Source organism: Flavobacterium petrolei (assembly GCF_003314435.2).
Lineage (GTDB): Bacteria > Bacteroidota > Bacteroidia > Flavobacteriales > Flavobacteriaceae > Flavobacterium > Flavobacterium petrolei.
In genome coordinates this window covers 288,357-346,027 of sequence record NZ_QNVY02000002.1, presented here as the reverse complement: position 1 = coordinate 346,027, position 57,671 = coordinate 288,357, and the positions used below count along the sequence as shown (strand labels likewise).

Below are 57,671 nucleotides of genomic sequence, written 5' to 3'. Positions count from 1 at the left end.
AGTTGGAATCGATTTGTCTACCGTTTTTAATCAGTATTTAAGAGATACCCGAATTCCTACCTTAGAATATTTTTTCAATGACAATCAGTTTGGATATCGATGGACGAATTGTGTTGCTGGATTTAATATGCCTGTGAAAGTAACGCTGAATGGGAAAGAAGAATTGCTGCAACCAAAGACAGAATGGAAAAATGTTCCAGCAAATACTGAAAATTCAAAACTGGAAATAGATAAAAACTTTTATGTAGCCAGTTTTAATATTACGGAGTAAGTTTAAGAATAAATTATAAAAAAAGGGATACAATAAGTATCCCTTTTTTTATTCAATTTTTCTAAAAATATTTAGATTAAATTTTTCTTAATGTAATTAAAACTTGTTGTAGCAGATTCTATTGGATTTGGTTTATAGTTGGATTCGTGCTCCAAAAAGAAACGTTTCATTCCAGATAGTTTAGCTTCTGCAAAAATCGATTTGAAATCAATAGTTCCCGTTCCTATTTCAGCATTCCAATCTGGATTTACTTTATCCATATCTTTTACGTGCCACATTGTGAAACGTCCTGGATATTTTTTGAATAATTGTAATGGATCATTTCCAGAACGAACTACCCAATATAAATCCAATTCAAAATCAACTAAATTTTTATCCGTTTCATTTAATAAAATCTCATATCCATTGGTTGAACCAAATTTTGTAAATTCAAAATCATGATTGTGATATGCTAATTTTAAGCCACCAGCTTTACAAAGTTCACCCACTTTATTGATTTGTACTGCTAATTTTTTATAGGCATCTCCAGTAGTTCCTCTCAATTCGGAAACTATATAAGGTACTGTTACATACTCGCTACCTAATAAATTTGCCGTTTCTATGTAATTTTGAACTAAATCTGTCGAGCCGTCTTTAATCATCGAATTAAAATCATAATGATTACTTGTGGCTTTTAAATCATTATCATCCAACATCATTTTAAAATCACGAACTGAGGTTCCAAAAAAACCTTTGTCGGCTGAGTAACCAAAAGTTTCTACTTCACAAAATCCAGCTTTACCAACTTGGGACAAAACTCCTTTGACATCTTTTGGTAATGTATCGCGTAGCGTCCATAACTGAATTCCGATAGCTCTCTTTTTTGATTCAAAAGCAAATGTAGGAGCAAGGGCCAAAGCACCTAATGCTAAACCAGTATTAATTAAAAATTCTCTTCTTTTTATCATGAGTTATTTTTTAAATTAGTTAGATATCACAAATAGTAATAGCTTGTTTCAGTGAAGCTAGTTTGTCTGGATTTTTGGGAATGAATTCTTGCCCAACAAATCCTTTAAAACCAGTTTTTGCAATTGCTTTCATAATTGCAGCATAATTTAATTCTTGTGTGTCATCAATTTCATTTCGTCCTGGAACACCTGCAGTATGAAAATGTGCAATATATTGATGATTTCCTCTAATATTTCTAATTACATCACCTTCATCAATTTGCATGTGGTAGATATCATATAGCAGTTTGAAATTTTCAGAATTCAAACGTTTTGCTAATGCTACTCCCCATGATGTTCGGTCACATTGATAATCCTTATGATCAATTTTGCTGTTTAAGAGTTCCATTACTAAAACCACATTGTGCTTTTCAGCCAGTGGAAGCAGTTTCTGTAAACCAATAACGCAATTATTCCAACCTTCCTCATCCGTTTTTCCTCTTCTGCTTCCGCTAAAGCAAATCAGATTTTTATAACCGGCTTTTGCCACGAGCGGAATCATTTCGGTATAATTTTTTATAAGCGTTTCGTGAAATTTAAGATCATTAAAACCATCCACTAAATTAATTTCTGCACCGTTACACATTGTTGAAACTAAATCATATTTTTTTAATGTGGGCCATGATGCAGGACCTACTAAATCAATACCGGTTATTCCAATTTTCTTAGCTTCAATGCAAAGTGTATCCAAGTCAAGATTGTCAAAACACCAGCGAGAAACGGAGTGATTTATATTTCCTTTCAACATACCTAATTGTTCTTCTGTATTATTCATTGGCATAGCCAAAGCAGAAAATCCAGAAGGAATTCCCATAGCGGCTGTTCCGGCTAATATCCCTTTTATGGCGGATCTTCTATTTAAATTAGTGCTCATTTTTATTTATTTATATAGCAGAAGAAGTTTCTTCTACTTTGTTTTTTTCATTGAATAAAAGTGCAAAAAGTAGGAAGACAACTATAGCAATACCAGCAGGAATAATCCACACCATTTGCCAATTTACAGCACCATCAGCCATTTTGTAATTATCAGTTATCCAGCCTGCAACAGCAAAACCAATTAACATTCCAACTCCATAAGTAGCCAATGTGATTAAACCCTGAGCAGCACTTTTATATTTTTCTCCTGCTTTTGAATTGGTATAGATTTGACCAGAAACAAAAAAGAAATCATAACAAATACCGTGTAATGCAATACCTATAATAAGCATGAAGCTTAAATCATCTCCATTTCCATAAGCAAATAAAACATAACGAATTGCCCATGCTAACATTCCTACCAAGATGGTTTTCTTGAAACCAAAACGGGTAAAAAACACAGGAATCAATAATAAAAATAGTGCTTCAGATATTTGACCAATGGCCATTTTTCCTGTAGGATTTTCAACTCCTGCTTCCGTTAAAAAGAGATTCGCATTTTGATAATAAAAAGCAAGAGGAATACAAATTAGAATTGAAGAAACAAAAAAGATAGCGAAGTTTTTATCTTTCAATAATTTCAAAGCATCAAGACCTATAATATCTCCGATTTTTATTTTTTCATCACTTACTTTTGGTGGTGTTTTTGGTAATGAAAAGCTAAATAAACCTAATAATAATGCAGCAATACCAGCTAGTAAAAAGGTATTTTTAAGTAAACCTGAACTTATTCCTTCAGTAGAATCCCAATGAAAGAAATAACTGATAGATAAACCTGCAATAATCCAACCAATAGTTCCCCAAACTCTAATATTTGCGAACTCTTTCTCGGGATCTTTCATTTGATTAAAAGAAACTGAATTTACTAAAGCCAATGTTGGCATGTATAAAATCATATAGCTCAAAACGTAGGTATAGAACATTCCAACCTCTTCAGACTGATACATTTGATACATTAAAAATGCTCCGATAAGATGAAGTATTCCTAAAATTTTCTCAGCATTAAAATAACGGTCAGCGATTAATCCAATAATAAAAGGTGCGATAATGGCGCCCCATGATTGTGTAGAAAAAATTGCAGCAGTTTCTGATCCAGAAGCTTTTAGATTATTCCCCAGAAACGTACCAAGGGTTACAAACCATGCTCCCCAGATAAAAAATTCAAGGAACATCATTATGGATAATTTAACTCGGATTGTGCTATTCATTATTTTTTATTTTGGTTTTGGTTATTTTTTTAATTTTCAGATATTAATTACATTCCGGCTTCGCATCCGGTTGTAATTTTCATGGTATTCCATTCTTTTATCATGATATTTCTGAACCATACATTATCTCCATGATCTTGTAGTGCAATTTTTCCTTTTTTGAATGCTGCAAAACCAGGCCAAGAAGCGAATTTACTTCCTGCTACAATAGTTTTAAAATTATCATCCCAAAGTGTTGTTTCAACTACTTTTACACCATTCAATAACATCGTTAGTTTTCCGAATTTACAAACAATATCAACAGAATTCCATTCTCCAACAGGTTTTACGGGTTCTGATGTACTTTTGATTAAATCATATAAATCACCAGCTCTGTGTTTTTCAATTTTAGCATCTGGATGGCCATTGTTATCCAATACTTGCATTTCTAAACCAGTTTCATAGGTGTTTTTGAATTTTGTCAAATCCTCATTTACATAAAAAATGATACCACTATTGGCACTAGCTGCAACTTTCCATTCTAATTTCAAATGAAAATTCTCGTATTCTACATCAGTTACCAAATCGCCTCCTTGTCCATTTTGTGCAGCAGTAGGATCAAAATGCAAGGTGCCTTCCTCAACTTTCCAACCAGAACCAACTGTTTTTTTTCCGTAACTGTGCCATCCGGCTGTTGATTGTCCATCAAATATTGATTTAAATCCTTTTGGTACGGGCGCTTGTTGCGCATTTGCAGTTTGAATCAATATCATAACAATTAATGAAGTACAAATATTTTTAATCATTTTTAAATTTTTGAATTAATAATTAATCTTGCTTAAAGAGTTAAAGCTTTCCAACCTTGACGATAATCACGTTTTACAAATTGATTAACTTCATCAAAATTGGTAATTTTCATAGCATCATTATCCCATAGTAATTTTGCAGAACGTCCTGGATACACTTCTTCTCCAAGCTCTTCTCGCATGACATCGTAACCTCTTATTGCAAGATTTGCCATCAACAAAGCTTCAGTTAATGGTCCGGCAATTTCAAAAGGAGAACTTAATTCTTTTTTCCCGTAACCTGCAATTGCGGCTTCTACCCATTGTCTGTAATGACCTTCGGAACCATCAATTACTCTGCTATATTTTTGAGCAACTTTGAGATTTTCATTTTTGCTAAGAGGAAGTAAACGAGGATTTAAACCATACGTATCACACATCATTTTTCCTTTAGTTCCAGTGAATAATGTTCCATTTCCACCATCGCCAAAAATTTCATTAGGTCCTAATTCAGAAGGTCTTTCAGGTTGAATTCCTCCATCCATCCAGTGAACTGCTATGTCACCGTTTGTTTTCTCCGTTTTTGGAAAAGTTAAGGTTACGTGACTTGAAGGGGGACAACTCTCGTGGAAATATCCCCTTTTAAATTCATCTACATAAACAGAACCTACGCTACATTGAACATCTTTCGCATATTTTAAGTTCAATACACTAAAAGGCGCTTCTAACAAATGGCAACCCATGTCTCCTAATGCACCAGTACCATAATCCCACCAACCGCGCCAGTTGAATGGTACTAATTTATTTACGTATTCTTTGTAAGGAGCCGTTCCTAGCCATAAATCCCAATCTAATTCTTTTGGAATATCCGCTTTATTGGCTGACCAAGGAATACCTTGCGGCCAAACCGGACGGTCCGTCCAAGCATGAATAGTGTGAACATCTCCAATTAAACCCGCTTCATACCATTCTTTCATTATTCTGGTACCATCATTTGAGGCACCTTGATTTCCCATTTGGGTTACCACTTTATATTTTTTGGCAGCTTGAGTCAAAATACGCGCTTCGTACATATCATGTGCCATAGGTTTTTGAACATAAACATGTTTCCCTAATTGCATTGCGGCTAGCGCTTGTATAGCATGATTATGATCTGGAGTAGAAACAGAAACGGCATCGAAATTTTTATGTTCTTTATCTAACATTTCGCGCCAATCCTTATAAAATTTTGCTTTAGGGAAAGCATTTACACTTGCAGCGGCTCTTCTGGTATCAACATCGCATAAAAATGAAATGTCAGCTTTTCCACTGCTTGCAAACATAGCAATATCAGATTTTCCTTTTCCACCAACACCAATACTTGCTATTGATAAACGATCACTTGGTGCAACAAATCCTCGACCCAAAACATGGCGAGGGACAATCATAAAAGCTGCTGCTGCTATTGCAGTTGTTTTTATAAAATCACGACGGTTATTTATGATTTTATTTTCGTCTTCTTTTTGTTTCATTTATTTTTATTACGGTTAGTTAATAGAAATGAAAATTATTTGAGAATTGGTCTGTTTTAAATAATCTACAGTGAGTTTGAATTTGCAAATACCTGTACTATTATTTTTTCAGCGATAAAATATACTTTGCCATAGAAGTTGCATCATTCTTTTTCAAAGATGCATGCGCTGACATAGGAATTGTTCCCCAAACACCGGAGCCTCCTTTTATAATTTTACCTGATAAATAAGCAACATTTTTATCAGTAGCTGGATATTTTTTTGCAATATCTAAATAGGAGGGACCTATTAGTTTTTTGTCTAATTTATGACATCCAATACAATCCGATTTAGCAATTAGTTTTTCACCATCTGATACTTGAAAAACAGTATTTGTTCTTTTGCTCGCAGTAGTATATTTTGTATCTAAAGTATCATTAGAAAATGAGGTTAAGCCAATTAAAGCAACCCCAAAAAGCAAATATTTTAATTTCATTTTCATTTCAATTTAATTTTTATAATCCTAAGTTTTTTCTATTAAAAGCCTTATTTGTTTCCACAGCAGCAAAATCGTCAAATGCTTTGTCGGTTACTTTTATAATATGCTTTTTTATAAATTCGGCACCTTCTCGCGCACCATCTTCTTGGTTTTTAATGCAACATTCCCATTCCATAACTGCCCAACCTTTGAAATCATATTGTGCCAATTTGCTGAAAATAGTTTTAAAATCAATTTGGCCATCTCCAGGAGAACGATAACGCCCCGCACGGTTTACCCAACTTTGATATCCGCCAAAAGTTCCTTGCTTTCCGGTAGGGTTAAACTCGGCATCTTTTACATGAAAGGCTTTGATTCTTTCATGATAAAAATCAATGTATTGAATATAATCCAACTGCTGTAATACAAAATGTGAAGGATCATAAAGCAAACAGGCTCTAGAATGATTGTTTACTGCCTTCAAAAACATTTCATAGGTTTCGCCATCAAATAAATCTTCTCCGGGATGAATTTCATAACAAAGGTCAACACCATTTTGATCGAATTCATTTAAAATGGGCAACCATCTTTTAGCCAATTCAGCAAAACCGTCTTCCACTAAACCCGGAGGTCTTTGTGGCCAAGGGTGAAAATATTGCCAAAGTAATGAACCACTAAAAGTTGCGTGTGCATTTAATCCTAAATTTTGGGATGCTTTTGCGGCATATTTTAACTGTTGAACAGCCCATTCTTGTCTAGCTTTAGGATTTCCATGAACATTCACGGGAGCAAAAGCGTCAAAAAAATCATCGTAAGCAGGATGAACAGCTACTAACTGACCTTGTAAATGCGTTGATAATTCCGTGATTTCTAGTCCGTAAGAAGCAATTGTACCTTTAAGTTCCTCTGCGTAGGTTTTACTTTCTGCTGCTTTTTGCAAATCAATGAATCGAGTATCTAATGTTGGCATTTGAATACCTTTAAAACCCAAATCAGCTGCCCACTTACAAATTCCGTCTAAGGAATTAAAAGGAGCTTCATCACTAATAAACTGCGCTAAAAATACTGCAGGACCTTGTATTGTTGTCATATTATATTTTGTCTAAAACTTTTATGAATTCCTAATTTATTATAAAACGTAAGGAGTCCATTTTTTATCCGATTGTGATGATGCAACTACATTATCTATAAATGCCATTCCTCTTACTCCATCTTCTACAGAAGGGAAGTCTAACATTTCAGGAGTAGGTTCTGTCCCATCTAATTTACAGCCTAGTGTTAAAGCAAAGTTGCGATAAATATTAGCAAATGCTTCTAAATAACCTTCTGGATGTCCGCCGGGCGTGCGACAATTATGAGTTGCAAAAGATGATAAATAGCTATAATTAGATCCAGCTCTTAAAATTTGAGCTGGTTCATTTAACCATCTCACCATTAAAGTATTTGGATCATGTTGAAACCACTCGATTCCACCTTTTTCACCATAAACTCTAATTTTCAAAGCATTTTCTTCCCCAGCTGCAACTTGTGATGCGATTAAAACTCCTTTAGCACCATTGTCAAATTTTAATAACACAGCGCCATCATCATCCATCAAGCGACCTTCAACTAAGGTGTTTAATTCCGCACAAACATCGGTAATTTTAGCACCAGTAATATATTCAGCTAAATGTGAGGCATGAGTTCCAATATCGCCCATTACAGAACTTTTCCCAGATTTTTTAGGATCCGTTCTCCAAGCTGCTTGCGCGTTTCCTTCTCTTTCTGAAAGTGTGCTCAGCCAACCTTGAGGATATTCAACTAAAACTTTTCTAATCTTACCTAGTTTCCCTTCTCGAACCATTGCTTTCGCCTGTTTAACCATTGGATAACCGGAGTAGGTATGCGTTAGACACAGAATTAGTCCTGTTTCTTCCACTTTTTGTTTCAATAGTTTTGCTTCCTCCAATGAAAAAGTCATTGGTTTTTCTATAACTACATTAAAACCATGTTCTAAAGCCATCATTGCAGGTGCAAAATGTGCAAAATTTGGAGTAACAATTGTGACAAAATCGATTTTTTCATCAGCTGGCAATGCCGCTTCTGCTTTAATCATTTCTTCATAAGTCAAATATATTCTTGATTCCGGAAGAAATAAGGCCTTTCCAGATGCAAGAGCAGTTTCTGGTTTTATGCTTAATGCACCACAACTTAATTCTATAAGTCCATCCATATTGGCGGCTAAGCGGTGGATTGCACCTATAAAGGCATCTTGACCACCACCAACCATTCCCATTCTTAATTTTCTCATAATGATGAACCTAAATATTTCCTTTTTTTAATTCTTTTACTGCATAATCACAGGCACGAGCTGTTAAGGCCATGAACGTTAACGATGGATTTTGACAAGCGATAGAAGGCATACAAGAACCATCAGTAACAAAAACATTACTTACTTCATGCATTTGATTCCATTTATTTAAAACAGAATCTTTAGGATCATTACCCATTCTCGCGGTACCCATTTCGTGAATAGCCATTCCGGGATAGTAATCGTTATCATACGTTTTTACATTTTTAATTCCTGAAGCTTCCAGCATTTCGGCAGCATCATTCATCATATCTTCCCGCATTTTTGCTTCGTTACCCTTGGTTTCACAGTCAATGGCCAAAACCGGTTGTCCCCATTTGTCCTTTTTGGTATGATCGATGTACACTTTATTTTCATAATAAGGTAACATTTCCCCAAAACCACCCAAGCCCATACTCCAAGAATCAGCAGGCAATGACATGGTATCTTTAAAGTTTTCACCAAAAGCTAATTCGGCAACTTCCTTATGCCATAACCCTCTGCTGGCGCCACCTTGATATCCAAAACCTCTTAAATAGTCTCTTTTATCATTTCCAACATTTTGGTACCTTGGAATATAAATTCCATTGGCTCTTCTACCGTACGTATATTTATCCTCAAAACCTTCAGCACTTCCTTCAGCGCCACAACGGAAATGATGATCCATTAAATTATGTCCTAATTGTCCACTGGCGTTACCCATTCCATTTGGATGTGCTTCTGAAGTTGAATTTAATAATAGGAAAGTTGATCCTAATGTGGATGCGTTCACAAAAACAATTTTGGCATAAAACTCCATGGTTTCATTTGTTTCTGCATCAATAACCATTACCCCTTTTGCCTTTTTGGTGTCTTTATCATAAATGATATGATTCACTATAGAGTAGGGTCTTACGGTAAGCCTATTCGTTGCCATAGCAGCAGGCAATGTTGATGATTGTGTGCTAAAATATGCTCCAAACGGACAACCACGGCTGCATAAATTTCTATATTGACAACTACCACGTCCTTTATGAGGTACAGTTAAGTTTGCTGTACGGCCAATAGTCAGAATACGTGTTTTGTTATAATGTTTTTCAAGTCTTTCCTTAACTGATTTTTCAACGCAATTTAAATCCATTGGTGGCAAAAATTTACCATCGGGTAATAATGGCCAGTTTTCCGCTTGTCCACTGATTCCTACAAATTTCTCCACATAATCGTACCATTTAGTAAGGTCTTTATAACGAATAGGCCAGTCATTACCATGACCATCTTTAGCATTATCCTCAAAATTATGGTCACTAAAACGGTAACTTTGGCGACCCCACATTAAGGATTTTCCACCCACATGAAATCCTCTGTACCAGTCAAAACGTTTGTCTTCTGTGTATGGACATTCTAAATCATTAACCCACCATTTTTCGGTAGCTTCATTGTATGGATAATCTCTTGTTTGAACTGGATGTGTTCGTTTTTGTTCTTCTGTAAGTTTACCTGCATGTTCAAATTCCCAAGGAGCTTTCATTGCAGATTCATAATCTGTAATGTGTTCAATATTCATTCCGCGTTCTAACATCAAAACTTTTAAACCTTTTTCGGTAAGTTCTTTTGCAGCCCAACCACCACTAATTCCTGATCCTACTACAATAGCATCGTATGTATTTTCCGCTTTTAAATTGGTATTTATATTCACGTTTAGTTTTTTTATTTATTTAAATAGTTTAAGATAATAGCAAACAATTAATTGGTAGCCCAAGCTTTTTGTCCTGGTGTATAAGTTGCGCTTCCATCATAACGTCCAGGAACAGGTAAATATTCGCGCGCTTGTGTGCAACCTATTTCAGAAGAGTAATACCCAAGAAGAGTTAAATCTCTAGCTAATAAAAAGAATGAAGGAGCTCTATTGCTCGCAATTGCCTCATCACGCAATGAAGTCATTAGTTTTTGACGCTCTTCAACTGACATTGACAAGAAATCTTTACCAAAATCTTTAGAACATTGGTATTGCATTGCCTTTAATCCAGAAGCAAAAATTTCTTGCAGTTTTGCAGGATAACAATCTTTAATCATCATTGGAATAAAAGCACCCAGTCCTGCAGCCTTAGCTCCTGGCGAAGAGGCTGTGGTTGGTATAATGATGTCGGCGAATTCAGCCAAAATTTCCTCATCCGTAGCAGAAAAAGACACGTGATTTTTTTCTTGTTCGGGCAAAGTAAAACTTTCAAATAAAACGCCCATTGTAGTTGCTGAGATTGCGCTTCCCATCAAAAACGCAACGCTTTTAAGTGCTTCTCTTCTATTCATTTGCTAATTATTAAAATTGTTGATTATTCTTAAATTATTATAACTATACAATAATAAAGAAAAAAAAAACAGCTTAGTTTTTTTTATGTTAAAATATTGAATAATTCCATATTTTTCAAATTATTAAGGGAATCTCTTTATAAAATTCAGTAAACACTATCTGGAATCTATTATTACGATAAAAAATATATTTTTTGCAAGTCGGAAATGATTTAGAATTCTTTTTTTTGTCGTTTTTATTTCTAATAAATAAGTTTTAACTGATAAAATTTTACTTAATTTTTATTTTCAAGATTTTCAATGCGTTAAAATGACATTATCATCAATAATAGTACTTAAAAAAGAACTTTAAATTATGTAGCGAAATTCTGTGTTGATAAAATCAGAAATATTCTTGCTTTATAACCAAATAAAAGTTCAAATAAATAATAAGTAGAAGCTCTTTTTAAAGTGAAAATTCATTAAAAAGAGTTGCTAAAATGAAGATGTGATAAAGTTGTTAAGTTGGCAATTTTTTTTTATAAATACTAAAAATTTCAATTAATCTTAGAGAGTATAATTGATTTACATTTCAATTTGCCACAGGACAAGATGAAAAAGAGACAAAAGTAAGAAAGCCACGATTGTTTTAATCCAGGCTCTTATTCTCAGGTAAAATGAAAAATTGTCTCAATTTTTTTGAGTTTTTACTTAAGAAAGAGATGAATATTTGTTTAAAAACAACAAAATGAAGTCCCTCGAAAATAATCACAGAATATTTTACCTTTCAAATAATCCAAGTGTTCCGCCAACCCAATCTTTATCTTGGTTGAATTTTACACCTATCATTTCACCTCGGCTTAATCGTACTAAGTTGCAGACTAGAGTAGGAGCAGCATCCTCTTTTTTCCAGATGCAAAGTACACGAACTTCTGCTTTGACTTTTCCTTCAGGAGATTGTACAATAGGAAGGTAGTTCACCTTTTTTTGAAGAATATAATGCTCTTTTTCAACTACAGATTCGATATCTCCTTTTGTAACATGAAAAATAACGCCTGTCCCTGAAAATGAAAATAGTGGTTTTAGAACATAGTTTTCTAAATCTTTGGGGATTTCCTTGAGTTCGCTTAAAAGAGTAGTTTCAATAAAGTATTTCCCTTTTAAAAAAGGTAAAATAAATTTACTGATTCTGAAAAACCAATTAGGATGTCCTGCCCATTCCACATCAAGTTCATCAGAAAAATGGAAATTTAATTTTAAATCTGTTCGCAAATCCAATTCATCAAAAATAACCCGATTATAGATTCTTTTTACGAGAATTTCATCTCCGGTCGCATTTTTATAGAATAATTGTTTTCCTTTTTTGATTAAGTCAGTAACGCATACAATTGGAATTCCGATATCTCTTTTACAATAATAAAAATCAATCTTGGTATTTTGTTTTTCAGGTTCTATTTCAAGCAGAATAACATTTTCTTTTGGATGATGATTGCAAATTGCTTCTTCCAAAATATCCAAATATTCTTGTGGCTGAATATTATTTATAAAAGGAGTCAATTCACTAAGAAAAGGGAAATGGTTCTGGAACTTTTCATATAAATTAAACTGATAATTGTACAAAGAAGGAAATCCTTGTATTTCGATTAGTTTAGGAATAATTTGACCATCTTCTTCACAAATTCCAAAATCAATCGCTAAAAAAGTAGTGTGATTGTCCTCATTTGGAACGTTAGGGTTAAGTTCTAATGATTTGTTTGTGATTAACTTAAAGTCTTCTATCTGAATAAAAGCTATAACATCATTACAACCTTCAATTAGTTGTTCTTTTAACTCTTTCGAAATAAAAAAAGGGGTTTCAGCTAAGCGGAAAGTAGGCAAATAATTAAAATCGGAAGCAACATCATTTTTGAATTCCTGATATTTACTTTCTGTAAACTGAGCATTAAATAACTCCCGATATTTTGTAATCATTTGGAATATATTAAGTTAATTGGAAAATGTTTTTTTAGTTTTCATCAAGTCATTAATTGCTATTCGCAGAAAATTAGGAATCAAAGTTTCATTTGTTCTGTAAATCTTGTCATCATCTAATAAATCTTCCAGCATATTTCTGAATTTCTTTTTCCCTTTCATTTCCTTAATTTTTTCCTTCGCTTCTTTATTTCTTAGATGGGTTACAAAGCTTATCGGATCTGCTTCAGGATGAAATTGTGTACCTACAAAATAATCGGTAAAACGAACTGCCATGATCGCACGTTCGTATTGAACATGATCTCTGATTTTTTCTAATGAAATAATCTTGGCGCCTTTTTTCGCAAAAACACTTAACTTAGGTTGTACAACTTGGTAGTCTCTGGAATCAATCGCGTAAAAAGGATCTGCTAAACCCTCAAATAAAGGATCTGTTTTCCCTTCATTCGTTTTATGCATGGTCATCACTCCAAAAGAAGTATCATTTCTTTTGGTCACCGTTGCCAGTCCAAAATGCAGGCAGGCCATTTGAAAAGAATGACAAATAAATAAAACATGTTTTTTAACTGGGTTTTCAGCATTCCATTTGTTCAGCGAATCAATAAATTCATAGTATTTTACATCCCAATTTCCATCTCCAATTAATGGGTTTCCGGGACCACCGGTTGAAATATAAATATCAAAGGATTTTATATCAGGTAACTCGCTTTTTAGTCGAACATCAAATATTTTAAAATTCACCACCGGACTAAATCTGTTGATAATTTCAATAATACAACGCATTCCCTGATTAGGTTCTCCATTGTACATATCTAAAAGGGCGATTTTTATGATTTTATTGGACATAATCTATTTTTAAAAACAATGTGCAAAGGTAACTTATATTTTATGACGTCCGGCAAAACATACAAAGCGTTTTATTTTTATAATCCTTTAGTAAATTCACTAGTTATAAAGTCAACCACTCTGGACAAATCTCCCGTTTCTTGAAAAATTGCGAGTTGCTTATCAGCTCCGGTTCCGTTTTTCAGAATTTCATGAACGTAATTAATATCGGAACGACTTCCCAATTCGTCCACAACATCATCAATGAAATCAAGCAATTCCAGAATAAGCATTTTAGTTTCAACTTCTTTTTGTAAACCAAAATCAATCATGTTATTTTCAATCCCGTAACGTGCTGCACGAAATTTATTTTCTTTTATCAAAGCCAGTCTGTACACATTAAAACTGGTGTTATTCATATTCAATTTATATAGTTTGGCTACAATTGCTTGAATAATTGCGACAATACAAATGGTTTCATCTACAGTCAATGACATATCACAAATCCTGAATTCAATCGTATTGTAAAAAGGATGTAATCTTAAATCCCACCAAATCTTCTTAGGGTTATCAATACAATTCGTCTTTACCAAAGTTTCCAGATAATTATCATACGAACTAACTGAATCAAAATATTCCGGTAGACCCGTCCTTGGAAATTTATCAAAAACCTTTGTTCTAAAGGATTTATAGCCTGTTTGTCTTCCTTCCCAAAATGGGGAATTAGTCGAAAGCGCAAAGATATGCGGCAAGAAATAAGTAGCCTGATTCATCAATTGTAAGCCAATATCACGATTTTCAATACCTACATGACAATGCATTCCAAAAATCAAATTTGAACGCGCTGCATCCTGCAATTCATTTACAATATCGTGGTATCGGGGATCATCTGTAATGGGCTGATCTTGCCATTTTGAGAATGGATGCGTTCCCGCTCCGCCCACAATAAGATCTTGTTTGTCTGCTAATTCAACGATTTTCGAACGTAAAAACCGAATCTCATTTTTGGCATCATTTACATTATTGCAAATATTAGTGCCCACTTCAACCACAGATTGATGCATTTCAGCCTTAACCTGCTCATTCAAAATTATCTTTGCACCATCCACAATTTTGGATAAATGCGACCGTAAATCTCTAGTTTCAGGATCTATAATTTGATATTCTTCTTCTACACCAAGTGTAAAAACAGGTAATTTCTTTAACATAATTATTTTTTTAGTGTTCAGTCGCAGTCGCAGTTTTCAGTCTGTTTACTGAATACCGTGACTGAAAACTATTTTACTGCATCTTTGATAAAAGTACCCCATGTCAGGTTCATTTTTCCAGATTTTTGTTTTTTTGCAGCAGCGATTGCCATTTTCGCAGCTTCTTCCACAACCCATTCAAAATTTTCAGCACCTACAGAAGTCAACTCGGCATCAGGAGCTGGATTTCCAAAGTCTATCGCATAAGGGATTCCATCTCTAACGGCAAATTCTACTGTATTAAAATCGTATCCCAAACCTTTACACAGTCTTAAAGTATAATCTTTTATGGTGGCCAACAATTTTTTATCTACCGGAGGACCATCAATTACATAACGCAAATGATGCGGATTTCTTGGTTCATATTGCATAATCCTAACGGCCTTACAACCCAAACAATATACTCTGAAGTATTCCGTAAAAACGATTTCCTCTTGCAACATCATCACTAACTGTCCCGTTTCCTGATGTTTTTCCCAAAACTCTTCAATGTTTTCCAAGCGGTAAACGTTTTTCCAACCACCGCCAGAATAAGGTTTCATGTAGGCCGGAAAGCCAATATATTCAAATATTCCTTCCCAATCCATTGGGTACTTTAAGTTTCGGAATGATTTTCCGGTCGTATCCGTAGGATGTTCTGCAGAAGGAAGAATCACTGTGTTGGGAAGTGGAACTCCAAGTGTGTCAGCTAATGCATTATTGAAAAATTTATCATCAGCACTCCACCAGAAAGGGTTGTTAATTACATTTGTTCCTGTCAAAGCTGCGTTTTTTAAATAGGCGCGATAAAAAGGAACATCTTGTGAAATGCGGTCAATAATTACAGCATATTCTCCATCCTTATTCTGAACTACCTTATCTATAGCTACTGCTTCCGCAATGATTCCCTTTTCGTTTTTTGAATTGACACGATCAATAAATGCTTGTGGAAAAGTGTCTTCCATTCCAAATAAAATTCCAATTTTTTTCATCATGATACGTTTATAAATTACTTAATTTTATTTTTTTTCTTTTGGTACTGGAATCTAAAAAAATCTGATTCTTGATAAGTAGTGCGGAAACATTTCTTTCCAAACCGGCCAGTCGTGTTTGTGTTCCTGACGAATATCTAGCCAGTGATGCATATTTCTATCGCTTAAAACTTTACTTAATTTTAGATTGGCATCAAAACAAATATCCCAGTTTGAAGTTCCAAGGACAATATCCATATTCCATAATTCTGGATCATTAAGACCATAGAGATAATCTTCCGGACTGTTATAAAAAACGTCGTCATTATGAAAACCATCCAAAAAACTCTTGATATTGAAAGCGCCGCTCATAGAAAATAAGTGACTCACATAACCGGGATGTCTAAATGCAAAATTTGCGGCATGATAACCACCAAAACTGCAACCTGCCATAGCTACTTTGCCTGAGGGAGTATTGTTTTTTACCCTCTCAACTAGTTCATGGCAAATCATCTTGTCATATCTGACATGATTTTCTATACGGTGAACGGGATGGATATTTTTATTGTAAAAACTGTCTTTGTCAATACTATCCGGACAAAATATTTGGATTAAACCTTGCTCAAGGTACCATTTTGCGGATTCTATCAATCCCATATCTTTATTTTCATGGTAACTTCCCATAGAAGTTGGAAATAAGATTACAGGATATCCCGCATGTCCAAAAACCAACATTTCAATATCTCTATTTAAATTTGGGGAATGCCATTTGAAATATTCTTCCTTCATAAAATTACTTTTAACAATTATAATGAAAAAAATTATACAAATTTCAGATAAAAACTAACTTAACTGATAATTATTATAAAAAAGATTAGGATTATGAAATTAGAAAGAAATAGTAATATTTACATTAAGAAGCAGCAAATTTTTAAATTATAAACAATAAATGAAGTTGTTTTAACATTGTGGAGTTTTAAATCCAAAGCGAATTTCATTTTCAAATCACGGATAAATATCTCCTAAAATTACTATTTGAAATAGATTCATCAATTATACACGTAACGAAATATTGCCTTTAACAGCTTTTTTAAATCTCAAACAGCTGCACTTGGCTTTTTAATCGTTCTACCAGCATACTCATCATTCTTTTGTTGATATTTGAAGAGTTTTTTACATAAACAGCATATTCATCGGCGGTGAATAAACCGATAATCATTCCCTTCAAAGCGTTTCTGAACTTGATGTCTTTTTGGATTGCTTTTTCTATAATAGTTGACTTTTTATCAGCAGAATTACTGTAAAAATCAACTTTATTTTTGCTTATATAATTAGTAAATGACGCTATAAACAAATCATTTTGTAGCTTTAAAATGGGACGAAGCACTTCATTTTGAAATGATTCTTCCGTAGTAGATTGTGTGGTTACGGAACCGATTGTCTGTCCTCGAAATTCTTTTAAAAAAGTATCGCGTGTGTTCATTTTTTTTTCTTTAAAATTAAAACAAAATGAAATAGGAATAGCTTATTTTTACATTTATATATAAAAAATTTATGAGATTTCATACTAGAAAATGGGTTAAACCAGAAGACTTAAATCCAAATGGAACTTTATTTGGAGGTAAATTATTAGCTTGGATTGATGAAGAATTGGCTTTATACACAATTATTCAATTAGAAAACACCAGAATTGTCACCAAGTACATGTCTGAGATCAATTTTAGAAGTTCGGCAAGACAAGGTGATATTATCGAAATTGGAATTGATGTTATAAAATTTGGGAATACTTCACTCACGCTCAAGTGCGAGGCGAGAAATATGATGACCCGCGAAACAATAATTACAATAGATCATACTACAATGGTCAATTTGGATGCCGATGGAAAACCAAAAGCGCATGGCAAAACAGCAATTGAATATGTAAAAGATCGTTTGTAGTTTTTGAAAATTTGATTAGAAACGTCTTTGTAATTTTAATTGAAAAAACACTATCAACTAGGAAATTCGTTTTCTGTGGCTGTCTCGAAAATTTCTAAGTCAAAATATCCTACTGAAGCAATGATGTGGTCAAATATATCCGACATAATGTACTCGTAATTTTCAAATCGTTTGTCATGTGAAAATGCGTAAACCTCAAGCGGAACCCCATGTGACGTAGATTGCAACTGGCGACAAAGCATCATCATGTCCTTGTTTAATTCCGGATAATTAAACAGGTATTCCGTAATATACTTTCGAAATAATCCTAAATTAGTCAAATTTCTTCCATTGATAGCAATTGATTTATCAATTTTATTAGCAGTATTATATTCGTCTATTTCTAATTTTCGGGTGTCAATATAATCCGAAATAAGATGAATTTTTTTCAAGTCATTCAATTCGGCTTCCTCCAAAAACCGAATACTGCTTGTTTTGATCAGAATGTGTCTTTTGATGCGTCGCCCGTCAGAATTTAGCATTCCTCGCCAGTTTTGAAACGAATCAGAACTTAAACTATAGGTGGGAATTGTAGTTGTAGTATTGTCAAAATTTCGAACTTTTACCGTAGCCAAATTGATTTCAATCACATCTCCATCAGCTCCAAATTTATCCATTGTAATCCAGTCACCAATTCGAACCATATCATTAATAGAAACCTGAACACTAGAAACAAAACCTAAAATAGTGTCCCTAAAAATCAAGATTATCACCGCGGAAACCGCTCCTAAAATGGTTAAAAGCTCCTTTTGATCAATATCAAATAACTTAGAAATAATTAAGGTTATTCCAATTACCCATAGCATTATCATGATTACCTGAATAAAACTGTCGATTGGTTTGTCGCTAAATCTCGGTTTTAATTTTAAATAATCGCGTAAAGCATTGAATATCGTACGTATAATCCATAAAACCAGAATGATGATGTAGATTCCAACCAATTTTCCAAAAAAACCTTCCCAATATTCAAATCGATCTAAAATAATTGGAACTGATTTGTAAATAAACAACAGCGGAATTAAGTGTGCGATGTATTTCGCCGTTTTGTTGGTTACCAGTAAATCATCAAATTTAGTTTTGGTTTTTTGGGCAATAACGGCCATAATGGTAACCAAAATAAGCCTGAAAATCACGTATATCACATACGCCATTACACACAAAAAAATAATGTTTAGCACTAAGCTAATATAGGAAGCTGAACTGCTTCCAAATCCCCATTTTCTAAATATAGGGTATAGAAAAGTGAATGTTTTTTCTATGTATTTATACATTTTTCAGGTATTTTCTTTCTATGTAAAAAGTACCAAATGGAGGAATTGACGCAATACAAATTATAAAATATTTTTTAAAATCCCACTTTTCTTTAAATTTTAAAATTGTTGCAAGAACTATGTATAAAGTAAATAATATCCCATGCACCATACCAATATGTTTAACATAAAAAGGATCATTATAAATATATTTCATTGGCATTGCAAAGAAAAACAATAGTAAAGCAGATATTCCCTCTATTATTGCAGTAATTTTAAAAATCTTAAGCATTTGAATTTATTTAAATTTAATGTGCAAAAATAAGTATTAAGTTTGATTTTTAGCGCATTGATTCCTAAAGTAAATTACTTTTGTATCCTTAAACTTTGATAATGAGTAAACGCGATTTAAAAAAATACTTAGCCGAACTAAATAAGGAGCAACTCGAAGAACAAATTATCGAATTGTACGAGAAATTCAGTCCCGTAAAAGTCTATTATAATTTTGTTTTTAATCCAAAGGAAGAAACGCTTTTACAGGAATGCAAACTCAAAATTTCCAATGAATATTATCCGTTCAAAAAGGCGGGAAGACGCAGCAAACCAAAAATGCGTCGCTCTGTTGCTCAAAAATATATCAAGCATTTCCTTCTTTTGGGAGTAGATCCCTTTGTAATTGCTGATGTCATGCTGTACAATATTGAAATTGCGCAAACATTCTCATCCGAACATGATATAAAACAAGATTTGTTTTTCAAAAGTATGTTCAATTCTTTTGAACAAGCAGTAATTTTCTTGATTTCAAACGGAATTCTGAATGACTTTAAACCAAGAATAACTGCGATTCATGACGAAACTATCAAACAAAAATGGTACAACGAACCTGAATTTAATGCTATTATAGAGCGATTTGAATATTAATATCCTGCATAATTCAATTTTATTTAATCAATCGCATTTTTTTTATTTAAAATTGACAATTAAACTGTTTTTTAGGCGTATTTTTGCAAAAATCCAACAATAAGCAATGTCCCAAAACACTTTAGAAATAGAAATCGAAGACAAAAAAGAACTTTATGCGTACCAAAAAGGCGATATCGATGCCATATTTGAACGCATTGATAATGCACCACCACAGCATCATTTGTTATACCAATTGCCGACAGGCGGTGGAAAAACAGTAGTTTTTTCTGAAATCGTACGACGTTATTTGTCTCAACACGATAAAAAAGTAGTTGTTTTAACACACCGAATTGAGTTGTGTAAGCAAACTTCAAAAATGTTGAAAGGTTTTGATGTGAAAAACAAAATCATCAACAGTAAAGTAAAAGAACTTCCGGACCAAAACGATTATTCTTGTTTTGTGGCCATGGTCGAGACTTTGAAAAACCGTATCAATGATGAAAAATTACATTTGGATAATGTAGGATTGGTAATCATCGATGAGGCACATTACAATTCTTTCCGAAAATTATTAAGCTCTTTCAAAAATGCCTTTATATTAGGAGTAACAGCTACGCCTTTAAGTTCGAATATAAAATTGCCAATGCATGAAAGCTACGATGAGTTAATCGTAGGAGACACCATTAGTTCGTTGATTGCAAATGGATTTTTAGCAAAAGCGGTAACCTATAGCTATGATGTGGGTTTAACCTCGCTAAAAGTAGGTATCAACGGGGATTACACTGTTAAATCATCAGATGATTTATATACGAATATGGCCATGCAGGAAAAATTATTGCATGCTTATACGGAGAAATCTTTAGGCAAGAAAACCTTAATTTTCAATAATGGTATCAATACGTCTTTATATGTGTATGAAACATTTAGAGAAGCCGGTTATGCCATTCGCCACTTAGATAATACCAGCAATAACGAAGAAAGAAAAGATATTTTGCATTGGTTCAAGCACACGCCGGATGCTATTTTGACTTCAGTTGGAATTCTTACCACCGGATTTGATGAGCCAACCGTAGAAACAATTATTCTGAACAGAGCAACAAAATCACTGACATTATATTATCAAATGATTGGTCGTGGTTCTCGAAAATTACCTAATAAAGATACTTTCAACGTTATCGATTTAGGAAATAATGCTGCCCGATTTGGATTGTGGAGCGAGCCTGTAAACTGGCAGCACATTTTTAAATCACCAGAATTTTACCTTGAAAATTTACGTGATGATACAGAAATTGAATTGTATTTTAAATACAGTATGCCTCCTGAAATCCGTGCAAAATTCAGTAAAACCGAAGTAGTAAATTTTGATGTCGATGAAGAGCACAAACTCATTATCAAACAAAATCTGCGCTCTAAAGAAGTTTTGGAAAAATCATTGGAGCAACACGCTGCCATGTGTGTAGACAATTCGGATACATTACAAGAAGCAAAAGCATTAGGAAAACTGCTGGATGACGATATCGATTGCCGCATCAAGCGCTATTCAAAATGTTTGAGTCAGTGCAGCAAAAATTACCGCGAATGGCTTGTTGACGATTACAAACTGAAACTTGTATTGTTAACAGGGAAAAAATATCGTGAAAAAATAATGAACGAACCGGACGAAGATTAATATTTCTTTTTCAAGGAGCTAATCCTGCTATTCGTTGCAAATAAAATTCACTGAACTCTGATTAAAATAAAAGTAGTGTGAAGTAATCTTTTCCTTTTTGAAGAAAAAAAGGAAAAGCATTTCCACTGCTATCAGGGCTAAAAATTACGTTTACAAAACAACTATTTTATAAAATATAAAATCCAAAAATATGCCAAAACAATTCTCTGATTTAGGAATTTCAGCACCAATAATAAAAGCGATTACCGAATTGAAAATTGTTGTCCCAACAGAAATTCAACAAAAAGCAATTCCATTACTTTTATCAAATACTACGGATTTGGTTGGTCTTGCTAAAACTGGTACAGGAAAAACAGCAGCTTTTGGATTGCCTATTTTACAATTAATTGATACTAATTTACCAGTGATACAAGCTGTTATTTTAGTTCCAACTCGGGAATTAGGACATCAGATTTTTTCTAATTTAGAAAGTTTTGCAAAATATTTACCTGAAGTTTCTATTGCGGCAACTTGTGGAGGAATTCCAATTAAACCACAAATAGAGCGACTTTCATTGTCAACACATATTGTTGTGGCAACTCCTGGCAGATTGATTGATTTGATTCAGCGTAAAGCCATCAACTTAAAAGAAACCAAATTCCTTGTGCTCGACGAAGCTGATGAAATGGTTACGATTTTGAAAGAAAGTTTAGATGAAATTGTAGCAGAGTTACCTCCAGCACATAAGACTTTTTTATTCTCGGCAACCATGCCCGGGACTATCAAACAATTGATTCAGAACTATTTGAACAAAAATGTGGTACAAGTTAGTGCCAACATGGAAACGATGGGAAATCAAGGAATTGACCATGAATATATAGTAGTTGATCCTATCGAAAAACTGGATGTTTTAATGCATTTCTTGAATTCTAAAGAAGGAGAACGCGGAATTATCTTTTGTAAAACGAAAGCAGCTGTCAATAAATTAGCAAAAAATCTGGCAATCAATAGGTTCTCATCAGGTGCATTACACGGCAGTTTATCCCAAGGAATTAGAGATAGAATCATGGAGCAATTCCGTGAAGGACATATCAATATATTAGTAGCGACAGATTTAGCAGCGAGAGGAATTGACGTAAAGGAAATTTCTTATGTGGTGAATTATCATTTGCCAGATGTTTATGAAGCATACGTACATCGTAGTGGTAGAACGGCAAGAGCAGGAGCAAAGGGACTTTCTTTAACTGTTTTGCAACCCGAAGAAGTAGTTGAAATCGCTGATTTCGAAAAAGAATTAGGAATAAAATTTACTCAGTTCAAAAAACCAACCGTTGCCAGTATCGAAGAAAACAATACTTTGTTATGGGCAAAGCAAATTTTCAAGACAAAACCCAATCATGATGTTGCTCCAGAATTAAAAGAAAAAATAAAAACCGTTTTTCATCATTTGACTAAAGATGAGTTAATTGAAAAATTATTGGCTAATTATATATTGCAAAATAAAAATGAACCAACAGAAAAACCGGTTAAAAGACAAAAAATGAAGTAAAATTTATAAGTTTTTTAATACTTGTATATTTAATCACATCCATAAATAGCTTATATTTATGGATGTTTTTTTTTTGATTGAATATTAAATAATACTTTATGGAAATTGTAATAATAGGTGGAGGATTTGCGGGAATTAATCTTGCTAAAGAACTAGTAAACGAAAAAGGTATCAACGTAACGCTCGTAGATAAAAACAATTATAATTTCTTTGCTCCGCTTATATATCAGGTTGCAACGGCTTTTTTAGAACCGTCCAGTATCAGTTATCCATTTCGAAAATTTTTCTCAGGGAAAAAAAATCTACAATTCCGTCTTGGAAATTTATTAAAAGTAAATCCTTCCGAAAATAAAATCATCCTCAACAATGGAGAATTAACATACGATTACCTAGTTTTTGCCACTGGTGCCGAAACAAGTTATTTTGGAATGGAAAACGTAAAGAAAAATGCTATTCCAATGAAAACGTTGAATGATGCCATTGTGATGCGTAATACATTATTGAAAAATTTGGAAAAAGCAGCCATTTGCAAAGACATTCGCGAACGCCGAAAATTATTAACTATTGTTGTGGCTGGCGGCGGTCCAACAGGAGTGGAAGTTTCTGGAATGTTTGCTGAAATGCGTAAAAGTATTTTGTTGAAAGAATATCCGGAATTAAGTACTACCGCAAGCAATATTTATCTGGTTGACGGCGCAAATGCCGTATTATCACCTATGAGTAAAGCATCGCAGGAAGACACACTGGATGCATTGACAAAATTGGGTGTTGTAGTAAAATTAAATACTACTGTGGTGGATTATATTGATGACACCGTGTATTTTGGAAATGGCGAAACCATTCAAACCAAGAACTTGATTTGGGCCGCAGGAGTTTCTGCAAAAATATTTGAAGGAATTCCGGCTGAGAGTTATGGTCGTGGAAAGAGAATGGCTACTGATGCCTTCAATAAAGTAAATGGTACCGAAAATATCTATGCAATAGGCGATACTTGTATTCAACTTACAGATACCGATTTTCCTAATGGTCATCCACAAGTGGCTCAGGTTGCGATTCAACAAGGGATAAATTTGGCAAATAATTTTAAGAGAATGAGTCGAAAAAAGCCATTAAAACACTTTAAATATAATGATAAAGGATCTATGGCTATTATTGGAAAAAATAAGGCTGTAGTGGATCTGCCAAAACCAAAAATGCATTTCAAAGGCTTTTTTGCCTGGATTATATGGCTGTTTATTCATCTCATCTCATTGATTACTTATCGCAACAGAGTGAAAACATTCTTTAACTGGATGATTGCTTACTTCGCTAAAGATCAATCACTGCGAATGATTATCAGACCCGATAAAAAGATAAAGGCAGAAGTAAAATAATACTGAATCGAATCTATATTTAATGAACTATTACAATTTCTTCATCACCTGAATTTGTAATAGTTTTTTTTATGTTTCGTTTTCCAAAAATTAAAATAATCAGTGCCAGAATTGTAGAAACTGTCATAATCCAAACCATTGGCAACATAGAATTTTTTACAAAAACGCCCACTGCAAAAGATGCTAAAGCACCTAAACCTAACTGAATCGCACCCATCAATGCGGAGGCACTACCGGCATTTCTTGAAAATGGAGCAAGGGTAAGTCCCGCAGTATTGGGATTTGAGATGCCTAAACACGCCAGAAATAAAAACAACATTGCAATGGTTTCATATAAACCTAAAAGATCATTCATTGCCAAAATCAGAAATAAAACACTAATTCCTGCCTGTGAAACTAATGCACCTAGAATCATTTGTTCACTATTGAATTTTCTTAATAACAATGAATTTAATTGGCTGGCACTTATAAAACTTAAAGACATAAAGGCAAATATCCAGCCATACGTTTTTGCATCAACTTCAAAAATATCCATAAATAAAATAGGAGAAGCCGCAACATAAGTAAACAATCCGGAGAAAGCGATGGCTCCAGCAAAAGCGTACGTATAAAATTGAGGTTCTTTTAGAATACTAATAAAATTGGTGATAATAGGTTTTGGTTTTAAAGAAATAGAAGTATCAGGCAAATAGCTGTTTGGTAAAACAATTTGGGCAGCTATAAGAATTACAATTCCCATGCACATCAATATAAAAAATACGGTATGCCAGCCATAATCTGCGGTAACGTAACCACCAATAGTCGGCGCCAGCATTGGCGAAAGCCCAACAACTAACATTAATAAAGAAAATACTTTTGGAATATCTTTTACTGGAAACAAATCCCGAACCATAGAAACAGAAGCTACTGTAGCAGCACAACTACCAACAGCTTGAATAAATCGTAATCCAATAAAAGTATCAATATCAGTTACAAAAACGCAACCTAATGATGCTAATATGTAAACTAACAATCCTATAAATAAAGGTTTTTTTCGACCAAAACGGTCTAATAAAGGTCCGTAAAGCAATTGTCCTGCGGAAATTCCGATAAAATAACTGGATAAGGTCATCGAGACATTGGCAACAGAAGTATTCAAATCTTTAGCAATTCCTGCAAAACCAGGCAAATACATGTCTATTGAAAAAGGACCTAAAGCTGTTAATGAGCCTAAAATCAGGATCAATTTGATATATCTTGTTTTTGTCATTTCGGAATCGCTCATGAAAATTGGGATTTTTTAATTTTTTGCAAAGGTAAATAATTAACATCCGAATCGAGACACTTTCCTGCTTTATATAACAAATTGAAATCAATCAATCTTTTAAAAAAAAAAGCAATTTAAATATTGATTAAATAAGATTCCTTATAAATTTTTTGATACACATCCTTGCTGAACATAAAGAGTTGGGATGGTCTTTTTGAAACACCTACTTGTTTTTCATCCAAGGCAATAATATACTTTTTCGTCAGCAGTTTTCTTCTGAAATTTCGATTATCCATTTCATTTCCCAGTATTGATTCATATGTATCCTGCAATTCATTGAAAGTGAATTTATCCGGTAAAAGTTCAAAAATAATAGGTTTATATAGTGCTTTTTCTTTTAAATCAGCGTAGGCTTCATTTATAATATCTTTGTGATCAAATCCTAATTCCGGTAAATTACTGACAGGAAACCACTGTGCTTCATGTTTGTTATTTTCTAAATTTACTTCTTGAGTTTTCAATAAAAAATAATACGCAATTGTTATGGTACGTTGGTTGAAATTTTCATTTTGGGCCCAAATAATATCTTTTTCATTCATCAAACGATTTGGATCTCCAAAAACTTTAAACTGTTTTTTATAAACATTATCAAGCCCTGTTAACTCCTTCAAAACTCTGGTTGCAGTTTCATCTATGGTTTCCTGCTCAAATGTATGGTAGCCCGTAAGAACATAATCGTTAACCAACGGTTTGTGATTTTCCTTAGATTCTAAATAGCGTTTTATCAATAATACGTTAAGTGATTTGGTAGTGCCGTCAAAACCAAAAACGACGCAGTCTACAGATATATTTGGAATTATTTTAGACATAATAAAGAGTGAGAATATAAATAATTTTTCAAAGAGGCAATGTTACGCAACATCTTTTCCTACTACAAAACTAATGATTTATTTATAATTAAATATTTTCTAAAATATGAATTACTTTTGTAATTAAACGTCACTATTACGTTATATGTATTTTATAACAAATTAATTCATATTTATTAAAAAAGTACATTATTATGCTAATATTTGTCATATATAGATAATTTTTAAGTTTTTTTTATTGCTAATTAAAAAAAAATAATACATTTGAAAAATAATAATCAAAATGACGCTTAATATTAAAAAGCTTTTATAATATTGTAAAACCAAATTTTTGACCTGAAATAGATTCAAGTATTTGATATATTAAGAGCATAAAAAAATAAAATTTAAGTATATAATAGTTACCGTTCATAAAATTTAAAACCACCAAAAACTTATTTGAGCCATTTTTTAAAATAAAACTTCTATGCAAAAAGCACTTTTTATATTCTTATTTTCAATACTGTTCATGCCAATTTATTCACAGGTGGTTATAACTAATTCGAATTTTTCATTAGGAACAACGGGTCGAATCGGGGTTGGGCTTTCGCCAAATGGTGAAGGAAACATGTGGAAACCTTTGAATCTTTCCGGCCAAGGATCATTAGGCGGACGTTTAGAACAAACGGATTACATCGATATCTTACCTGCCATACACTTTTCTCCAAAAATTGACGGTAAAGACAGCACAAACGTAACGTTCCAAATGCGTTTGGGAATGTATTCTGCCAATGGTCAGTTTGTAGGAAATGTAAGTTCCCGTTCTAATAATGGGTTGACTTTTATTCTTCCCGAAGCTTATATTGAAGCCAGAAATATCATGGGAAGTAAATGGTCTGCGTGGGCAGGGTCTCGTTTTCGTCGCTATGATGACATTCATATCAGTGATTATTTTTATTTTGATGATCATTCCGCGCAAGGTTTTGGCGTAAGCCATAAAAACACAGAACTAACCATGTTAATGCCAGCTTCTGCTGATTCAACAAATGTGTATCCTTATAATTATGAAGTTACCGTTGCCGGCGCAACAAATCCTGCTATTCGCCAACGCATGGTTTGGATTGGGGAACATAGTTTTCATTTGAAAAATGATAATGTCATCAAACTTTTGGGGGAGTTTCATTATGTTGCTGACAACTCAAAAAATGCTTCTAAAAACTATCCATCGGATAACGGCTGGGTCGCTGGAATTAAATACAATAATCCATTTAAAACTGCTTTACCGGGTTCGTTCAATCAGCTTTCGGTACGATATGGTTCCGGTATTGCAAATGGGGGCGATAACGGAAACACTTTTACTTGGGCAACTTACGGAGCGCCAGATTCTGAAGGAAAATACACAAATGCGTATTCCTTTACCATGGTGGAGCATTTTCTGCTAAACCTCTCGCAGAAATTCAGTATCAACGGATATGGCGTTTTCACAAAAAGCAAAGGTGGTTCTGCCAATACGAATACGGACGAGTATTTCAATGGTAATCAATTGTATAATCAAAAAACGGATTTCGTAGTTGGTTTCAGAAGCTTCTTTTATGTAACGAAGTGGTTGCACTTGATTGAAGAAGTGCATTATGCCGTACGAAAAGATGGTGATAATCCAGAAGCCAATATGTGGAAATTTTCTTTTGTTCCCACCATTGTGCCCTTAGGAAAAAAAGACCCTTGGAGCCGTCCACACATCAGACTTATAGCCACGTTAGCACACTACAACGATTACGCCAGCAATCATAACTATTCTCCTTTTTTACAAGTGAACCAAAAACGTTGGGGCTCTTTTATTGGAGTAAAAACGGAATGGTGGTTGTTTTAAGAAATAAATTTAAAATTATATAGATATGCCAATTTTTGGAACAACAATTTTATCATTTATCCCCGGATGGACTGCTGAAGGAGGCCGTTTTGCAATAGAAAAGACCGCTGAATATGGTTTTGATATGCTTGAAATTATCCTACCAAGTTCATTAGATTTCGATGCTGAAACAACAAAAAAACTACTTGACGACAACCGTATTTCCGGTCGTTGTACATTGAATTTACCCGCAAACTGTCACATTCCTTTATATCCTGAACAAGCAACATCGCTTATAAAATCAGCTCTTGACAAAGTAGCCGAAATGGAAGGTGATTTTTTAGGAGGGGTTTTGCATTCCGCAATTGGAACGTTTACCGGAAATCCTTGTACTAAAGAAGAAAGAATAATTATTCAGCAAGTATTTACGGAAGTTGCTGATTATGCCAACAAAAGAAATATCACTATTGCTCCCGAACCTATTAATCGGTATGAAAGTTACGTTTTTACTGCTGCAGATGAAGTGCTTGATATGATTGAATCTATCGGAAAACCTAACATAGGATTGCACCTGGATACTTTTCACATGAATATTGAAGAGCGAAATTTCTATGATCCCATTATTCGTGTAGGAAACAGATTAAAACATATACATATAACGGAAAGTGATCGCGGTATGACCGGTGAAGGCAACGTGCATTGGGATGATTTTTTCAAAGCTTTGGCAGCCATTGACTATCAAGGTCCGCTAGTTTTGGAGAATTTTTCTTCAGAAATTACAGCATTAGTTGGACCAACTTCCTTGTGGAGACCTTCTAAATACAACTCAGAAGATCTCGCCAAAGGTAGTCTTGCTTTTATGAAGAAAATGGTAGACAAATGGTATCCCAATCAACTATAAATAAACCTAAAAAAAAGTAATTGTTCAATGCTTTTTTACAATAAAAATCAAAAAAATGAAAAAGAAATTAAACGGTGTTTGTTTTGGAGAAATCCTTTTTGATGTATTTCTCGAGCACAAAAAAATTGGTGGAGCCCCATTGAACGTAGCTTCAAGATTAAATTCGCTAGGAGGGAAGGTTTCCGTTATCAGTGGAGTAGGGAACGATTTAAACGGAAAAGAATTAATAGAGTATTTGAATGTTTCAGGAATTAACACTGATGCTGTTCAAGTGAAGGATAATTATCCAACGGGTTTAGTCAATGTTATTTTGAATGAAAAAGGAAATGCTTCGTATGATATCAATTATCCTTCAGCGTGGGACAAAATTGAAATTTCAAATGAGAATATTTCTATTGTTGAAAAAGCAGACTTTTTTGTTTACGGAAGTTTATCTTCTAGAGATTTAGTTTCCAGAAAAACATTGGAACAACTTTTAGCGGTAGCAAAATATAAAATATTTGATGTGAATTTAAGAGTGCCACATTACACCAAGAAAAATGTTTTGGATTTATTGCATGCAGCTGATTTTATTAAGTTTAACGATGATGAGTTAAATGAAATTTGCGAAGATTTAAATTCAAATAAAAGGTCATTGGAGCAAAATATCAAATTCATTGCAAAGGAAACCAACACTGATACTGTTTGTGTTACTCTTGGATCTCATGGCGCAGTTTTATATTGTAATGATACTTTTTATCATAATTGTGGTTTCAAAGTAAATGTAGTTGATACTGTGGGTTCAGGAGATTCATTTTTAGCTTCCTTAATTATAATGTTGTTGAATGGAGAAGACCCACAATACGCCATTAATTTTGCCAGTGCCGTAGGTGCAATTGTTGCCCAAAATGAAGGCGCAAACCCAGTAATTTCATCCTCGGAAATCGATGATTTCTTATCTGGATTTGATAAAATAGAAACGAAAATCAAGGAATCAGCAACAATTCATAACTAACCAATTAAACCAACCCAACAATGAATCAATTCAAAAAAATCCCTGTAGTCAGTAAGGAATTCGCTTTTCAATTTATCATCATAACCATATTATTTGCGCTGTGGGGAATTGCCAATGATTTAACAACTCCGATGGTTTCAACTTTCAAAAAAGTGATGCCGGAACTATCAAATACACAAGCGTCATTAGTACAATTTGCTTTTTATTTTGGCTATTTCTTCATGGCATTGCCAGCGGCATTATTCATTAGAAAATACAGCTATAAATCGGGAATAATAGTAGGGCTTATTTTATATGCAACGGGTGCTTTTTTATTCTATCCGGCAGCACATTACCAAAGTTATACATTTTTTCTTATTTCATTATGGGTGATTACTTGTGGATTAGCATTTCTGGAAACTACTTCAAACCCTTTGATTTTATTCCTTGGAAATAAAGAAACCGCAACCCAGCGTTTGAATTTAGCGCAAGCATTTAACCCAATTGGAGCGATAACTGGATTAGTGATGGCGCAGTTTTTAGTTATTAAAGAAATAAAATCAGATGACTATACTCAAGAAGCGTATAAAGCTTTAACCTCAAGTGAGTTGGCCAGTATTCGTGAAAATGATTTAGATATTATAAGTATCCCGTATATTGGATTAGGAATTTTTGTCTTAGTAATTTTAATCATTATTATTTTAACAAAAATGCCTAAAACGGCACAAGAAGATAAAATGTCGGTATCGGAATCATTTAAAAAGTTATTTGCAAATAAAAATTACAAACATGGCGTAATTGCGCAAGCTTTTTATGTTGGTGCGCAAATTATGTGTTGGACCTTTATTTTTCAATATGTAGACAACATCAATAAAACATTCGGATTAGATTTAACGGCCACATATTACAACATAGCGGCCATGATTTTATTTTTAATGGGCCGATGGATTGGAACTGGTTTAATGAAAACCATAAATCCTTCAAAAATATTAATGTTATTTGGTATTGGAGGAGTTATTTGCGCAGCTGGAGCGATTGTATTACAAGGAATGCCTGGATTAATTTCGCTGGTTTGTATTTCAATTTTCATGTCCGTTATGTTTCCAACAATTTATGGAATAGCACTAAAAGATATGGGAGACGAAGCAAAAATTGGGTCTGCAGGTTTAGTTATGGCTATCGTTGGTGGCGCACTGATGCCGGTTTTACAAGGAAGTATTTTAGATTTAGGCGGATCGGGTTTTGCAGATATTAAATTATTTGGTTTTATTCCAGAAGTTAATTTTTCTTTTATTTTGCCATTGATATGTTTGGCTGTAGTTGCGTATTATGGGTATAGTACGTTTATAACATCCAAGAAAATTGTAGTTACAGTTTAAATTTAAAAAAGAAAAGACACGAATAATGTATGTTCATTGTTCGTGTCTTTATGTTTTATATAGATACATCATAAATAAGAGTTTATTAAAAGTACATTATAAAGTTATAATATTACAAGACATCTAAATGAACTATAATTTATATTATGTAAAATAGAATTTGTAAGAAACCAGTATATATACCATAAAAAAAGAGCATCTACTATTGCAGATGCTGTTTATGAAATTATAAAAATCTATCAACTTACTTTACTGAAAATGGTATCATCCAATTATCCCAATTCAACGAAACCCTATCTTTTTCGATAACGTAAACTAATTTTTCAGTTTTCGATTTAGCAACTTCTTGCTTAACCGTAACTCTTAATTGATCTTCATTTTCTTTATATTTATAAGCTCCCCATTGTTTGGCTTCTTTATTGAAAATTATTGTACATTCTTTGTCATTTGGTATTATGAAGAAAGAATATTTACCAGCTGGCAATTTAGCACCTTCTATCAAAACCTCTTTATCAGTTTCAAAAGTTGTAGCATCATTGGCTCCAGCACGCCAAACTTGATTAAATGGAACCAATTTTCCCCAAATCTCTCTACCTTTTACCGAAGGACTTCCATAATTAATGGTGATTGTGGCTCCATTAATTTTACCGGTAACAACTTCCTTTGTTGTTATGGGTTTATCCTGCGCATTAATAAAATTCACAATCAATAATGCAATAAGAGAAAAATGTATTTTTCTAAGTACTTTCATAATTTAAATGTATTGGTTAAGGTATAAAAGTAAAAAAAGTTGACATAATTCATCATATTGCTCTTTTAATTTATGAAAAAATTAAGTAATGTATAATTTAACTATTTTGCCTTATTATTGGTAGTGTTATAATTTTTAAATTTGTTATTTTTACAGAAATATAGATTATTTATTTGTTACACTATGAATACAATTGCTGAACACATTGCTGATTTTTTAAAGGAATATCCACCATTTAATCACTTGACATTTGAAGAGTTATCTGAAATTGCAATCAGCATTCGTGTTGTAAATTTGGAAAAACATAAAATACTATTTCAAATCAATGATTTATTGCATGATAGCTTTTATGTAGTAGCTTCGGGAGTAATTAATTTATCTGTTATAGCTGATGCTGAGGAAACATTATTAAACAAATGTAACGAAGGAGATATTTTTGGTTTACGCCCGTTTTTTGCCAAAAACAATTATATGATGACCGCTAAAGCGAGAGAAGAAACTATTGTTTACGCTATTCCCATAGCTACTTTTCGCCCTTTTGTAGCCAATAATTCTGAAGTTTTAAATTTCTTATTGGAAAGTTTTGCCGTAAACACCCGTAATCCAAAAGACAAAGAAAATCTAATAGGAAAATTGATTTCTGATAATGTGTTCTATTCGGATCAGCAATCGGAAATGCAATATTTTCAATCATTATCCTATAATACTTCCCCTTTAAAAACAGTGGGAACAGCACTTGTAAAAGACGTTGCGCAATTAATGACCGAATCATTAAAAAATAATATCGTAGTATGCGATAATAATATCCCTTTGGGGATCATTACCGATACGGATATGCGTTCTAAAATAGCCACTGGTAGATATCCACTAACTGTTTCAGTGGATAAAATCATGTCATCACCAGTGATCACAGTAGTTGAAAATGTTTCTCTTGCGGAAGCTCAATTATTGATGTTAAAGCACAATGTGACGCATTTGTGTGTAACTCATGATGGAACTGACAAATCAGAAGTGAAAGGAATTATATCAGAGCACGATTTAATAGTGGCTCAAGCCAATAATCCAGGGGTTTTGATCAAAGAAATAAAACGTTGCCAATCACCAAAAGAACTAAAACAAATTCGGGAACGCCTCACTGATTTAATTCAGACTTCAATTTCTAAAAATATTCCGCTTTCACACATTTTCAATATTGCCAGCGAGATTAATTTAGCTATCATTAAACGCTCCGTTGAATTATCTATTTTGGATTTAGGCTCTCCTCCTGCACGTTTTGCGTGGTTAAGTATAGGAAGTCAAGGAAGAAAAGAACAATTACTGTTAACGGATCAGGACAGTATCTTAATTTTTGAAGATGTTGCTGCTGAAAAATATCGTGAAGTAAAAGATTATTTCCTTAGACTTGGAAAAAAGACAACTGCAACACTAGAAAAAATAGGTTATGAATTATGTCCAAACGGACACATGGGAAGCAATATGCTTTGGTGTAAATCCCTGACCGATTGGACAAAACAATATGACAGTTGGATGAATACTCCCGGTGAAAACAGTACTGATTTAAGTAGTATTTTCTTTGATTACGAAATTACTTTTGGCGAACAAAAAATTGAAGATGCCATAGGAAATGTTGTTTTTAAAAATGCCAAAAACAATACGCTCTTCTTTGATTTCTTTGGTAATGATGCTTTGAGAAAAAATTCACCATTGACTTTTTTCAAGAATTTCATTGTGGAAGAAGAAGGTCCTAACAAAGATAAATTTGATATCAAAACTCGTGCTTTGATGCCTCTGATTGATGGTGCACGTTTATTTATTTTAAATTTTGATATCAGAGGAATCAATAACACTTTTCAAAGGTTCAAGCAATTATCCATTACGGATCCAAAACATGCTGAAATTTATCTAAATTGTGCGGAAGCATTTTTAATTTTATCCAAATTTAGAACTCTCGAAGGTTTAAAGAATGATAACTCCGGTCAATTTATAAATTTGAATGAACTTTCAAAAATTGATAGAGAAAAATTGAAAAATGCCTTGGCTCCAATGAAGGAATTAGAAGAATTAATTAAAAGTAAATTTCAACTAACTCAATTTTCATAATTATGTTAGACTGGCTAAAAAATATTAACAAAGAATATCCTGAATTTTGGAAAACCTATGTTTCTAAATTTGATAAAAAATCCACTCGATTTGTTGTTTTCTCCACTGAAACTTCGGGATTAAATCCTGATAAAGATGTCATTATGTCTATTGGATCATTTGCTGTTACTAATGATAGTATTGCTATTGGTGATAGTTTTGAAGCAGTTTTATTACAATATAAATTCTTTCATGATAACGGTCTTTCTAATGAATTTTTAGTAGAAAGTAAAATGAAAAAATTGGGGGAGCCTGATGCTATAAAATCCTTTGTTGAATTTATCGGAAACTCTATTTTAGTAGGACACCATATAGATTTTGATGTTGAAATGATCAATGCAGCCCTGGAACGATTAGATTGCGGTCGTTTGAAAAACGAAGCTCTGGATGTTGATGTTATGCATCGGAAACTTAATGATATTAATGACAAACAATTTTCACTAGATGAACTTTGTGCAGTTTATAATATTCCTAAAAGTGACCGAAATTCTTCAGCTGAAGATGCTTATAAAACGGCTTTATTGTTTTTGAAATTGAAATCCAGATTGGGTATAAAGTAATATTTTCTTTAATACATCAGCGTTATTCCTTTCCAAAATCTTCCGTGATGAGTTATGGAAACTGGTTTTTTTATTTTTGAAGTAGAATCAATTATAAAAGGTATTCCGTTATTTTTATAGATTTCATCGGAAGAACTAATATTTTCAATCTTGTCGAAATGTTTTTTTTCTGCAACGGCAATTGTATAGATTGAATCGTTTTCAATTTTACTTTGAGTGAAATATATTTTCTTTTTTATGGAAACGGTTCCCAAAGTTGCGTTTTCGAAAGAACAGTCCAGTTGTAAAGGAAAAAAACCTCGAATACCAGTTTCACGATTGTAGATTTTATAAGCTGCTTCCTTTCGGGACCATAAATTCCAAACCATGATTTCTGGGTTCGCATCATTCAAAATCATTTGTTGCTCGTTTTTAGTAAATATTTTATCTAAAAATCGGTTGCGTTGCCAGTTACTTTCTTTTTTAGCTAAAGCCAAATCTACTATGTCGTTTCCAATCATTTTTTACTGACTTTTTACTGCTAATTCACGAATTTTTCTCCGATAATTTATTCTCGATAATTTCCATTGCTGCTTTTACATTAATCATGCGTTCCATAGCCTCATTATCAATTACAATGTCATATTTCTCTTCGATATCTAAAATCACATCTACTAAATTAGCAGAATTGATTTTCAAATCATTTATAAAATCAGTATCTTCTGTAAGGCCATCAAAAGCTTCTTGGTTTTGAATATACGGCTTTACTATGTTCTTTAATTCTTCAATTGTTTGTTCTTTATTCATAATTTTTTACTTTTTGTTAATGTTTTTCAATTCGAGATTAGTTATAAATTTTTGATTAAATGTATTTCTTAAAAATCACACATCCATTCACATCTCCAAAACCAAAACTGGCCTTTGCAATTATATTCAATTCCTTTTCAATCAGTTGTTGTGGTATTCTCGATTCATCAATTATTGCTGTAATTTCAGGATGTAAATCGGCACAATTGATATTCGGAAAAACAAATCCGTGATGCAATTGCAGCACCGAAGCCACACTTTCTATGCTTCCCGCTCCGGACAAACAATGACCTACCATTGATTTCAAAGAGTTTATGTATGGGGAATCTTTTCCTTTTCTGTCCAAAGCTTCGCTCCAATTCTGAATTTCCAAACTGTCCTTGGAAGTGGCTGTCAAATGTCCGTTGATTGCGTCAATTTCATTGGCTGAAATTCCAGCATTTGCCAAAGCATTTTGAATACATTTCTGTACAGCAATTGGATTTGGCGCCGTCATCGTTCCTAAACCGCGTTGTCCGCCGGAATTTACATTTCCACCTAAAACTTCAGCATAAATTGTAGCACCTCTATTCAATGCGCTTTCTAAATCTTCCAAAATTAAAGCTCCTGCTCCACTTCCAGGAACAAATCCTGAAGCACTTGCTGACATTGGTCTTGAGCCTTGTTCCGGATTTTCATTATGTTTAAAAGTACAGACTTTCATCGCATCAAAGCCACCCCAAATATAAGGACCTGAATCGCTTGTACTTCCTGCCAAAATGCGTTTGGCCAGACCGGATTTTATCCTTTCATACGCCATCAAAATACTCTCCGTTCCTGTTGTACAAGCCGAAGAATTAGTAGATACTTGATTTCCTAGTCCTAATTTCCCTCCCAGATAAGCACTCACGCCACTATTCATGGTTTGAGCCACGGCAGTACTGCCCAATCTTCTCGTTTGAAAATCATCTATTTTATAAATGCTTTCCCGAAATTTATCAATTCCTGATGTTCCTGTACCAAAAATAGTTCCGCTATCCCAATCCGGTTCTTCATTTATTTCCAAAGATAATCCTGCATCTTTCCAAGCGTCAATTCCAGCAATTACACCGTATAAAATCCCCGTAGAATTAAAGTTTCTTAACTCTAACTCAGAAAAATACTTTAAAGCTAATTCAGTAGAAATGGCTGGTTTTCCAGCTATTTGACATGAAAACTGCAATCGTTCCAACTCAGCGTCGTGCTTAATCCCCGAAATTCCATTTTTGATGGCATGTGTAAACGCATCAAGTCCTACTCCATTCGGAGCAACAACACCAAGACCCGTTATAACTACTCTTTTATTCATATAAAATTTAATTTCAATGACATTTTCGACAGATTATTTTAATCCAATTTCGGCTCCCTCTCCTTTGGAGAGGGCTGGGGAGAGGATCATTCCGGCAATTGTTCCTGTACAAACCTCTTCTCCTTTTTCGTTTTTCATAATGACTTTACATTTTAATTTTCCGAATCTAAAGTATACTTTTTTTGAAATTACGGTCACTTTTTCTTTAGGAAAAACAGGTTTTAGAAAATCTATTTCTGTTGATGTTAAGGCGATTGAAGTGTTTTTATTAAATGAATCATCCAATAAAAAAATACCTAAACAAACCAAACCAATTTGCGCCATAACTTCCGTTAAAATAACTCCTGGAGTTACGGGATATTCTTTAAAATGTCCTTTGTAAAAATCAAGATTTTCATCAAAAGTATAGGTTCCTTCTACCCCATTTTCATTGCTTTGAAGAATTTCGTCTACAAACAAAAACGGATTAGAATACGGTAATTTTGATATAATTTCTTGGCTAGTCATATTTTTTCAATTCCCATTTGGAGTTAGGTGGCTAAAAATGTAATAAAACTCTTTGCGCCGAGAAACCCGGACCAAAACTCAGCATTAATCCTTTTTCTCCTTTTTTAGGCTGATTGTCCATTATTCGCTCTAAAACATATAAAACTGTTGCGCTTGACATATTTCCATACAAACGCAAAACTTCTTTAGTATCGTCTATATTTTTACCTAAACTAGAAAACAAACTTTCAACAGTTTGGACAATTTTCTTTCCTCCTGGATGAAAAATCAAATGATCAATATCTTCTATTTTTAAATTGTTTTTTTCTAAAAATGGATGAATAATATCGGGAAAATGAGAAGCAATCGTTTCTGGAACTTCAATGTCCAATACCATTTGCAAACCCGAATTGGTGAGTTTAAACCCCATCATGTGGATGTTATCATAGAAATGATACATCTCCTCTGATACAATTTCCGGTCCCTCATCATCTTCATGTGATGAAAGTAAAACGCAGGCAGCACCATCGCCAAAAATTGCAGCACTTACTATATTTGCCATCGAGAAATCATCTAATTGAAAGGTTGCCGTGGGGCTTTCTACTGCAATCACAGCAGCACGTTTTCCAGGATTGGCCTGCAAAAAGTTTTTAGCATAAATGATCCCCGAAATTCCGGCAGCACAACCCATTTCAGTAACGGGAAGCCGTACAATATCCTGACGCAATTTTAACTTGTTAATAAGATAAGCATCCAATGATGGAATCATAATTCCAGTGCAACTTACTGTGATGATATAATCTAAATCTTCAGGGTTCCAACTGGCTTTTTCTAACGCTTTTTCCAATACTTTTTCGCCTAAATCAATCACTTCACGAACATAAATATCGTTTCTTTCCTCAAATGAAGTTTTGGTAAACACTTCAATTGGATCCATAATGGAATACCGTTTATCAACTGCTGCACCTTCAAAAATTTTCTTTACTTTTCTAATGAAACGCTCGTCTTGCCCAACGAGCCAAGCATCCAAAAAAGGAATAATTTCATCTGTATTTCTGGAATATTTAGGTAACTGTTTGGTTACGGTTTTGATTTTTACACTCATATTTTTGAAATTATCCATTGGTATCTAAAAGCCCATTTCCAATGAATTTTATAGTTTTTAAAATTTAATTTTTTAGAAAATTCGATTAACTCTTCTTTTTTAAAACCTCTTAAAATTGAAGTTAATCCGTCTTCTCGAGACATATCATTCAATTGAAAAACGAAACATAAAGCTTGAAATAAACGATAAGCAACCGCACTTCGGTGTAAATCATTGATTACAATTCCTATTGCTGCATTAGTATAAAAAACTTTCAATAATTGTACAATCTCATCGTTTTTAAAATGATGTAATGTCAAAGTACATAAAACAATATCATACTTTAAATCATTAAATGATTCATTAAAAATATCTTCGCAACGATAACTAATATTAGCGTATTTATCGGATAATTTTTGTGCATGCGAAATTGTAAAATTGTTTGCATCAATGCCTATTAACTGGAATTTAAGATCGTTTTTAAGTCCGAAATCAGCTAAAGTCCTCAACATATCGCCATTGCCACAACCTACGTCCACAATAACAATTTCCCTTTTTTTAGAATCCTGAATCAGTTCTTGTACTCCTTTTAAAGTTAACTGATTTCCTCCTAAAAGCTGATTGATTTTGGCTATTTTATCCAAAGCATCACGTAAAATTTCGCCTTCCATGGCAAAATCATCCATGATTTCCGGTTTATCAGTTCTATATTTAGTGTTTAGTGTCATTTAGGAGTTTAGAATGATTGGTTTTCCGTGCGTTTTCTTAATGATAATTGGTAATAAAAATGGTAATATAATTAATATACGCATCAATATGGCTGAAAGTTTCGGTTTTTGCAAAATACTGGATAAAAAGCGGCCAGTTTTAAGTCTTTTTTTGAAATTTAAATTCCATTCGTAAATGTATTTTTCTTCCAGTTCATTTCTGGATTTGATTTCATTGGTATAATATTTCTGCACTAATTCTGAAACAATTTTGGCACTATGAATTGCCATTGCCATTCCATTACCGCACAAAGGATGAATTAATCCTGCGGTATCGCCAATCATTAAAATATGATTTTCAACTACTTGTTTTTTTTCGAAAGATATTTGGCTGATGGTTAAAGGTTTTTCAAAAAGCAAACTACTTTCTTCGAAAATTACTCTTAAATGAGGGTTTTCAGAAACGATACTGTTCTGATATTCTTCTATATTTTTGAACTGTTTAAAAGTTTTATAATCGGCTAAATAACAGATGTTAATCCTATTATTTTCTACTTTAGAAACACCACAATATCCTCCTTTGAAATTATGTAGTCCAACTACATCATTTGGAAAATCTCCAGAATAATGTGCTTTGACCGCTAACCAATATGATTTTTTATGAATAAAATCCCGATTCATTTTTTGGTCTATATTGGAACGTTTGCCAAAAGAGCCAATAACTATTTCTGATTTTAAAATGCTATTATTAGTAGTAACTATAAATTGATTGTCTTTAAATAGTATATTTTCAACATTGTCTTGAATAATTTTACATCCGTTTTCAAGAGCTTTTTTATACAAATATTCATCTAAAGTAAAACGACTGATTCCAAAACCACCAAGTGGTAGATTACTTTTAATTGTTTTTCCGCTTGCTGTTGAAAACTCAAGTTTTGTAATATTTGTAGGTTTTAAATCGCTTATTTTTAAATCCAACCAATTAAGATACGGTAAAACCTCATTAGAAATATATTCGCCACAAACTTTATGTTTTGGATAACTATTTTTTTCGATAACCGTTACTTGAAGTCCAATTTTGGACAAATGAATAGCCGCAGTCAATCCTGCTAAACCTCCACCAATAATTAAAACTTCTTTATTTTTCATATAGAAGTAAATTTATGGATTTGTTCGAGAAAGCAACTATATTATTTCATATAAAACTTACATAATTATTTGATATTGAATAAGTCCTAAATTATCTGTTAATATTTCTAAAGTCTTTTCCTGTGGGTTCTTCAAAAACCTCCAGTTCAAACTCCGAAGTAATGGTAAATAGATGATCAAAGATATCGGATATAATATTTTCATACTTTAGCCATTCTTTTTCTGCGCTAAAGCAATAAATTTCTAATGGTAGTCCCTTTGAAGTAGATTCTAGCTGGCGCACCATTATAGTCATGTCCTTATTAATATCAGGATGGGCAGTAATATATTTTTCAGCATAGATTCTAAAAACACCTATATTGGTAAATCTTCGAAGGTTTACAGAATCTATTTCATTATCAATTATTTTAGAATTAAATTTTTGAACATCATCTCCTTTTTTAGTGATATAATCTTGAATTAGTTTATATTTTTTGAACTGGGATAGCATTTTTTCGTCACAAAACTGAAAACTGCTAACCTTTAAATAAATCGCTCGTTTTATTCGTCTTCCGCCAGAGTCATTCATACCACGCCAGTTCTTGAAAGAATCCGTTATAAATGCGTATGTGGGTATTGTGGTAATTGTTTTATCCCAATTCTGAATTTTTACAGTATTTAAATTGATTGACAATACATCACCGTCCGCGTCATATTTTGGCATCGAAATCCAGTCTCCGACTCGGACCATATCATAGACGGACATTTGAATACTGGCTACAAACCCCAAAATGGTGTCTTTGAAAATTAAAAGCAAAATAGCGGTCATGGCTCCCATTGCACCTAGAAAATAGAAAGGACTTTTTCCTAAAACTAAAGATAAAACCAGAATTCCTCCAATAAAATAGACTACAATTTTAAGTACTTGAATGTAGCTGGTAATAGGTTTGTCTTTTAAAATTATGATCTTGGATAGAATTTCATCAAAGACTGATAGTACGGTGATAGCTAAATTAATTAGTACTAAAATTATAAAGATATTGGATAGAAGTACTACAAAATCAGTTAACGTTGGGAAATCTGCAAAAATAGAAGGAGAAATTAAAACAACGATGAAAGCAGGTATCAAGTAAGCTATTTTTTCAAAAACTCTTTTTTCTATGAAAACATCATCCCAAATTACTTCTGTTTTTAATAAAAATTTATGTAAAAAACGAACAATAACTATTTTCGTAAAATACCAAGATAAAAAGCATATTATAGCTAGCACCAAGATTAGTGTCAAAAGTTTTAAATATAAGGCTGGGACTGGTTCTAAACCAAAATCGTCAATAAATAATTTGTCTAACCAGAGTGCGATGTTGTATTTTTTTTCGATTTGAATCATTGGTAATTTAACTTTAAATGTAAATATAGCTTTCCTATTTTAAGCAGTCAAAAACAACAGCTGCATTGGGTTTACATTAACATTTTATATTTTTATCTGTATTAGTTTTCATATCTTCAAATTGTATTAGAATCTTGATGTATGGGTTTTTAGAACTAAAAACCCTTTCAAAATTTGATTATTTGAAAGGGTTTTATATTAAAAATGGGATCTTTATAAAAAGGTTGTTCTAAACTGTTTTTTTATTTAAAATGCTATGTTACAACTTTCCTTCTTTTATTTCCTCTACAATCTCAGGATTTAATAACGTTGATATATCTCCAAAGTTCGAATAGTCTCCTTCTGCAATCTTTCGCAGAATTCGTCTCATGATTTTTCCAGAGCGGGTTTTAGGTAAACCAGAAACAAACTGAATTTTATCTAATTTCGCTATTGGCCCAATATGATCCGAAATGTGCTGATTGATTTCTTTGGTAAGATTTTCTTTATTTCTGGTTTCTCCAGTTTCTTTAAGAATTACAAAACCATACAAAGCATTTCCTTTGATATCGTGCGGGAAGCCTACAATTGCTGATTCAGCCACAGCTGGATGCTCATTAATCGCGTCTTCTATTGGTGCTGTTCCCAGATTATGACCTGAAACAATTACCACATCATCTACACGTCCTGTAATTCTATAATATCCTACTTCATCACGCAAGGCTCCGTCTCCAGTGAAATATTTACCAGGAAAAGCAGTGAAATACGTGTCTTTATAACGTTGATGATCGCCCCAAATAGTTCTGGCAATTCCAGGCCAAGGAAATTTAATACACAAACTTCCTGTGACTTGATTCCCTTCAATTTCGTTGCGCTTTTCATCCATCAAAACAGGCTGAACTCCCGGTAATGGTAAAGATGCGTATGTTGGTTTTGTTGGGGTTACAAAAGCAATTGGCGAAATCATAATTCCTCCTGTTTCTGTTTGCCACCAAGTATCTACAACAGGACATCTTTTATCACCTACGTGGTCATTATACCAGTGCCAAGCTTCTTCATTGATTGGTTCACCTACTGATCCAATTACTTTAAGCGACTTCAATGGATATTTTTGTACAAATTTTATATTTTCTTTTGCTAAAGCACGAATAGCAGTTGGCGCAGTATAAAACTGAGTAACTTTATGTTTTTCAATAACTTCCCAAAAACGGCTAAAGTCAGGATAAGAAGGAACTCCTTCAAAAATTACTGTCGTTGCACCGTTCAATAATGGTCCATAAAGAATATACGAATGTCCGGTAATCCAACCGATATCGGCAGTACACCAAAAAACATCATTTTCTTCATAATTGAAAACATTTTTAAAAGTATAAGCCGTGTACACCATATAACCTGCTGTAGTATGCACCATTCCCTTTGGTTTTCCAGTAGAACCGGAAGTGTACAGTATAAATAAAGGATCCTCAGCATCCATGATTTCAGCAACATTATTATCTGAAGCTTGATCTAATAGCGGTTGCAACCATTGGTCACGACCTTCTTTCATATTAATATCTGTATGAATTCTTTTGGCCACTAAAACTTTTTCGACACAAGGACATTTTTCTAATGCTTCATCAATTATTCCTTTTAAGTCAATCGTTTTATTTCCACGAAAACCGCCATCTGAGGTGATAACCATTTTACATTCACTGTCATTGATGCGACTTGCTACTGCTGTGGATGAAAATCCTGCAAAAACTACAGAATGTATAGCACCAATTCTAGCACAAGCTAATACAGAAACGGCTAATTCTGGAATCATTGGTAAATAAATACAAACTCTATCTCCTTTTTTTATGCCTTGTTCACGCAATACGTTTGCCATTTTGCAAACGCGTTGGTGCAATTCATTATAAGTAATATGCAGTGCAGTTTCTGTCGGATTATTTGGTTCGAAAATAATTGCTGTTTTTTCTCCTCTTTTGGCAAGATGCCTGTCGATACAATTTTTGACAATATTAACTTTTGCTTCGGTAAACCATTTGATATCGGCTTCAGCCATATTAAACTCAACAACTTTATCCCATTGTTGGTACCAAGTGAAATTTTCTTCTGCAATTTTACCCCAAAATTTTCTAGGTTCACGAACTGATTTATTGTAATGTTTAAAATATTGTTCTAGATTTTCAATTTTGTAGTAGCTCATGTTATAATTTTTTATAAAAGTATTAAATCTCTCGCTATTCTTATAACTATTTAAATTATTAATACTTACAAAAAAAAATAGATTTGCAAATAAAAAAGCACTTTTAATACTAATTTGTTTAAATTTTGCTGTTTTTAGAAAAATAAGTAAAACACAAAAAGGCGAGATAGAATTAAATCCACCTCACCTTCTGTATCAACAAAATTTAACAACAATTATTTTAGTACTATAAACGATGATTTTTGAACAATAATCAACCAAAACTATTTCGTTCCAATCAAGGAATGCTACTACTAATTTTTTAGCATGAAATATTAGAAAACAAACATAATATTTCTACTACTTCCCATTTTTTTTAATAGGGACTACTTCACTTAACTTCAAGCTCGTTTAAAGTTAAGTGAATGTACAAGCATCCATATCCATTTATCTTTTTTAATATTTTTTAACTAATTCAAGATATTATGAAATCAAATGATATAGTGCTAATCCCTGCACACCCTCATGTGTGGTAATTCCTGTTTTATTATCCTATTTTTTTCATAGCTGTCATCGATTCTCTCAACCATTCCCCTACTTCCTCAATTGGATGTTGACGAATACTTTTGTTTACCGCAATAAGAACCGCATTATCTACTCCATTTGAAGTTGAAAAAGGTTTACCTATAACATTAGTATCTACCGTTTTCATGAAATCAGTTAATAACGGTTTACAAGCATGGTCAAATAAATAACAACCATATTCTGCAGTATCCGAAATGATTCTATTCATTTCATATAATTTTTTTCTGGCTACTGTATTGGCAATCAAAGGCAATTCGTGTAAAGATTCATAATATGCTGATTCTTCAATAATTCCTGTTTGAGTCATGGTTTCAAAAGCCAATTCTACACCAGCTTTTACCATTGCAATCATCAAAACTCCATTATCAAAATACTCTTGCTCCGAAATATCGGCTGTTGTAGGAGCAGTTTTTTCGAAGTTAGTTTCTGCAGTTGCAGCTCTCCAAGTCAACAAGTTGATGTCATCATTAGCCCAGTCAATCATCATATTTCTTGAAAATTCACCAGAAATAATATCATCCATATGTTTTTGAAACAACGGACGCATGATGTCTTTTAATTCATCTGCTAATTCATACGCTTCAATTTTTGCAGGATTTGACAAACGATCCATCATATTAGTAATTCCACCATGTTTCAAGGCTTCAGTTACTGTTTCCCAACCATACTGAATTAATTTTGAAGCATAAGCAGGCTCGATTCCTTTTTCAACCATTTTATCAAAACATAAAATAGAACCTGTTTGTAACATTCCACAAAGAATGGTTTGCTCTCCCATTAAATCCGATTTTACTTCGGCTACAAATGAAGAGTTCAATACTCCAGCTTTGTGACCACCAGTAGCAACTGCATAGGCTTTAGCTTGTTCAAAACCTTCTCCGTTTGGATTATTTTCTGGGTGAACCGCGATTAAAGTTGGTACACCAAAACCTCTTTTATATTCTTCACGTACTTCAGATCCTGGACATTTAGGCGCACACATAATTACAGTGATGTCTTTACGAATTTGCATTCCTTCCTCGACAATATTAAAACCGTGAGAATAAGCCAAAGTTGATCCGTTTTTCATCAAAGGCATGATTGCGGTAACTACAGCAGTATGTTGCTTGTCTGGCGTAAGGTTACAAACCAAATCAGCTGTTGGGATTAATTCTTCATACGTTCCCACTTTGAATCCATTATCAGAAGCATTTTTGAAAGAAGCTCTTTGCTCTGAAATTGCATCTGCGCGCAATGCATAAGAAATATCCAATCCAGAATCTCTCATGTTCAAACCTTGGTTCAAACCTTGTGCTCCACATCCTACAATAACTACTTTTTTTCCTTCTAAAGCTTTTATTCCATTTACAAATTCAGATTGATCCATGAATTCGCAAACGCCTAATTGTTCTAATTGTAATCTAAGTGGTAATGAATTGAAATAATTTGCCATTTTTTATTATTTAATGATTGTAAATTTTATAGTTGATAAGTTTAATTATTGAAAACTAAACCGGTTCTTGTTTAAGTTCTTCTAATAATGTTGAAATTTCCATTTTTGCTTTGGAAACCGATATTCTTCCGGAGCGCACAAATTGCATGATTCCAAAAGGTTTCAATTTTTCATATAACGATTCTATTTCAGCACGTTGTCCTGATTTTGAAATCACAAAAAAGTCTCTTGAAACTGTAACTATTTCAGAGTGGCTTTCTTTGATTATATTCTGAATTTGTTTTTCATCAAAAAGCAAGCTCGACTCAATTTTGAATAATGCATTTTCTAAGAAAATAGTTTCTTCATCAATATGATAAAATGCTTTAATTACTTCGATTTGTTTTTCGATTTGTCCTACTATATTTTGTACCCATTTTTCAGTTGTATTTACTACAATGATGAATCTGGAAACATTTTCAATTTCAGATTCGGATACATTTAAACTCAAAATATTGATATGGCGTTTTAAGAATATTCCAGATATTCTGTTTAGTAAGCCAACGTTGTTTTCTGAATAAACAGAAATGGTGAATGTTTTATTTTCCATTTTTTTATGTTTAAAGTTTTATCGTTTAAAGTTTAAAGTTGCGCAACATTATTTTCGGGTTCCAACAACTTTAAACCTTAAACTTTAAACTATTTTAGGACAAACGAATGTCCGAAACCGATGCTCCTGTAGGAATCATTGGGAATACGTTATTTTCTTTTTCTACCATAACTTCAAGAAAATAAGATTCTTTTGAAGCCATCATTTCGGCAACGGCAGCATCAAGATCTTCTCTTTTAGTTACTTTTTTCGCTTTGATATAATAGCCTTCAGCAATGGCTATAAAATTAGGATTGATCATTTCCGTAGAAGCGTATCTTTTGTCAAAAAACAATTGTTGCCACTGACGAACCATTCCTAAAAATTCATTGTTTAATACCACAATTTTCACAGGAACTTTTGTCTGAAAAATAGTTCCTAATTCCTGAATAGTCATTTGAAAACCTCCATCACCAATTATGGCTACCACTTCACGATTTGGCATTCCCATTTTGGCGCCAATTGCAGCCGGTAAAGCAAATCCCATAGTTCCTAAACCACCAGATGTTACATTACTTTTTGTCGAATTGAATTTGGCATAACGACAAGCAAACATTTGGTGTTGTCCCACATCCGAAACCATAATGGCATCTCCTTTAGAATGTTTGTTAATCATTTCAATCGTTTCTCCCATAGAAATTCCTTCTCTCTTTGGTTTTAACTCGTCATTGATTACCGCTTCTAATTCTATTTCATATTTCTCTTTAAATTCATTGTGCCAAGCTTCATGAGAGTTACTTTCAATTAAAGGAAGTAAAGCTGTTAAAGACTCTTTTAAGTCAGCCAAAACTGCTACAGTAGTTTTTACGTTCTTATCTACTTCGGCAGGATCAATTTCAAAATGAATTACTTTGGCTTGTTTTGCATACGTAGCTAAATTTCCCGTAACACGATCGTCAAAACGCATTCCAAGCGCAATTAAAACATCACATTCATTAGTCAAAACATTAGGGCCATAATTTCCGTGCATTCCCACCATTCCAACATTTAATGGATGATCTGTTGGCATTGCCGAAAGTCCTAAAATAGTCCAAGCTGCCGGAATTCCTGATTTTTCAACCAAAGCTTTTAACTCAGCTTCCGCTTCACTAAGAATTACTCCTTGACCAAATATGATAAATGGCTTTTTAGCAGTATTAATTATTTCAGCTGCTTCCTTAACCTTGTCAATATTTAAAACTGGTTTCGGATTGTAACTTCTAATACTGGTACATTTTTTATAGCTGAACTCTATTTCATCAAATTGAGCATTTTTTGTAATATCAATTAAAACAGGACCTGGACGACCTGATTTAGCGATGTAAAATGCTTTTGCCATGATTTCAGGAATTTCTGAAGCTTCGGTAATTTGATAATTCCATTTGGTTACCGGAGTCGAAATTCCAATGATATCTGTTTCTTGAAAAGCATCAGACCCTAGTAAATGCTTTCCTACTTGTCCTGTAATACAAACCATAGGAGTCGAATCGATTTGGGCATCAGCAATTCCAGTAACTAAATTTGTGGCTCCCGGCCCCGAAGTTGCAATCGCCACTCCCACTTTTCCTGTTGCTCTTGCAAAACCTTGTGCAGCATGTGTAGCTCCTTGTTCATGACGCACTAAAACGTGGTGTAACTGGTCTTTAAATTTATATAATTCGTCGTAAACTGGCATTATAGCTCCACCTGGATAGCCATAAACCAAATCTACTCCTTCTTCTAATAAGCATCTAATAACGGCTTCGGCGCCGGATATTTTATTTGTTCCCATGGGTACGTTTATTATTTTTCCTCCCCCCTTACCCCCTCCGAAGGAGGGAGAGCCAAAACTGGCATAGGGGAATTTACAGTTATTATTTGTTGCTCAACTCCCATCCCTTTGGGGAGGGCTTGGGTGGGGATTATTTATCGGTTACACATCCTTCAGAGGCACTTGTGACCGAACGAATATATTTAAGTAACACTCCTTGTTTAATTGGTGATTCTGGTTTTTTCCAATTGGCTTTACGTTTTATGAATTCTTCGTCAGATATTTTCATATTGATAGTATTTTTCACAGCATCAATTGAAATCACATCTCCGTTTTCTATTAAAGCAATTCCTCCGCCTTCATAGGCTTCTGGTGTAATGTGTCCTACTACGAAACCGTGAGAACCTCCAGAAAAACGTCCGTCAGTAATTAAAGCAACAGTACTTCCTAAGCCAGCCCCCATAATTGCGGATGTTGGTTTAAGCATTTCAGGCATTCCCGGACCTCCTTTTGGGCCACAATATCTAATAACAACCACATTTCCTGGTTTTACTTCGCCTCCTCTAATTCCTTTAATCACATCATGCTCGTTTTCAAAAACTACTGCTGTACCTTCAAAAAACTCACCTTCTTTGCCGCTAATTTTAGCCACACAACCTTCCGAAGCAATGTTTCCGTATAAAATTTGAATATTTCCAGTAGCTTTTAATGCTTTTTGGATTTCATGAATCACTTTTTGTCCATCATTCAAATCAGGAACAGAAGCTAAGTTTTCAGCAATTGTTTTTCCGGTTACCGTTAAACAATCTCCATGTAAGAAACCTTCTTTCAATAAATATTTCATTACTCCTGGAACACCACCAACATTATGCAGGTCTTCCATCAAGTATTTACCGCTTGGTTTCAAGTCAGCAAGTAATGGAGTTTTATCACTAATATCTTGGAAATCTTTTAAGGTAAGATCAACACCTACTGAATGTGCCATTGCAATTAAGTGCATAACCGCATTAGTAGAACCTCCTAAGACAGCCACAATTGTAATCGCATTTTCGAATGCTTTACGAGTCATAATGTCTCTAGGCTTGATATCTTTTTCTAATAATATTCTGATGGCTTTACCAGCATCAGCACATTCTTGTTTCTTTTCTGGACTCAAAGCAGGATTAGAAGAGCTGTAAGGCAAACTCATTCCTAAAGCTTCAATCGCTGATGACATGGTATTAGCAGTATACATTCCACCACAAGCACCTGCACCTGGACAAGCATTTTGAATCACACCTTTAAAATCTTCAGGTGTAATAGTGTTATTGAATTTTTTTCCTAATGCTTCAAAAGCAGAAACAATATTCAAATCTTCACCTTTCCATTTACCTGGGTGAATAGAACCTCCATAAACCATAATAGAAGGACGATTTACTCTACCCATAGCCATTAAAGCTCCTGGCATATTTTTATCACAACCCGGAACAGCAATCATTCCGTCGTACCATTGTGCTCCCATAACTGTTTCAATAGAATCTGCAATTACATCACGAGAAACCAAAGAAAAACGCATTCCATCATTACCATTTGAAATACCGTCACTGACACCAATAGTATTGAAAATCAAACCAACTAAATCTACTGCCCAGACGCCAGTCTTAATATCTTTAGCCAAATCATTTAAGTGCATATTGCAAGGGTTTCCATCATAACCCATACTCACAATTCCTACCTGCGCTTTTTTAAGATCTTCTTCAGTTAATCCAATTCCGTACAACATGGCCTGAGAGGCTGGTTGTGTTTCATCTTGAGTAATAGTCTTGCTGTATTTATTTAATTCCATTATGTGTTAGTTTGTAGGTAATATGTTTTTCTGAAAAATTACAGGTAATATCAATTATTTATTTTTAAACTATGGTCGATTGGCCTATATAGACATTGTCACTTTTAAAATATAAGTCGTCTTTACTTAAAATGTAATTTGAAATAAAGTCTCCCACTTCATTGGTACCAAATTTTGAATACGGATTCAAATCGGCTGTGACGACATTTAATTCGATTGCTTTATGAACCGCTTCGTATACTTTTTGCGATTCGATATGAAGACCAAAATGTTCCAAAAGCATTGCTGCTGATACTATTGAAGCAATAGGATTAGCAATATTTTTTCTTTTAGCTTCTGGATAAGAGCCGTGAATAGGCTCAAAAAGCGCACTTGAGTTTCCTAAGGATGCGGATGGCAGTAATCCAATTGAACCTGTAATTACACTCGCTTCGTCCGATAAAATGTCACCAAATAAATTTTCGGTCAAAATGACGTCAAATTGTTTTGGATTAATGATGATTTGCATCGCAGCATTATCAACTAAAAGAAATTCTAGAGTTACATCAGGATATCCTTCAGCAATTTCTGTTACTACTTTTCTCCACAATCTTGACGTTTCAAGGATACTGGCTTTATCAACCAAAGTCACTTTTTTCTTTCTTTTCTGAGCTGTTCTGAAAGCCAAATGACTGATACGAATAATTTCTTCTTCAGAATACTCGCATAAATCAGAAGCTAAAGTTCCTTGTTCATTAGTCTTTTTTTCACTGAAATAAGATCCTCCAGAAATTTCTCTAAAAATTATAAAATCAGCACCTTCAATTATTTTTCTTTTTAAAGGAGACAAATCTAATAAGTCGTTGTATGGTTTAATAGGTCTTATATTGGCATACAATCCCAACGCTTGTCTCAATTTTAATAATCCTTGTATGGGACGCAATTTCGAATCTGAAACAGCATCATATTTTGAGTCATCAACAGCTCCAAATAATATGGCATCTGTATTCAAACAAAGATTTAATGTTTGCTCTGGTAATGGTGTTCCGGTCTTTTCAACAGCAATGGCGCCAATTAAAGCATCTTCAAAAACAAACTCATGATCAAACACCACACCTACTGCATACAATGCTTTTTTTGCTTGTAAGATTACCTCCGGACCTATTCCGTCTCCTGAAAGTACTGCTATTTTTAAGTTCATATTTGTACGATTTAGATTTTAATAAAAATTAAAATATCTTAGTTAAGGAGTAATTCCTTGTTCATTTTACAGGCTTCAATTATTTGATGAATGTCATCATCAATAACTTCCTTTTTAATATCTGCAAACTTTAAAAACTCCACATAAACAACATCCAATTGTACCTTTGTAAGTTCATATCCAACTTTTTTAGCTCTGTAGGCCAATGCTGCTCTACCACTTCTGGCGGTTAACACTATTGAAGATTCATTGACACCTACTTCTAAAGGATCCATGATTTCATAAGTTGCTCTGTTTTTTATCACACCATCCTGATGAATTCCTGAGCTGTGTGCAAAAGCATTAGCACCAACAATAGCTTTATTGGGTTGCACCATCATTCCCATACTTTCAGAAACCAATCGGCTCATTTCATTCAGCTGACGTGTATTGATATTCGTATCTAAATTCAAATACGGATGTTGTTTGAAAATCATCACCACTTCTTCAAGAGCAGTATTTCCGGCTCTTTCACCTATTCCATTTATCGTACATTCTATTTGTCTGGCTCCATTCACTGCTCCTGCAATTGAATTTGCTGTAGCCATTCCTAAATCATTATGACAGTGACATGATAGGATTACGTTTTCAATCCCTTTGACGTTTTCTTTTAAATACTTGATTTTTGCACCATATTCTTCCGGCAAGCAATAACCTGTTGTATCCGGAATATTAAGTACAGTTGCACCTGACTTAATCACTTCTTCACAGACTCGAGCCAAAAATTCATTGTCCGTTCTACCGGCATCTTCGGCATAAAATTCTACATCTTCAACATACGATTTGGCATGGGAAACGGCAAATTTTGCTCTGGCAATTATATCTTCTCTTGTTGTATTTAATTTGTGGACAATATGTGATTCCGAAGTTCCTATTCCAGTATGTATACGAGGTCTTTTTGCATATTTTAATGCCTGAGCCGCAACATCAATATCATTTTTCACTGCTCTTGTTAATCCGCAAACAATAGCATTTTTAACAACCTTACTTATTTCTGAAACAGATAAAAAATCACCTGGACTTGACACAGGAAAACCAGCTTCGATGATGTCAACACCCATTTCGTCCAGTCGATTTGCTATAACGAGTTTTTGATTGGTATCTAACTTACATCCTGGGACCTGTTCGCCATCTCTCAAAGTGGTATCAAAAATTTGAACTTTCTCTCTATTCATTTTCATTTATTTAATGTAATTTCACAACTTGATAACAAAAATATCTTTCATTACTTTATTATAAAACTCAATTTAATGAAATATACTGCTTATAAAGCAAACAATAACTTTACAACTATTTGATTAACAGTAAATTAAGTTACTATATTCTACAATGGCTAACCATCAAAAAGATTTCTTATTTGTATTAATAAAATCACTTTCAAAATCTGAAAAAAGACAATTCAAGATTTTTGCAAGCCGATTAGAAACAAGTTCGAATACAAAATTCATCGAATTATTTAATATTTTAGACAAATCAGAAGTCTATGATGAGAAACTCATTCTGAAAAGCGGTATCATTAAAAAAGTACAATTATCGAATCTAAAATCATATTTGTACAAACAAATTTTAGTGAGTATCCGATTGAATATTCCCAGCCAGAACATTCGGTATCAATTGAGAGAACAAATTGATTTTGCTGCCATATTGTACAATAAAGGGTTATACAAGCAAAGCTTAAAAATTTTGGATAAAACAAAAATTTTAGCTTTAGAGAATGACGAAAAACTGATGGCTTATGAAATTGTAGAATTCGAAAAACTTATCGAATCACAATACATCACACGAAGTATTCAAGGACGCGCAGATGAATTAGTCGTTCAGGCTAAAGAATTAAATTACCGCAATACCATTTCCAGTAAATTATCTAATTTATCCCTGCAATTGTATGGTATAATGCTTAAAACGGGTTATGTAAAAAGTGACGAAGAATACAAATATATAGACGATTATTTCCATAAGCATATTTCTAAATTTGATGAGAAAAAATTCGGATTTAGGGAAAAATACTGGTTTTATAACGCCAATCTTTGGAGAAGTTTTCTGGTGCAGGATTTTCTTTCCTGCTATAAATATTCTTTAAAATGGGTGACGCTGTTTTATGATAATCCAAGTATGATTCATTTAAATCCTGTGTTTTTCCTTAAAGGAAACCATTATTTATTAGAATCTTTATACATGTTGAAGTACAAATCTAAATTTAAAAAGTATTTAGAGTTGCTGGAAGATACTATCAAAGATTCCCATTTCCCGGTAAATGATAACATTGCGTCTTTATCATTTTTATATGTCTATAATAATAAATTGAATTACCATATTCTGGAAGGTACTTTTGCTGAAAGCGAATACTTAATTCCGGAAGTATTAAGTAAATTAAAAATTCACACGGACCATCTTGATGAACATCACGAAATGTTGTTTTATTATAAATTTGCTTCAATTTATTTTGGTAACGAAAAATATGCGGAGTGTATCTTTTATTTAGAGAAAATCATAAACAACAAAAATCTTTCGATGCGAGAAGATTTGATGTGTTTTGCCAGAATACTCTGTTTGATTGCACATTATGAATTAGGGAAAGATTATTATCTGGAAAATCAGTTGAAGAACACCTATAAATTCCTAATCAAAATGAATGATTTACATGAAGTGCAAAAAGAAATCATTAAGTTTTTAAAGAATTTAAACTCCATTTATCCAACAGATATCAAAAAGGAATTTGTAAAAATGAGAGCGCGCTTTATAGAATTGGAAAAAAACACATACGAAAAAAGAGCTTTCCTTTATCTCGATATTATTTCTTGGCTCGAAAGCAAAATTGAAAACCGAAAAATCAGTACTATCATTAAGGAAAAAGCGAAATTGATTAATCGATAGTAAATTAACAAAAAGGAGGTTAAAAACCTCCTTTTTGTTAATTTATATTTTTTAAAAAATTGTTATATCAAAGAATAATACCCTCAATTATTAGGCTAATTTGTCCGTTCTAAAAACAATTGGAGTTTCTTGCAACAATGTTTTTGCTTTTTCAAAAAAAGATTGAATGTAAGATTGCTGATTGTGGCTATCCAAACCGTTTTGATTTTCCCAAATCTCATGAAAAATAAAAGTATTGGCATCATCACAATTTTGATGCAAATCGTATTGTTTGCAAGCCGCTTCTTGAGTTGATTTTTCAACTAATTCCAGTAATAGCGATTTTACTGCAGCTGTATTTTCCGGTTTACTTTTAAGAATAACTGTTAGATTGATTGCCATAATTAATTTAAAAATAGTTGTGCTAAATGGTTTTGATACACTTTGAGATCATTTTCAACATTTGCATTTTTTTCAATGTCATGAAAGTGAATACTTTGTAACGGTTTCATACCTGTAAAAGCATTCATTCTGTGAAAACCAAATAATGGTCCTTCATCCACACTGTGCTGATTGAAAAATTCTCCCGGTAAAGTAAAAGCTTCTTTTGGAGCATTCCAAGAGGTGGTTAACATATATTTTTTGCCTTGAAGCATTCCTCCTGTTCCGTAATTGATTGTCGGATTTTCCGCTGAACGACCGTCACTTTTGTAAATCCCTTTGGCATGACCTTCAGTAAAAACAACATCAATGTATTTTTTAAATCCATGTGGCAACTGGAACCACCATATTGGCGTATGATATATAATTACATCTGCCCAAACAAATTTTTCAACTTCATCAACTGGACTGTACTCATCATTGATATTGGTTATTTGTACTTCAAAACCGCTATTATTTTTGAAAAAATTCAAAGTTTCATTCGAAATGGTTTCATTAAATCGTCCTCCGGAATGGCCGAACTTTTGTCCGCCATTGATTATAAATATTTTTGTCATGATTTGCATTTTTAATTTGATGGTGCAAAGTTAGAACGAGAATTTCTATTATTAAAATAACATAATTCATACCTTTGTATCATAATTATAATAGTTATGGTAAATTTAGAATGGTATCGAACGTTTAAAGCAGTTTACAAAACAGGAACTTTAACAAGTGCTGCGGAAGAATTATTTATTTCACAGCCTGGTGTGAGTCTGCATTTGAGTTCCTTGGAAACTTATGTAGGCTATAAATTATTTGACCGAACTGGTCGAAAAATGGTTCCCACCGAAAAAGGAAAAGTGCTCTACAATTTCATCATTGAAGCATTAACCAAACTGGAAGAGGCCGAGAAAAATTTTCAAAGAAGCACAGAGAAAAATACGCCAACCATAAGTGTGGGAATGTGTTTTGAAACATTCCAAATCACACTGGAACAGTATATTTCGACGTTACCATTTAATGTTATTATTCAATTTGGAGAATATCCGGAAATGGTAGAAAATTTAGAAAAAGGAATTCTCGATTTAATTATCACTCCCCAAATGGTCGTTAAAAACGCAATTGAATATCAGGCATTTTCATCTGAAACTATTGTACTTGTTGGTGGAAGCGAAATTGACGATTTAGAATTCAATTCGATAGCAAAAAAGGGAGATATTCAAGCAATTGAACTTTGGCTAAAGCACCAAAAATGGTACGGAACTACGGGAGATATGGAACATTTACGTCGTTTCTGGCAATTAAATTTCAATAAACATCCTGATTTCAGACCTAATTATATAGTTCCAAATTTAAATTCGATTATACGTTGTTTGAGCAGTGGTAAAGGCTTGGCTGTTGTTCCTGATTTTCTTTGCCGAGAAGAAATTGATAATGGAACGATCAAACTGATTTGGGAAGGGAAAACACCACTAAAAAACACGCTCTATTTTGCAACCAGAAAAAAAACAATGTATGAGGAAGAAATCGCTTTGATTAAGAAAATTTTCATCGATTTGAACTAAAATTTGTTATTCTGGAAATATAGTCTAATTTTATAAATCATTAAATTTTAAACTTATGAATGGATTTTTTAAAACAATATTAGCAGGTTACGGTGCCAAAAAACTAGGCGGAGGCTGTTTTGGCACAATTCTAATTTTTATTATTATCTATTGGATATTAGGTTATTTTTAGAATTAAAATTCTAAAAATAACCTAATTATAAACTTATAAATTAATATGCCAAAAGTTCTTTCAGGTCATTTTCGAAACGACCTTTTGGCAAATATTGATCTTCCAGCGCTTTTGTAAATGGAATTGGCGTGTCTAAACTTGCCACTCTTTTGACTGGCGCATCAAGTAATTTGAAACAGTTTTCCATTATCATTGCCGAAATATCGCTGGCAATTCCTCCGAACATGCTGTCTTCCTGATAAATAATCACTCTTCCCGTTTTCTTAACCGATGCAAAAATAGCTTTAGTATCCAAAGGCTGTAAGGTTCTTAAATCCAACAAATCAGCAGAAATTTCAGGATTTTTTGCTAAAGTATCCAAAGCCCAATGCACTGCCGCACCAAAAGAGATAATCGTAACCTGATTTCCTTCTTTTAACAAAGCCGCTTTTCCTAATGGAATCGTGTAATAATCACTAGGAACATCTTGGTAAACACTTCTGTACAATTGTTTGTGCTCAAAAAATAATACCGGATTTGGGTCGTTTATAGAAGTATTCAATAGTCCTTTCGCATCATAAGGAAATGCTGGGTAAACCACTTTTAAACCCGGAGTTTTGGTAAACCAAGCTTCATTGGTTTGCGAATGAAAAGGCCCTGCTTGTGTTCCGCCGCCACAAGGCATTCGGACTACAACATCTGCTTTTTCCAACCAACGGTAATGAGATTTAGCTAATAAATTGACAATTGGATTAAATCCTGTGGAAACAAAATCGGCAAACTGCATTTCCACAATTGCTTTATAGCCATTGATTGATAATCCCATTCCGGCTGAAACCACTGCACTTTCACAAATTGGTGTATTGATAACACGTTCTTTACCAAACTGAGCTACAAAACCATCAGTAATTTTGAAAGCACCACCATATTCAGCAATATCCTGGCCCATGATTACGGAGTTTTCATGACGTTCCATTGATTGTCTCAAACTACTGGAAATTGCATCTATAAAACGAATATTTTCTTTTTCCTCAGATGGATTAACTTGCTCGAATACATAAGGTTTGTAAACATCATTTAGCTCTTCACTTAAAGAAGCTTCAATTTCTGGTTCAGCATTGGCAATAGCCAGACTTTCATCGATATCATTCTTTATTTCAGCATG

Annotated in this window: 53 protein-coding genes (2 of these 53 cut by a window edge); 14 read left to right on the top strand and 39 right to left on the bottom strand. The window is 33.4% G+C overall.

All coding sequences use genetic code 11. The features are described 5' to 3' along the window. On the top strand, positions 1-271 hold the 3' portion of the coding sequence (locus tag DR871_RS08045) for a M1 family metallopeptidase (protein ID WP_113665758.1). The gene continues 1,385 nt to the left of window position 1, outside the view; 271 of the gene's 1,656 nt are visible here — the last part of the coding sequence; its start codon lies beyond the left edge, outside the window; its stop codon occupies positions 269-271. A gap of 71 nt (positions 272-342) precedes the next feature. Here DR871_RS08045 and DR871_RS08040 read toward each other — a convergent pair whose 3' ends face one another. The 16 genes from DR871_RS08040 to DR871_RS07965 all read right to left on the bottom strand — a co-directional run bounded on the left by DR871_RS08040 (position 343) and on the right by DR871_RS07965 (position 17,182). Beyond that, entirely contained in the window at positions 343-1,218 is an 876-nt protein-coding gene (locus tag DR871_RS08040; protein WP_113665759.1) for a sugar phosphate isomerase/epimerase family protein, read from the bottom strand. A gap of 19 nt (positions 1,219-1,237) precedes the next feature. Then, positions 1,238-2,131 carry a hydroxypyruvate isomerase family protein gene (locus DR871_RS08035; RefSeq protein WP_113665760.1) on the bottom strand — a complete coding sequence of 298 codons (894 nt, stop codon included), beginning with the start codon at positions 2,129-2,131 and terminating at the stop codon, positions 1,238-1,240. A gap of 10 nt (positions 2,132-2,141) precedes the next feature. Then, positions 2,142-3,380, bottom strand: a complete 1,239-nt coding sequence (locus tag DR871_RS08030; protein ID WP_113665761.1) for a nucleoside permease — start codon at positions 3,378-3,380, stop codon at positions 2,142-2,144. 47 nt (positions 3,381-3,427) lie between these two features. Further along, positions 3,428-4,165 (bottom strand): 3-keto-disaccharide hydrolase, encoded by a 738-nt coding sequence (locus tag DR871_RS08025; RefSeq protein ID WP_113665762.1) that lies wholly within the window; start codon positions 4,163-4,165, stop codon positions 3,428-3,430. A gap of 32 nt (positions 4,166-4,197) precedes the next feature. Then, positions 4,198-5,655: a Gfo/Idh/MocA family protein gene (locus DR871_RS08020; RefSeq protein WP_113665763.1), complete on the bottom strand. Its 1,458-nt coding sequence runs from the start codon at positions 5,653-5,655 to the stop codon at positions 4,198-4,200. A gap of 100 nt (positions 5,656-5,755) precedes the next feature. After that, entirely contained in the window at positions 5,756-6,136 is a 381-nt protein-coding gene (locus DR871_RS08015) for a c-type cytochrome (RefSeq protein ID WP_242497087.1), read from the bottom strand. A 13-nt stretch (positions 6,137-6,149) separates the two neighbouring features. Next, a complete protein-coding gene (locus DR871_RS08010) occupies positions 6,150-7,202 on the bottom strand; it encodes a sugar phosphate isomerase/epimerase family protein (RefSeq protein ID WP_113665764.1) in 1,053 nt (350 codons plus the stop codon). A gap of 39 nt (positions 7,203-7,241) precedes the next feature. Next, positions 7,242-8,402, bottom strand: coding sequence for a Gfo/Idh/MocA family protein (locus DR871_RS08005; protein ID WP_242497086.1), 1,161 nt, complete (start codon positions 8,400-8,402; stop codon positions 7,242-7,244). Positions 8,403-8,412: 10 nt separating this feature from the next. Then, positions 8,413-10,116, bottom strand: coding sequence for a GMC oxidoreductase (locus DR871_RS08000; protein ID WP_113665765.1), 1,704 nt, complete (start codon positions 10,114-10,116; stop codon positions 8,413-8,415). A 47-nt stretch (positions 10,117-10,163) separates the two neighbouring features. Next, positions 10,164-10,727 (bottom strand): gluconate 2-dehydrogenase subunit 3 family protein, encoded by a 564-nt coding sequence (locus DR871_RS07995; RefSeq protein WP_113665766.1) that lies wholly within the window; start codon positions 10,725-10,727, stop codon positions 10,164-10,166. A gap of 759 nt (positions 10,728-11,486) precedes the next feature. Next, on the bottom strand, positions 11,487-12,677 hold the full coding sequence (locus DR871_RS07990; protein ID WP_113665767.1) for a hypothetical protein: 1,191 nt from the start codon (positions 12,675-12,677) through the stop codon (positions 11,487-11,489). 15 nt (positions 12,678-12,692) lie between these two features. Further along, a complete protein-coding gene (locus tag DR871_RS07985) occupies positions 12,693-13,523 on the bottom strand; it encodes a type 1 glutamine amidotransferase (RefSeq protein WP_113665768.1) in 831 nt (276 codons plus the stop codon). A gap of 77 nt (positions 13,524-13,600) precedes the next feature. Further along, positions 13,601-14,710, bottom strand: coding sequence for a carboxylate-amine ligase (locus DR871_RS07980; RefSeq protein WP_113665769.1), 1,110 nt, complete (start codon positions 14,708-14,710; stop codon positions 13,601-13,603). Positions 14,711-14,778: 68 nt separating this feature from the next. Next, positions 14,779-15,723: an ATP-grasp domain-containing protein gene (locus DR871_RS07975; protein WP_207209801.1), complete on the bottom strand. Its 945-nt coding sequence runs from the start codon at positions 15,721-15,723 to the stop codon at positions 14,779-14,781. A 51-nt stretch (positions 15,724-15,774) separates the two neighbouring features. Beyond that, entirely contained in the window at positions 15,775-16,488 is a 714-nt protein-coding gene (locus DR871_RS07970; RefSeq protein ID WP_113665771.1) for an esterase family protein, read from the bottom strand. A 301-nt stretch (positions 16,489-16,789) separates the two neighbouring features. Continuing rightward, entirely contained in the window at positions 16,790-17,182 is a 393-nt protein-coding gene (locus tag DR871_RS07965) for a glyoxalase (protein ID WP_113665772.1), read from the bottom strand. Between the two features lie 71 nt (positions 17,183-17,253). Between DR871_RS07965 and DR871_RS07960 the strand changes: the two genes are divergently transcribed. Then, on the top strand, positions 17,254-17,637 hold the full coding sequence (locus tag DR871_RS07960; RefSeq protein WP_091169740.1) for an acyl-CoA thioesterase: 384 nt from the start codon (positions 17,254-17,256) through the stop codon (positions 17,635-17,637). A gap of 53 nt (positions 17,638-17,690) precedes the next feature. On the opposite strand, the gene DR871_RS07955 is transcribed toward DR871_RS07960, so the two are convergent. Together DR871_RS07955 and DR871_RS07950 are read right to left on the bottom strand one after the other, a co-directional pair. After that, a complete protein-coding gene (locus tag DR871_RS07955) occupies positions 17,691-18,947 on the bottom strand; it encodes a mechanosensitive ion channel family protein (protein ID WP_113665773.1) in 1,257 nt (418 codons plus the stop codon). Further along, on the bottom strand, positions 18,940-19,218 hold the full coding sequence (locus DR871_RS07950) for a DUF3817 domain-containing protein (RefSeq protein WP_113665774.1): 279 nt from the start codon (positions 19,216-19,218) through the stop codon (positions 18,940-18,942). Before DR871_RS07950 ends, DR871_RS07955 begins: the two co-directional genes overlap by 8 nt. Positions 19,219-19,319: 101 nt before the next feature. Between DR871_RS07950 and DR871_RS07945 the strand changes: the two genes are divergently transcribed. The 4 genes from DR871_RS07945 to DR871_RS07930 all read left to right on the top strand — a co-directional run bounded on the left by DR871_RS07945 (position 19,320) and on the right by DR871_RS07930 (position 24,399). Next, complete coding sequence (locus tag DR871_RS07945) at positions 19,320-19,847, top strand: DUF6155 family protein (protein ID WP_113665775.1); 528 nt, start codon at positions 19,320-19,322, stop codon at positions 19,845-19,847. 106 nt (positions 19,848-19,953) lie between these two features. After that, a complete protein-coding gene (locus DR871_RS07940) occupies positions 19,954-21,498 on the top strand; it encodes a DEAD/DEAH box helicase (RefSeq protein ID WP_113665776.1) in 1,545 nt (514 codons plus the stop codon). A gap of 190 nt (positions 21,499-21,688) precedes the next feature. Further along, a complete protein-coding gene (locus DR871_RS07935) occupies positions 21,689-23,026 on the top strand; it encodes a DEAD/DEAH box helicase (protein ID WP_113665777.1) in 1,338 nt (445 codons plus the stop codon). Between the two features lie 98 nt (positions 23,027-23,124). Next, entirely contained in the window at positions 23,125-24,399 is a 1,275-nt protein-coding gene (locus DR871_RS07930; RefSeq protein WP_113665778.1) for an NAD(P)/FAD-dependent oxidoreductase, read from the top strand. Positions 24,400-24,418: 19 nt separating this feature from the next. Here the strand turns inward: DR871_RS07930 and DR871_RS07925 are convergent, their stop codons facing one another. Together DR871_RS07925 and DR871_RS07920 are read right to left on the bottom strand one after the other, a co-directional pair. Beyond that, a complete protein-coding gene (locus DR871_RS07925) occupies positions 24,419-25,648 on the bottom strand; it encodes a multidrug effflux MFS transporter (RefSeq protein ID WP_113666055.1) in 1,230 nt (409 codons plus the stop codon). 131 nt (positions 25,649-25,779) lie between these two features. After that, positions 25,780-26,514: an NUDIX hydrolase gene (locus tag DR871_RS07920; protein WP_241258561.1), complete on the bottom strand. Its 735-nt coding sequence runs from the start codon at positions 26,512-26,514 to the stop codon at positions 25,780-25,782. Positions 26,515-26,980: 466 nt separating this feature from the next. Here DR871_RS07920 and DR871_RS07915 point away from each other — a divergent pair, with 466 nt between their 5' ends. The 4 genes from DR871_RS07915 to fucP are packed head-to-tail and all read left to right on the top strand — an operon-like array spanning position 26,981 to position 31,595. After that, positions 26,981-28,363 carry a carbohydrate porin gene (locus tag DR871_RS07915; RefSeq protein WP_113665780.1) on the top strand — a complete coding sequence of 461 codons (1,383 nt, stop codon included), beginning with the start codon at positions 26,981-26,983 and terminating at the stop codon, positions 28,361-28,363. A gap of 25 nt (positions 28,364-28,388) precedes the next feature. Continuing rightward, complete coding sequence (locus DR871_RS07910) at positions 28,389-29,243, top strand: sugar phosphate isomerase/epimerase family protein (protein WP_113665781.1); 855 nt, start codon at positions 28,389-28,391, stop codon at positions 29,241-29,243. Between the two features lie 55 nt (positions 29,244-29,298). Continuing rightward, positions 29,299-30,237 carry a carbohydrate kinase family protein gene (locus tag DR871_RS07905; RefSeq protein ID WP_113665782.1) on the top strand — a complete coding sequence of 313 codons (939 nt, stop codon included), beginning with the start codon at positions 29,299-29,301 and terminating at the stop codon, positions 30,235-30,237. Positions 30,238-30,257: 20 nt separating this feature from the next. Further along, positions 30,258-31,595: an L-fucose:H+ symporter permease gene (gene fucP, locus DR871_RS07900; protein ID WP_113665783.1), complete on the top strand. Its 1,338-nt coding sequence runs from the start codon at positions 30,258-30,260 to the stop codon at positions 31,593-31,595. A gap of 244 nt (positions 31,596-31,839) precedes the next feature. Here the strand turns inward: fucP and DR871_RS07895 are convergent, their stop codons facing one another. Beyond that, entirely contained in the window at positions 31,840-32,346 is a 507-nt protein-coding gene (locus DR871_RS07895; protein ID WP_113665784.1) for a DUF2911 domain-containing protein, read from the bottom strand. Between the two features lie 183 nt (positions 32,347-32,529). Here DR871_RS07895 and DR871_RS07890 point away from each other — a divergent pair, with 183 nt between their 5' ends. Continuing rightward, positions 32,530-34,446, top strand: coding sequence for a DUF294 nucleotidyltransferase-like domain-containing protein (locus tag DR871_RS07890; RefSeq protein WP_113665785.1), 1,917 nt, complete (start codon positions 32,530-32,532; stop codon positions 34,444-34,446). 2 nt (positions 34,447-34,448) lie between these two features. After that, entirely contained in the window at positions 34,449-35,045 is a 597-nt protein-coding gene (locus DR871_RS07885) for a 3'-5' exonuclease (RefSeq protein WP_113665786.1), read from the top strand. An 8-nt stretch (positions 35,046-35,053) separates the two neighbouring features. On the opposite strand, the gene DR871_RS07880 is transcribed toward DR871_RS07885, so the two are convergent. The 15 genes from DR871_RS07880 to DR871_RS07810 all read right to left on the bottom strand — a co-directional run bounded on the left by DR871_RS07880 (position 35,054) and on the right by DR871_RS07810 (position 52,689). Continuing rightward, positions 35,054-35,545, bottom strand: coding sequence for a 4'-phosphopantetheinyl transferase family protein (locus tag DR871_RS07880; RefSeq protein ID WP_113665787.1), 492 nt, complete (start codon positions 35,543-35,545; stop codon positions 35,054-35,056). A 25-nt stretch (positions 35,546-35,570) separates the two neighbouring features. Further along, positions 35,571-35,831: an acyl carrier protein gene (locus tag DR871_RS07875; RefSeq protein ID WP_113665788.1), complete on the bottom strand. Its 261-nt coding sequence runs from the start codon at positions 35,829-35,831 to the stop codon at positions 35,571-35,573. A gap of 55 nt (positions 35,832-35,886) precedes the next feature. Further along, entirely contained in the window at positions 35,887-37,158 is a 1,272-nt protein-coding gene (locus DR871_RS07870) for a beta-ketoacyl-[acyl-carrier-protein] synthase family protein (protein WP_113665789.1), read from the bottom strand. Positions 37,159-37,191: 33 nt separating this feature from the next. Next, a complete protein-coding gene (locus tag DR871_RS07865; RefSeq protein WP_113665790.1) occupies positions 37,192-37,665 on the bottom strand; it encodes a 3-hydroxyacyl-ACP dehydratase FabZ family protein in 474 nt (157 codons plus the stop codon). A gap of 31 nt (positions 37,666-37,696) precedes the next feature. After that, positions 37,697-38,749 carry a type III polyketide synthase gene (locus DR871_RS07860; protein ID WP_113666056.1) on the bottom strand — a complete coding sequence of 351 codons (1,053 nt, stop codon included), beginning with the start codon at positions 38,747-38,749 and terminating at the stop codon, positions 37,697-37,699. Beyond that, entirely contained in the window at positions 38,746-39,456 is a 711-nt protein-coding gene (locus DR871_RS07855; RefSeq protein ID WP_113665791.1) for a methyltransferase domain-containing protein, read from the bottom strand. Before DR871_RS07855 ends, DR871_RS07860 begins: the two co-directional genes overlap by 4 nt. Continuing rightward, the gene (locus DR871_RS07850; RefSeq protein ID WP_113665792.1) at positions 39,457-40,584 is read right to left on the bottom strand and encodes an NAD(P)/FAD-dependent oxidoreductase; all 1,128 of its coding nucleotides are present in this window, start codon (positions 40,582-40,584) and stop codon (positions 39,457-39,459) included. It abuts the gene before it with no gap. 91 nt (positions 40,585-40,675) lie between these two features. Beyond that, complete coding sequence (locus DR871_RS07845) at positions 40,676-41,950, bottom strand: mechanosensitive ion channel family protein (protein WP_113665793.1); 1,275 nt, start codon at positions 41,948-41,950, stop codon at positions 40,676-40,678. Between the two features lie 259 nt (positions 41,951-42,209). Then, positions 42,210-44,117 carry an acetate--CoA ligase gene (gene acs, locus DR871_RS07840; RefSeq protein ID WP_113665794.1) on the bottom strand — a complete coding sequence of 636 codons (1,908 nt, stop codon included), beginning with the start codon at positions 44,115-44,117 and terminating at the stop codon, positions 42,210-42,212. Between the two features lie 526 nt (positions 44,118-44,643). Then, complete coding sequence (gene ilvC, locus DR871_RS07835) at positions 44,644-46,113, bottom strand: ketol-acid reductoisomerase (RefSeq protein ID WP_113665795.1); 1,470 nt, start codon at positions 46,111-46,113, stop codon at positions 44,644-44,646. Between the two features lie 55 nt (positions 46,114-46,168). After that, on the bottom strand, positions 46,169-46,702 hold the full coding sequence (ilvN, locus tag DR871_RS07830) for an acetolactate synthase small subunit (protein ID WP_113665796.1): 534 nt from the start codon (positions 46,700-46,702) through the stop codon (positions 46,169-46,171). 94 nt (positions 46,703-46,796) lie between these two features. After that, complete coding sequence (gene ilvB, locus DR871_RS07825; RefSeq protein ID WP_113665797.1) at positions 46,797-48,491, bottom strand: biosynthetic-type acetolactate synthase large subunit; 1,695 nt, start codon at positions 48,489-48,491, stop codon at positions 46,797-46,799. Between the two features lie 130 nt (positions 48,492-48,621). Beyond that, on the bottom strand, positions 48,622-50,295 hold the full coding sequence (gene ilvD, locus DR871_RS07820) for a dihydroxy-acid dehydratase (protein ID WP_113665798.1): 1,674 nt from the start codon (positions 50,293-50,295) through the stop codon (positions 48,622-48,624). 64 nt (positions 50,296-50,359) lie between these two features. After that, positions 50,360-51,475: a 3-isopropylmalate dehydrogenase gene (gene leuB / locus DR871_RS07815; RefSeq protein ID WP_113665799.1), complete on the bottom strand. Its 1,116-nt coding sequence runs from the start codon at positions 51,473-51,475 to the stop codon at positions 50,360-50,362. A 38-nt stretch (positions 51,476-51,513) separates the two neighbouring features. Beyond that, a complete protein-coding gene (locus DR871_RS07810) occupies positions 51,514-52,689 on the bottom strand; it encodes a 2-isopropylmalate synthase (RefSeq protein ID WP_113666057.1) in 1,176 nt (391 codons plus the stop codon). Between the two features lie 154 nt (positions 52,690-52,843). Here DR871_RS07810 and DR871_RS07805 point away from each other — a divergent pair, with 154 nt between their 5' ends. Further along, positions 52,844-54,388 (top strand): hypothetical protein, encoded by a 1,545-nt coding sequence (locus DR871_RS07805; protein ID WP_113665800.1) that lies wholly within the window; start codon positions 52,844-52,846, stop codon positions 54,386-54,388. A 90-nt stretch (positions 54,389-54,478) separates the two neighbouring features. Here the strand turns inward: DR871_RS07805 and DR871_RS07800 are convergent, their stop codons facing one another. Continuing rightward, positions 54,479-54,769, bottom strand: a complete 291-nt coding sequence (locus DR871_RS07800; RefSeq protein WP_113665801.1) for a putative quinol monooxygenase — start codon at positions 54,767-54,769, stop codon at positions 54,479-54,481. Positions 54,770-54,771: 2 nt separating this feature from the next. Further along, positions 54,772-55,365 carry an NAD(P)H-dependent oxidoreductase gene (locus DR871_RS07795; RefSeq protein WP_113666058.1) on the bottom strand — a complete coding sequence of 198 codons (594 nt, stop codon included), beginning with the start codon at positions 55,363-55,365 and terminating at the stop codon, positions 54,772-54,774. A gap of 96 nt (positions 55,366-55,461) precedes the next feature. Between DR871_RS07795 and DR871_RS07790 the strand changes: the two genes are divergently transcribed. Next, positions 55,462-56,355: a LysR family transcriptional regulator gene (locus tag DR871_RS07790; protein ID WP_113665802.1), complete on the top strand. Its 894-nt coding sequence runs from the start codon at positions 55,462-55,464 to the stop codon at positions 56,353-56,355. Positions 56,356-56,567: 212 nt separating this feature from the next. Here the strand turns inward: DR871_RS07790 and DR871_RS07785 are convergent, their stop codons facing one another. Next, positions 56,568-57,671: the 3' portion of an alpha-ketoacid dehydrogenase subunit alpha/beta gene (locus tag DR871_RS07785; protein WP_113665803.1), read on the bottom strand. 873 nt of this gene lie beyond the right edge of the window; only the last 1,104 of its 1,977 coding nucleotides appear in the window; its start codon lies off the right edge, out of view — the gene reads right to left on this strand; the stop codon is at positions 56,568-56,570.

What these genes read in the sequence shown, in the direction of transcription:
- DR871_RS07990 (WP_113665767.1), bottom strand. Translation starts at nt 12,677, where the DNA reads ATGATTACAAAATATCGGGAGTTATTTAATGCTCAGTTTACAGAAAGT.
- DR871_RS07940 (WP_113665776.1), top strand. Translation starts at nt 19,954, where the DNA reads ATGTCCCAAAACACTTTAGAAATAGAAATCGAAGACAAAAAAGAACTT.
- fucP (WP_113665783.1), top strand. Translation starts at nt 30,258, where the DNA reads ATGAATCAATTCAAAAAAATCCCTGTAGTCAGTAAGGAATTCGCTTTT.
- DR871_RS08030 (WP_113665761.1), bottom strand. Translation starts at nt 3,380, where the DNA reads ATGAATAGCACAATCCGAGTTAAATTATCCATAATGATGTTCCTTGAA.
- DR871_RS08020 (WP_113665763.1), bottom strand. Translation starts at nt 5,655, where the DNA reads ATGAAACAAAAAGAAGACGAAAATAAAATCATAAATAACCGTCGTGAT.
- DR871_RS07935 (WP_113665777.1), top strand. Translation starts at nt 21,689, where the DNA reads ATGCCAAAACAATTCTCTGATTTAGGAATTTCAGCACCAATAATAAAA.
- DR871_RS07795 (WP_113666058.1), bottom strand. Translation starts at nt 55,365, where the DNA reads ATGACAAAAATATTTATAATCAATGGCGGACAAAAGTTCGGCCATTCC.
- DR871_RS07885 (WP_113665786.1), top strand. Translation starts at nt 34,449, where the DNA reads ATGTTAGACTGGCTAAAAAATATTAACAAAGAATATCCTGAATTTTGG.
- DR871_RS07875 (WP_113665788.1), bottom strand. Translation starts at nt 35,831, where the DNA reads ATGAATAAAGAACAAACAATTGAAGAATTAAAGAACATAGTAAAGCCG.
- DR871_RS08025 (WP_113665762.1), bottom strand. Translation starts at nt 4,165, where the DNA reads ATGATTAAAAATATTTGTACTTCATTAATTGTTATGATATTGATTCAA.
- DR871_RS07890 (WP_113665785.1), top strand. Translation starts at nt 32,530, where the DNA reads ATGAATACAATTGCTGAACACATTGCTGATTTTTTAAAGGAATATCCA.
- DR871_RS07865 (WP_113665790.1), bottom strand. Translation starts at nt 37,665, where the DNA reads ATGACTAGCCAAGAAATTATATCAAAATTACCGTATTCTAATCCGTTT.
- DR871_RS08015 (WP_242497087.1), bottom strand. Translation starts at nt 6,136, where the DNA reads ATGAAAATGAAATTAAAATATTTGCTTTTTGGGGTTGCTTTAATTGGC.
- DR871_RS07920 (WP_241258561.1), bottom strand. Translation starts at nt 26,514, where the DNA reads ATGTCTAAAATAATTCCAAATATATCTGTAGACTGCGTCGTTTTTGGT.
- ilvB (WP_113665797.1), bottom strand. Translation starts at nt 48,491, where the DNA reads ATGGGAACAAATAAAATATCCGGCGCCGAAGCCGTTATTAGATGCTTA.
- DR871_RS07930 (WP_113665778.1), top strand. Translation starts at nt 23,125, where the DNA reads ATGGAAATTGTAATAATAGGTGGAGGATTTGCGGGAATTAATCTTGCT.
- DR871_RS08005 (WP_242497086.1), bottom strand. Translation starts at nt 8,402, where the DNA reads ATGAGAAAATTAAGAATGGGAATGGTTGGTGGTGGTCAAGATGCCTTT.
- DR871_RS07950 (WP_113665774.1), bottom strand. Translation starts at nt 19,218, where the DNA reads ATGCTTAAGATTTTTAAAATTACTGCAATAATAGAGGGAATATCTGCT.
- acs (WP_113665794.1), bottom strand. Translation starts at nt 44,117, where the DNA reads ATGAGCTACTACAAAATTGAAAATCTAGAACAATATTTTAAACATTAC.
- DR871_RS08040 (WP_113665759.1), bottom strand. Translation starts at nt 1,218, where the DNA reads ATGATAAAAAGAAGAGAATTTTTAATTAATACTGGTTTAGCATTAGGT.
- DR871_RS07970 (WP_113665771.1), bottom strand. Translation starts at nt 16,488, where the DNA reads ATGAAGGAAGAATATTTCAAATGGCATTCCCCAAATTTAAATAGAGAT.
- DR871_RS07810 (WP_113666057.1), bottom strand. Translation starts at nt 52,689, where the DNA reads ATGAATAGAGAGAAAGTTCAAATTTTTGATACCACTTTGAGAGATGGC.
- DR871_RS07915 (WP_113665780.1), top strand. Translation starts at nt 26,981, where the DNA reads ATGCAAAAAGCACTTTTTATATTCTTATTTTCAATACTGTTCATGCCA.
- DR871_RS07980 (WP_113665769.1), bottom strand. Translation starts at nt 14,710, where the DNA reads ATGTTAAAGAAATTACCTGTTTTTACACTTGGTGTAGAAGAAGAATAT.
- DR871_RS07870 (WP_113665789.1), bottom strand. Translation starts at nt 37,158, where the DNA reads ATGAATAAAAGAGTAGTTATAACGGGTCTTGGTGTTGTTGCTCCGAAT.
- DR871_RS07965 (WP_113665772.1), bottom strand. Translation starts at nt 17,182, where the DNA reads ATGAACACACGCGATACTTTTTTAAAAGAATTTCGAGGACAGACAATC.
- DR871_RS07975 (WP_207209801.1), bottom strand. Translation starts at nt 15,723, where the DNA reads ATGATGAAAAAAATTGGAATTTTATTTGGAATGGAAGACACTTTTCCA.
- DR871_RS07855 (WP_113665791.1), bottom strand. Translation starts at nt 39,456, where the DNA reads ATGACACTAAACACTAAATATAGAACTGATAAACCGGAAATCATGGAT.
- DR871_RS07925 (WP_113666055.1), bottom strand. Translation starts at nt 25,648, where the DNA reads ATGACAAAAACAAGATATATCAAATTGATCCTGATTTTAGGCTCATTA.
- DR871_RS08010 (WP_113665764.1), bottom strand. Translation starts at nt 7,202, where the DNA reads ATGACAACAATACAAGGTCCTGCAGTATTTTTAGCGCAGTTTATTAGT.
- DR871_RS07860 (WP_113666056.1), bottom strand. Translation starts at nt 38,749, where the DNA reads ATGAGTGTAAAAATCAAAACCGTAACCAAACAGTTACCTAAATATTCC.
- DR871_RS08035 (WP_113665760.1), bottom strand. Translation starts at nt 2,131, where the DNA reads ATGAGCACTAATTTAAATAGAAGATCCGCCATAAAAGGGATATTAGCC.
- DR871_RS07985 (WP_113665768.1), bottom strand. Translation starts at nt 13,523, where the DNA reads ATGTCCAATAAAATCATAAAAATCGCCCTTTTAGATATGTACAATGGA.
- DR871_RS07995 (WP_113665766.1), bottom strand. Translation starts at nt 10,727, where the DNA reads ATGAATAGAAGAGAAGCACTTAAAAGCGTTGCGTTTTTGATGGGAAGC.
- DR871_RS07845 (WP_113665793.1), bottom strand. Translation starts at nt 41,950, where the DNA reads ATGATTCAAATCGAAAAAAAATACAACATCGCACTCTGGTTAGACAAA.
- DR871_RS07850 (WP_113665792.1), bottom strand. Translation starts at nt 40,584, where the DNA reads ATGAAAAATAAAGAAGTTTTAATTATTGGTGGAGGTTTAGCAGGATTG.
- DR871_RS07790 (WP_113665802.1), top strand. Translation starts at nt 55,462, where the DNA reads ATGGTAAATTTAGAATGGTATCGAACGTTTAAAGCAGTTTACAAAACA.
- ilvC (WP_113665795.1), bottom strand. Translation starts at nt 46,113, where the DNA reads ATGGCAAATTATTTCAATTCATTACCACTTAGATTACAATTAGAACAA.
- DR871_RS07945 (WP_113665775.1), top strand. Translation starts at nt 19,320, where the DNA reads ATGAGTAAACGCGATTTAAAAAAATACTTAGCCGAACTAAATAAGGAG.
- DR871_RS07805 (WP_113665800.1), top strand. Translation starts at nt 52,844, where the DNA reads ATGGCTAACCATCAAAAAGATTTCTTATTTGTATTAATAAAATCACTT.
- DR871_RS07880 (WP_113665787.1), bottom strand. Translation starts at nt 35,545, where the DNA reads ATGATTGGAAACGACATAGTAGATTTGGCTTTAGCTAAAAAAGAAAGT.
- ilvD (WP_113665798.1), bottom strand. Translation starts at nt 50,295, where the DNA reads ATGGAATTAAATAAATACAGCAAGACTATTACTCAAGATGAAACACAA.
- DR871_RS07895 (WP_113665784.1), bottom strand. Translation starts at nt 32,346, where the DNA reads ATGAAAGTACTTAGAAAAATACATTTTTCTCTTATTGCATTATTGATT.
- DR871_RS07905 (WP_113665782.1), top strand. Translation starts at nt 29,299, where the DNA reads ATGAAAAAGAAATTAAACGGTGTTTGTTTTGGAGAAATCCTTTTTGAT.
- DR871_RS07955 (WP_113665773.1), bottom strand. Translation starts at nt 18,947, where the DNA reads ATGTATAAATACATAGAAAAAACATTCACTTTTCTATACCCTATATTT.
- DR871_RS07800 (WP_113665801.1), bottom strand. Translation starts at nt 54,769, where the DNA reads ATGGCAATCAATCTAACAGTTATTCTTAAAAGTAAACCGGAAAATACA.
- leuB (WP_113665799.1), bottom strand. Translation starts at nt 51,475, where the DNA reads ATGAACTTAAAAATAGCAGTACTTTCAGGAGACGGAATAGGTCCGGAG.
- DR871_RS07960 (WP_091169740.1), top strand. Translation starts at nt 17,254, where the DNA reads ATGAGATTTCATACTAGAAAATGGGTTAAACCAGAAGACTTAAATCCA.
- ilvN (WP_113665796.1), bottom strand. Translation starts at nt 46,702, where the DNA reads ATGGAAAATAAAACATTCACCATTTCTGTTTATTCAGAAAACAACGTT.
- DR871_RS07910 (WP_113665781.1), top strand. Translation starts at nt 28,389, where the DNA reads ATGCCAATTTTTGGAACAACAATTTTATCATTTATCCCCGGATGGACT.